Origin of the sequence: Bacillus sp. FSL P4-0334, from assembly GCF_038004825.1 — a bacterium.
Classification (GTDB): domain Bacteria; phylum Bacillota; class Bacilli; order Bacillales; family Bacillaceae; genus Bacillus; species Bacillus velezensis.
The window spans coordinates 2,168,671-2,224,205 of sequence record NZ_JBBORX010000001.1; the positions used below are offsets into that span (position 1 = coordinate 2,168,671).

The 55,535-nt window shown below is 46.4% G+C and carries 64 protein-coding genes, 1 riboswitch and 1 other annotated feature (2 of these 66 only partly in view); of the genes, 47 read left to right on the plus strand and 17 right to left on the minus strand.

Annotated elements, in window-relative coordinates; genetic code table 11:
- From NSQ37_RS11135 to NSQ37_RS11145, 3 genes are all read left to right on the plus strand, one after another.
- On the plus strand, nucleotides 1-1,988 hold the 3' portion of the coding sequence (locus NSQ37_RS11135; protein WP_341123741.1) for a carbamoyl phosphate synthase large subunit. 1,108 nt of this gene lie to the left of the window's left edge; the window shows 1,988 of its 3,096 coding nt (coding positions 1,109-3,096); its start codon lies beyond the left edge, outside the window; the stop codon is at nucleotides 1,986-1,988.
- Entirely contained in the window at nucleotides 1,976-2,947 is a 972-nt protein-coding gene (gene argF / locus NSQ37_RS11140) for an ornithine carbamoyltransferase (RefSeq protein ID WP_012117275.1), read from the plus strand. The genes NSQ37_RS11135 and argF overlap by 13 nt, the downstream gene beginning before the upstream one ends.
- Before the next feature lie 75 nt (nucleotides 2,948-3,022).
- The gene (locus NSQ37_RS11145) at nucleotides 3,023-3,202 is read left to right on the plus strand and encodes a YjzC family protein (protein ID WP_003155070.1); all 180 of its coding nucleotides are present in this window, start codon (nucleotides 3,023-3,025) and stop codon (nucleotides 3,200-3,202) included.
- Nucleotides 3,203-3,238: 36 nt separating this feature from the next.
- Here NSQ37_RS11145 and NSQ37_RS11150 read toward each other — a convergent pair whose 3' ends face one another.
- Nucleotides 3,239-3,424, minus strand: a complete 186-nt coding sequence (locus NSQ37_RS11150; RefSeq protein ID WP_007409129.1) for a YjzD family protein — start codon at nucleotides 3,422-3,424, stop codon at nucleotides 3,239-3,241.
- A gap of 260 nt (nucleotides 3,425-3,684) precedes the next feature.
- Here NSQ37_RS11150 and NSQ37_RS11155 point away from each other — a divergent pair, with 260 nt between their 5' ends.
- From NSQ37_RS11155 to NSQ37_RS11170, 4 genes are all read left to right on the plus strand, one after another.
- A complete protein-coding gene (locus tag NSQ37_RS11155; RefSeq protein ID WP_080130436.1) occupies nucleotides 3,685-4,419 on the plus strand; it encodes a hypothetical protein in 735 nt (244 codons plus the stop codon).
- A gap of 82 nt (nucleotides 4,420-4,501) precedes the next feature.
- Nucleotides 4,502-5,068: a hypothetical protein gene (locus tag NSQ37_RS11160; protein WP_007409126.1), complete on the plus strand. Its 567-nt coding sequence runs from the start codon at nucleotides 4,502-4,504 to the stop codon at nucleotides 5,066-5,068.
- A gap of 89 nt (nucleotides 5,069-5,157) precedes the next feature.
- Complete coding sequence (locus NSQ37_RS11165; protein ID WP_007409125.1) at nucleotides 5,158-6,111, plus strand: BMP family ABC transporter substrate-binding protein; 954 nt, start codon at nucleotides 5,158-5,160, stop codon at nucleotides 6,109-6,111.
- Nucleotides 6,112-6,123: 12 nt separating this feature from the next.
- Entirely contained in the window at nucleotides 6,124-6,315 is a 192-nt protein-coding gene (locus tag NSQ37_RS11170) for a ComZ family protein (protein ID WP_003155061.1), read from the plus strand.
- Nucleotides 6,316-6,343: 28 nt separating this feature from the next.
- Here the strand turns inward: NSQ37_RS11170 and NSQ37_RS11175 are convergent, their stop codons facing one another.
- Nucleotides 6,344-6,562: a hypothetical protein gene (locus tag NSQ37_RS11175; RefSeq protein WP_007409123.1), complete on the minus strand. Its 219-nt coding sequence runs from the start codon at nucleotides 6,560-6,562 to the stop codon at nucleotides 6,344-6,346.
- A 166-nt stretch (nucleotides 6,563-6,728) separates the two neighbouring features.
- Here NSQ37_RS11175 and NSQ37_RS11180 point away from each other — a divergent pair, with 166 nt between their 5' ends.
- The 9 genes from NSQ37_RS11180 (at nucleotide 6,729) to NSQ37_RS11220 (ending at nucleotide 16,502) form a co-directional block, all read left to right on the plus strand.
- Nucleotides 6,729-7,667 carry a beta-ketoacyl-ACP synthase III gene (locus NSQ37_RS11180; RefSeq protein ID WP_007409122.1) on the plus strand — a complete coding sequence of 313 codons (939 nt, stop codon included), beginning with the start codon at nucleotides 6,729-6,731 and terminating at the stop codon, nucleotides 7,665-7,667.
- Nucleotides 7,668-7,689: 22 nt separating this feature from the next.
- Nucleotides 7,690-8,928 (plus strand): beta-ketoacyl-ACP synthase II, encoded by a 1,239-nt coding sequence (gene fabF / locus NSQ37_RS11185; protein WP_012117277.1) that lies wholly within the window; start codon nucleotides 7,690-7,692, stop codon nucleotides 8,926-8,928.
- Nucleotides 8,929-9,011: 83 nt separating this feature from the next.
- Nucleotides 9,012-9,797, plus strand: a complete 786-nt coding sequence (locus NSQ37_RS11190) for a DUF2268 domain-containing protein (RefSeq protein WP_012117278.1) — start codon at nucleotides 9,012-9,014, stop codon at nucleotides 9,795-9,797.
- 173 nt (nucleotides 9,798-9,970) lie between these two features.
- A complete protein-coding gene (locus tag NSQ37_RS11195; protein WP_025284553.1) occupies nucleotides 9,971-10,957 on the plus strand; it encodes an ABC transporter ATP-binding protein in 987 nt (328 codons plus the stop codon).
- On the plus strand, nucleotides 10,954-11,943 hold the full coding sequence (locus NSQ37_RS11200) for an ABC transporter ATP-binding protein (RefSeq protein WP_003155053.1): 990 nt from the start codon (nucleotides 10,954-10,956) through the stop codon (nucleotides 11,941-11,943). Before NSQ37_RS11195 ends, NSQ37_RS11200 begins: the two co-directional genes overlap by 4 nt.
- A gap of 77 nt (nucleotides 11,944-12,020) precedes the next feature.
- Entirely contained in the window at nucleotides 12,021-13,649 is a 1,629-nt protein-coding gene (locus NSQ37_RS11205; RefSeq protein WP_007409118.1) for a peptide-binding protein, read from the plus strand.
- A gap of 66 nt (nucleotides 13,650-13,715) precedes the next feature.
- On the plus strand, nucleotides 13,716-14,666 hold the full coding sequence (locus NSQ37_RS11210; RefSeq protein WP_003155051.1) for an ABC transporter permease: 951 nt from the start codon (nucleotides 13,716-13,718) through the stop codon (nucleotides 14,664-14,666).
- 21 nt (nucleotides 14,667-14,687) lie between these two features.
- Nucleotides 14,688-15,602, plus strand: coding sequence for an oligopeptide ABC transporter permease (gene opp4C, locus NSQ37_RS11215; RefSeq protein WP_007409117.1), 915 nt, complete (start codon nucleotides 14,688-14,690; stop codon nucleotides 15,600-15,602).
- Between the two features lie 147 nt (nucleotides 15,603-15,749).
- Nucleotides 15,750-16,502 carry a YjbA family protein gene (locus NSQ37_RS11220; protein WP_007409116.1) on the plus strand — a complete coding sequence of 251 codons (753 nt, stop codon included), beginning with the start codon at nucleotides 15,750-15,752 and terminating at the stop codon, nucleotides 16,500-16,502.
- Nucleotides 16,503-16,534: 32 nt separating this feature from the next.
- Here NSQ37_RS11220 and trpS read toward each other — a convergent pair whose 3' ends face one another.
- Nucleotides 16,535-17,527, minus strand: a complete 993-nt coding sequence (gene trpS / locus NSQ37_RS11225) for a tryptophan--tRNA ligase (protein ID WP_014304785.1) — start codon at nucleotides 17,525-17,527, stop codon at nucleotides 16,535-16,537.
- A 55-nt stretch (nucleotides 17,528-17,582) separates the two neighbouring features.
- Nucleotides 17,583-17,794, minus strand: a binding site (T-box leader).
- Nucleotides 17,795-18,270: 476 nt separating this feature from the next.
- On the opposite strand from trpS, the gene NSQ37_RS11230 reads away from it, so the two are divergent.
- From NSQ37_RS11230 to spx, 8 genes are all read left to right on the plus strand, one after another.
- Nucleotides 18,271-19,905, plus strand: coding sequence for a peptide ABC transporter substrate-binding protein (locus tag NSQ37_RS11230; RefSeq protein ID WP_332286108.1), 1,635 nt, complete (start codon nucleotides 18,271-18,273; stop codon nucleotides 19,903-19,905).
- Nucleotides 19,906-20,011: 106 nt separating this feature from the next.
- Nucleotides 20,012-20,947 (plus strand): ABC transporter permease, encoded by a 936-nt coding sequence (locus tag NSQ37_RS11235; protein WP_015239567.1) that lies wholly within the window; start codon nucleotides 20,012-20,014, stop codon nucleotides 20,945-20,947.
- Nucleotides 20,948-20,950: 3 nt separating this feature from the next.
- On the plus strand, nucleotides 20,951-21,868 hold the full coding sequence (gene oppC, locus NSQ37_RS11240) for an oligopeptide ABC transporter permease OppC (protein ID WP_007409113.1): 918 nt from the start codon (nucleotides 20,951-20,953) through the stop codon (nucleotides 21,866-21,868).
- 12 nt (nucleotides 21,869-21,880) lie between these two features.
- Nucleotides 21,881-22,957, plus strand: a complete 1,077-nt coding sequence (locus tag NSQ37_RS11245; RefSeq protein ID WP_003155039.1) for an ABC transporter ATP-binding protein — start codon at nucleotides 21,881-21,883, stop codon at nucleotides 22,955-22,957.
- Complete coding sequence (gene oppF, locus NSQ37_RS11250) at nucleotides 22,950-23,867, plus strand: oligopeptide ABC transporter ATP-binding protein OppF (protein WP_012117283.1); 918 nt, start codon at nucleotides 22,950-22,952, stop codon at nucleotides 23,865-23,867. The genes NSQ37_RS11245 and oppF overlap by 8 nt, the downstream gene beginning before the upstream one ends.
- Nucleotides 23,868-23,973: 106 nt before the next feature.
- Nucleotides 23,974-25,161, plus strand: a complete 1,188-nt coding sequence (locus NSQ37_RS11255) for a putative glycoside hydrolase (protein ID WP_032866147.1) — start codon at nucleotides 23,974-23,976, stop codon at nucleotides 25,159-25,161.
- Between the two features lie 117 nt (nucleotides 25,162-25,278).
- Nucleotides 25,279-25,857 carry a GNAT family N-acetyltransferase gene (locus NSQ37_RS11260; RefSeq protein WP_007409110.1) on the plus strand — a complete coding sequence of 193 codons (579 nt, stop codon included), beginning with the start codon at nucleotides 25,279-25,281 and terminating at the stop codon, nucleotides 25,855-25,857.
- A 178-nt stretch (nucleotides 25,858-26,035) separates the two neighbouring features.
- A complete protein-coding gene (gene spx / locus NSQ37_RS11265; protein ID WP_003155034.1) occupies nucleotides 26,036-26,431 on the plus strand; it encodes a transcriptional regulator Spx in 396 nt (131 codons plus the stop codon).
- Between the two features lie 57 nt (nucleotides 26,432-26,488).
- Here the strand turns inward: spx and NSQ37_RS11270 are convergent, their stop codons facing one another.
- Nucleotides 26,489-27,145: a TerC family protein gene (locus NSQ37_RS11270; RefSeq protein ID WP_032866146.1), complete on the minus strand. Its 657-nt coding sequence runs from the start codon at nucleotides 27,143-27,145 to the stop codon at nucleotides 26,489-26,491.
- Between the two features lie 275 nt (nucleotides 27,146-27,420).
- On the opposite strand from NSQ37_RS11270, the gene mecA reads away from it, so the two are divergent.
- The 3 genes from mecA to pepF all read left to right on the plus strand — a co-directional run bounded on the left by mecA (nucleotide 27,421) and on the right by pepF (nucleotide 31,445).
- Entirely contained in the window at nucleotides 27,421-28,077 is a 657-nt protein-coding gene (gene mecA / locus NSQ37_RS11275; protein ID WP_003155032.1) for an adaptor protein MecA, read from the plus strand.
- Nucleotides 28,078-28,227: 150 nt separating this feature from the next.
- Nucleotides 28,228-29,388: a competence protein CoiA family protein gene (locus tag NSQ37_RS11280; protein WP_032866145.1), complete on the plus strand. Its 1,161-nt coding sequence runs from the start codon at nucleotides 28,228-28,230 to the stop codon at nucleotides 29,386-29,388.
- 227 nt (nucleotides 29,389-29,615) lie between these two features.
- Nucleotides 29,616-31,445, plus strand: a complete 1,830-nt coding sequence (gene pepF / locus NSQ37_RS11285) for an oligoendopeptidase F (protein WP_007409107.1) — start codon at nucleotides 29,616-29,618, stop codon at nucleotides 31,443-31,445.
- A 37-nt stretch (nucleotides 31,446-31,482) separates the two neighbouring features.
- On the opposite strand, the gene NSQ37_RS11290 is transcribed toward pepF, so the two are convergent.
- From NSQ37_RS11290 to NSQ37_RS11310, 5 genes are all read right to left on the minus strand, one after another.
- A complete protein-coding gene (locus NSQ37_RS11290) occupies nucleotides 31,483-31,650 on the minus strand; it encodes a hypothetical protein (protein WP_003155026.1) in 168 nt (55 codons plus the stop codon).
- Nucleotides 31,651-31,935: 285 nt separating this feature from the next.
- The gene (gene spxH / locus NSQ37_RS11295) at nucleotides 31,936-32,838 is read right to left on the minus strand and encodes a protease adaptor protein SpxH (protein WP_003155024.1); all 903 of its coding nucleotides are present in this window, start codon (nucleotides 32,836-32,838) and stop codon (nucleotides 31,936-31,938) included.
- Nucleotides 32,835-33,233, minus strand: a complete 399-nt coding sequence (locus NSQ37_RS11300; RefSeq protein ID WP_003155023.1) for a globin domain-containing protein — start codon at nucleotides 33,231-33,233, stop codon at nucleotides 32,835-32,837. Before NSQ37_RS11300 ends, spxH begins: the two co-directional genes overlap by 4 nt.
- A 228-nt stretch (nucleotides 33,234-33,461) precedes the next feature.
- Entirely contained in the window at nucleotides 33,462-34,148 is a 687-nt protein-coding gene (locus NSQ37_RS11305) for a lytic transglycosylase domain-containing protein (RefSeq protein WP_007409105.1), read from the minus strand.
- A 4-nt stretch (nucleotides 34,149-34,152) separates the two neighbouring features.
- Nucleotides 34,153-34,725, minus strand: coding sequence for a CYTH domain-containing protein (locus NSQ37_RS11310; RefSeq protein WP_007409104.1), 573 nt, complete (start codon nucleotides 34,723-34,725; stop codon nucleotides 34,153-34,155).
- A gap of 124 nt (nucleotides 34,726-34,849) precedes the next feature.
- On the opposite strand from NSQ37_RS11310, the gene NSQ37_RS11315 reads away from it, so the two are divergent.
- The 4 genes from NSQ37_RS11315 to NSQ37_RS11330 are packed head-to-tail and all read left to right on the plus strand — an operon-like array spanning nucleotide 34,850 to nucleotide 37,604.
- Nucleotides 34,850-35,215, plus strand: coding sequence for a UPF0738 family protein (locus tag NSQ37_RS11315; protein WP_003155020.1), 366 nt, complete (start codon nucleotides 34,850-34,852; stop codon nucleotides 35,213-35,215).
- 27 nt (nucleotides 35,216-35,242) lie between these two features.
- Nucleotides 35,243-35,878, plus strand: coding sequence for a GTP diphosphokinase (gene yjbM / locus NSQ37_RS11320; protein ID WP_007610625.1), 636 nt, complete (start codon nucleotides 35,243-35,245; stop codon nucleotides 35,876-35,878).
- A gap of 17 nt (nucleotides 35,879-35,895) precedes the next feature.
- A complete protein-coding gene (locus NSQ37_RS11325; RefSeq protein WP_003155018.1) occupies nucleotides 35,896-36,696 on the plus strand; it encodes an NAD kinase in 801 nt (266 codons plus the stop codon).
- A 14-nt stretch (nucleotides 36,697-36,710) separates the two neighbouring features.
- Entirely contained in the window at nucleotides 36,711-37,604 is an 894-nt protein-coding gene (locus NSQ37_RS11330; RefSeq protein ID WP_032871192.1) for an RluA family pseudouridine synthase, read from the plus strand.
- Nucleotides 37,605-37,637: 33 nt separating this feature from the next.
- Here the strand turns inward: NSQ37_RS11330 and prpE are convergent, their stop codons facing one another.
- Nucleotides 37,638-38,387 carry a bis(5'-nucleosyl)-tetraphosphatase PrpE gene (prpE, locus tag NSQ37_RS11335; RefSeq protein ID WP_253613094.1) on the minus strand — a complete coding sequence of 250 codons (750 nt, stop codon included), beginning with the start codon at nucleotides 38,385-38,387 and terminating at the stop codon, nucleotides 37,638-37,640.
- A gap of 228 nt (nucleotides 38,388-38,615) precedes the next feature.
- Between prpE and NSQ37_RS11340 the strand changes: the two genes are divergently transcribed.
- The 10 genes from NSQ37_RS11340 (at nucleotide 38,616) to NSQ37_RS11385 (ending at nucleotide 47,527) form a co-directional block, all read left to right on the plus strand.
- Nucleotides 38,616-40,460: a monovalent cation:proton antiporter family protein gene (locus tag NSQ37_RS11340; protein ID WP_253613093.1), complete on the plus strand. Its 1,845-nt coding sequence runs from the start codon at nucleotides 38,616-38,618 to the stop codon at nucleotides 40,458-40,460.
- A gap of 53 nt (nucleotides 40,461-40,513) precedes the next feature.
- Nucleotides 40,514-40,622, plus strand: a riboswitch (TPP riboswitch).
- 87 nt (nucleotides 40,623-40,709) lie between these two features.
- The gene (tenA, locus tag NSQ37_RS11345; RefSeq protein ID WP_015417218.1) at nucleotides 40,710-41,417 is read left to right on the plus strand and encodes a thiaminase II; all 708 of its coding nucleotides are present in this window, start codon (nucleotides 40,710-40,712) and stop codon (nucleotides 41,415-41,417) included.
- Entirely contained in the window at nucleotides 41,395-42,012 is a 618-nt protein-coding gene (gene tenI, locus NSQ37_RS11350) for a thiazole tautomerase TenI (RefSeq protein WP_122503865.1), read from the plus strand. Before tenA ends, tenI begins: the two co-directional genes overlap by 23 nt.
- A complete protein-coding gene (gene thiO / locus NSQ37_RS11355) occupies nucleotides 41,996-43,105 on the plus strand; it encodes a glycine oxidase ThiO (RefSeq protein WP_326365121.1) in 1,110 nt (369 codons plus the stop codon). Before tenI ends, thiO begins: the two co-directional genes overlap by 17 nt.
- Nucleotides 43,102-43,305, plus strand: coding sequence for a sulfur carrier protein ThiS (gene thiS, locus NSQ37_RS11360; protein WP_007409096.1), 204 nt, complete (start codon nucleotides 43,102-43,104; stop codon nucleotides 43,303-43,305). The genes thiO and thiS overlap by 4 nt, the downstream gene beginning before the upstream one ends.
- Nucleotides 43,302-44,072, plus strand: coding sequence for a thiazole synthase (gene thiG / locus NSQ37_RS11365; RefSeq protein WP_094031644.1), 771 nt, complete (start codon nucleotides 43,302-43,304; stop codon nucleotides 44,070-44,072). Before thiS ends, thiG begins: the two co-directional genes overlap by 4 nt.
- Entirely contained in the window at nucleotides 44,069-45,079 is a 1,011-nt protein-coding gene (thiF, locus tag NSQ37_RS11370; protein ID WP_253613091.1) for a thiazole biosynthesis adenylyltransferase ThiF, read from the plus strand. Before thiG ends, thiF begins: the two co-directional genes overlap by 4 nt.
- A 22-nt stretch (nucleotides 45,080-45,101) precedes the next feature.
- On the plus strand, nucleotides 45,102-45,914 hold the full coding sequence (thiD, locus tag NSQ37_RS11375; RefSeq protein ID WP_253613089.1) for a bifunctional hydroxymethylpyrimidine kinase/phosphomethylpyrimidine kinase: 813 nt from the start codon (nucleotides 45,102-45,104) through the stop codon (nucleotides 45,912-45,914).
- Between the two features lie 130 nt (nucleotides 45,915-46,044).
- Entirely contained in the window at nucleotides 46,045-46,821 is a 777-nt protein-coding gene (fabI, locus tag NSQ37_RS11380) for an enoyl-ACP reductase FabI (RefSeq protein ID WP_003155001.1), read from the plus strand.
- A 97-nt stretch (nucleotides 46,822-46,918) separates the two neighbouring features.
- Complete coding sequence (locus NSQ37_RS11385) at nucleotides 46,919-47,527, plus strand: CotO family spore coat protein (RefSeq protein ID WP_015239581.1); 609 nt, start codon at nucleotides 46,919-46,921, stop codon at nucleotides 47,525-47,527.
- 58 nt (nucleotides 47,528-47,585) lie between these two features.
- Here the strand turns inward: NSQ37_RS11385 and cotZ are convergent, their stop codons facing one another.
- The 5 genes from cotZ to NSQ37_RS11410 form a co-directional block, all read right to left on the minus strand.
- Complete coding sequence (gene cotZ / locus NSQ37_RS11390) at nucleotides 47,586-48,029, minus strand: spore coat protein CotZ (protein WP_015417224.1); 444 nt, start codon at nucleotides 48,027-48,029, stop codon at nucleotides 47,586-47,588.
- 148 nt (nucleotides 48,030-48,177) lie between these two features.
- The gene (gene cotY / locus NSQ37_RS11395; RefSeq protein ID WP_007409090.1) at nucleotides 48,178-48,660 is read right to left on the minus strand and encodes a spore coat protein CotY; all 483 of its coding nucleotides are present in this window, start codon (nucleotides 48,658-48,660) and stop codon (nucleotides 48,178-48,180) included.
- Between the two features lie 150 nt (nucleotides 48,661-48,810).
- A complete protein-coding gene (locus tag NSQ37_RS11400) occupies nucleotides 48,811-49,311 on the minus strand; it encodes a spore coat protein (RefSeq protein WP_015239583.1) in 501 nt (166 codons plus the stop codon).
- Between the two features lie 92 nt (nucleotides 49,312-49,403).
- Entirely contained in the window at nucleotides 49,404-49,718 is a 315-nt protein-coding gene (locus NSQ37_RS11405) for a hypothetical protein (protein ID WP_015239584.1), read from the minus strand.
- A gap of 37 nt (nucleotides 49,719-49,755) precedes the next feature.
- Complete coding sequence (locus NSQ37_RS11410) at nucleotides 49,756-50,142, minus strand: spore coat protein (RefSeq protein WP_003154992.1); 387 nt, start codon at nucleotides 50,140-50,142, stop codon at nucleotides 49,756-49,758.
- 170 nt (nucleotides 50,143-50,312) lie between these two features.
- Here NSQ37_RS11410 and NSQ37_RS11415 point away from each other — a divergent pair, with 170 nt between their 5' ends.
- The 4 genes from NSQ37_RS11415 (at nucleotide 50,313) to NSQ37_RS11430 (ending at nucleotide 51,827) form a co-directional block, all read left to right on the plus strand.
- The gene (locus tag NSQ37_RS11415) at nucleotides 50,313-50,669 is read left to right on the plus strand and encodes a DUF1360 domain-containing protein (RefSeq protein ID WP_032866142.1); all 357 of its coding nucleotides are present in this window, start codon (nucleotides 50,313-50,315) and stop codon (nucleotides 50,667-50,669) included.
- A 286-nt stretch (nucleotides 50,670-50,955) separates the two neighbouring features.
- The gene (locus tag NSQ37_RS11420) at nucleotides 50,956-51,153 is read left to right on the plus strand and encodes a hypothetical protein (protein WP_012117306.1); all 198 of its coding nucleotides are present in this window, start codon (nucleotides 50,956-50,958) and stop codon (nucleotides 51,151-51,153) included.
- A gap of 91 nt (nucleotides 51,154-51,244) precedes the next feature.
- Nucleotides 51,245-51,406 (plus strand): YjcZ family sporulation protein, encoded by a 162-nt coding sequence (locus NSQ37_RS11425; protein ID WP_007610678.1) that lies wholly within the window; start codon nucleotides 51,245-51,247, stop codon nucleotides 51,404-51,406.
- A gap of 166 nt (nucleotides 51,407-51,572) precedes the next feature.
- Nucleotides 51,573-51,827 carry a stage VI sporulation protein F gene (locus NSQ37_RS11430; protein WP_003154986.1) on the plus strand — a complete coding sequence of 85 codons (255 nt, stop codon included), beginning with the start codon at nucleotides 51,573-51,575 and terminating at the stop codon, nucleotides 51,825-51,827.
- Between the two features lie 68 nt (nucleotides 51,828-51,895).
- Here NSQ37_RS11430 and NSQ37_RS11435 read toward each other — a convergent pair whose 3' ends face one another.
- A complete protein-coding gene (locus NSQ37_RS11435; protein ID WP_032866141.1) occupies nucleotides 51,896-54,181 on the minus strand; it encodes an ATP-dependent helicase in 2,286 nt (761 codons plus the stop codon).
- Between the two features lie 120 nt (nucleotides 54,182-54,301).
- Here NSQ37_RS11435 and NSQ37_RS11440 point away from each other — a divergent pair, with 120 nt between their 5' ends.
- Nucleotides 54,302-54,556, plus strand: a complete 255-nt coding sequence (locus NSQ37_RS11440) for a hypothetical protein (protein WP_032866140.1) — start codon at nucleotides 54,302-54,304, stop codon at nucleotides 54,554-54,556.
- Nucleotides 54,557-54,624: 68 nt separating this feature from the next.
- The gene (gene bla / locus NSQ37_RS11445) at nucleotides 54,625-55,374 is read left to right on the plus strand and encodes a subclass B1 metallo-beta-lactamase (RefSeq protein ID WP_253613086.1); all 750 of its coding nucleotides are present in this window, start codon (nucleotides 54,625-54,627) and stop codon (nucleotides 55,372-55,374) included.
- A gap of 41 nt (nucleotides 55,375-55,415) precedes the next feature.
- On the opposite strand, the gene NSQ37_RS11450 is transcribed toward bla, so the two are convergent.
- Nucleotides 55,416-55,535, minus strand: the end of a protein-coding gene (locus NSQ37_RS11450; RefSeq protein WP_033574528.1) for an ABC transporter permease. It continues 603 nt past the right edge of the window; 120 of the gene's 723 nt are visible here — the last part of the coding sequence; its start codon lies off the right edge, out of view; the stop codon is at nucleotides 55,416-55,418.

Genomic DNA, 55,535 nt, shown 5'->3' on the forward strand with positions numbered 1-55,535 from the left:
GCACGCTCGGAACGAAGATGAAAGCGACGGGAGAGGTCATGGCGATTGAAAGAAATATGGAAGCGGCCATTCAAAAAGCGGCGGCCTCCCTTGAGCTGAAAACGATCGGCACCCGCCTGCCTGAACTCGGCGGCTGTACGATCAATCAGCTGTGGGAATTAGCGGTAACGCCGGATGACCGGAGATTTTTCGTCGTCATGGAACTGTTAAGCCGCGGTGAAACGATAGAAGACATCCATGCCAAAACGAAAATTGACCCGTTTTTTCTCCATGTATTCCGAAATATCATCACATTGGAAAACAAGCTGATGGAAGAAGGGGATCATCTGTCTGTCCCGCTTTTAAAGCAGGCGAAGGTAAAAGGCTTCACGGATGTCATGATCGCATCTCTCACGGGAAAAACGGAAGAAGACATCCGTGCTCTCAGAAAGAAATCAGGCATCGTCCCGTCGTTTAAAATCGTAGATACATGCGCCGCTGAATTTGATGCCAAGACGAATTATTTCTACTCCACCTACCTCGGGGAAAGCGACGGAGATATCAGCCGAAAAGAGAAAAAACGCGCCCTCATCATCGGCTCAGGCCCGATCCGCATCGGTCAGGGAGTGGAATTTGATTACAGCGCCGTCCACGGCGTTCTGACCCTGCAAAAGCTGGGGTATGAAACGATTATGATCAATAACAATCCGGAAACAGTAAGCACGGATTATGAAATCGCCGACCGGCTTTATTTTGAACCGCTGACGACAGAACATATTTTGAATGTGGCGGAACATGAAAACATTGATTTTGCCATCGTCCAGTTTGGGGGACAGACCGCGATCAATGCCGCTGAACCGCTGGAAAAAGCGGGCATTCCGCTGCTCGGAACATCCTTTGAAACCCTTGATGCGCTGGAGGATCGGGATCTGTTTTATCAGCTGCTTGATGACCTTGACCTCAAACATGCCAAAGGCGAAACCGCTTATTCAAAAGAAGAAGCAACGGAAAAAGCAAGCCGAATCGGCTACCCCGTGCTGATCCGTCCGTCTTATGTCATCGGTGGGATGGGCATGATCATCGTTGATTCAGAAGCGCAAATGTCAGAACTGCTGGAAAATGAAGCGGGCATGCCGTATCCGATTTTGATCGATCAGTACATTACAGGAAAAGAATTGGAGATCGATCTGATTTCCGACGGACATGAAGTATTCGTGCCGACTTACACAGAGCACATTGAACGCGCCGGTGTCCATTCGGGCGACAGTTTTGCCATTCTTCCGGGTCCGTCTGTCACACCTGATATGCAGCGGAATATAAAAGAGGCCGCCGAAAAAATCGCGGTAAAACTGGCTTTTAAAGGCATCATGAACATTCAGTTTGTCATTGATGACAAAGGGGATATTCTCGTTCTTGAAGTGAATCCGCGGGCAAGCCGCACGGTTCCTGTCGTGTCTAAGGTGATGGGGGTGCCGATGATCCCGCTTGCCGCCAGATTGCTGGCCGGCGCTTCCCTTAAAGACATCAAGCCCGAGGTTCAAAATCAGCACGGAACGGCAGTGAAATTCCCGGTTTTTTCTTCGCACGCCATTCAGGATGTGGACGTAAAGCCTGGGCCGGAAATGAAGTCGACCGGAGAAGGCATGTGTGTCGCGTTTGACGCAGAAAGCGCCCTGAAAAAAATCTACGCGCACGTCTGGGAGAAAAAAGGCAGCATCTATCTGGAAGGCTGTGATGCGGAATTGGAATGTCAGGCTCAAGAGGCGGGATTTACCGTATGCAAAGATGCGTTCCCAGCATGGGCAGAGCGAAAGGATAAAGCGGTCCATATCAATTTCAATCACTCTGAAGAAGCGCGTAAACAACGGATTGAAGCCATGACGCACGGTGTGACGGTCTTTACTGAACCGGAAACCGTAAAGGCATTTTTAGCAAGCGGCTCCGGCAAACCTGAGCCTGTATCGCTCAAAGATCTTTATCAAAAGGAAGTGGCATCATGCACACAATAAAAGCGGAACACACATTAACCCATTTGTACGGCAAAGATTTTCTTTCCTTAAAAGATGTCAGCCCGTCAGACATCAATGCGCTTCTGACAGAAGCTTCATTATTAAAACAACATCCGATACAGCCGATTTTCCAAGGGAAAACATTGGCGATGATTTTTGAAAAATCTTCAACCCGCACACGTGTGTCTTTTGAAGCGGGAATGGCCCAGCTCGGGGGAACGGGACTATTTCTTTCAAGCAGCGACCTGCAGCTTGGGCGGGGGGAGACAGTCGCGGATACGGCGAAGGTGCTGTCCGGCTTCGTTGATGCCATTATGATCCGCACCTTTGAGCATGAAAAAGTCGAAGAGCTTGCCGAGCATGCAGACATTCCCGTCATAAACGGGCTGACCGACCGGTATCACCCGTGTCAGGCACTCGCGGATCTGTTAACGATACAAGAAATAAAAGGAAAATTAAAAGGAGTAAAAGCCGCCTATATCGGTGACGGAAATAATGTAGCGCATTCACTAATGATCGGCTGCGCAAAAATGGGCTGTGACATTGCGATTGCTTCGCCGAAAGGCTATGAAGTAGAGGAAGAGGCGGTAAATGCCGCAAAAGAAGCGGCGGCTGTTTCCGGAGCGAAAATCACCCTTACCGAAAATCCGCAGGAAGCGGTGCGGGATGCAGACGTGATTTACTCCGACGTCTTCACGAGCATGGGGCAGGAGGAAGAGACGCAGCAGCGGCTGAATGTGTTTGCCCCGTATCAAGTCAACGCCTCACTCGTCAGTCTCGCCAAACCCGACTATACATTTTTGCATTGCCTGCCCGCGCATCGGGAAGAAGAGGTCACGTCCGAGATTATCGACGGCCCGAACTCTGCGGTATTTCAGCAGGCGGAAAACCGGCTTCACGCGCAAAAAGCGCTCCTGAAAGCTCTTCTTTACAAACAGGATGAACAAAAAAACCGCTGAATCTCATTCAGCGGTTTTTGATATTTCTCCGCATACAAGCGCATACTACATAAAAAAGAAAAAGGAGGAAATGACGTGGGACAGCAGCATCAATTCCGCCCGGGACAAAAAGCGCCGAATAACGGTGTGTACGTTGAAATCGGCGAAACGGGAAGCATGGTCAAAAACCCGCAAAAAATCAAGCTTACAGTGGGAGAAATGTTCCCTGAAACTTCAAACCACAACAGATTGTGGACGTATCAACGAAAACCGTGAACACAAAAAAACCTGCTGAATAGCAGGTTTTTTTATTTAATGCTGGCTTGCATCCTGTTTGACAGGCATGATCTCCGCAAGAACAAAGACTAGCACCGCAATAACCACGGCAATAACGGATGATTGCTTGAAATTGTACGCCGCGCTGTTCATGGAGGCGACCAAATAACAGGCCATATGTGTTAAAAGGAACGTCCAAATAAAACCGATAATAAACCGCACGTTTCCACCTCGTCCTTCATTTTATTCTACGTTGTATCATACCATACATAAAGCGCGGGCGGAAGGTCATTTTCTCATCAAAAAGCGCGCCTGAAACTGACATTTGCCCGCCTGTCAGGCCGTCTGAAGGAAAATTCGGTTCCCGTGCTCGGGATAATAGCCAAAACATAGCAGCAAATAGGAGTTTATCCGATCCGTTTTCATTCTTCTTACATATGATAGCCAATAGAGAGATTAGGAGTAAAAGGAGGCGGGCAGGCATGGGGATTACGGAAAGATTTTTCCAATTCGGATCTGAGCTGAACGTCATCCATCTGCCGTATCGGCCGAATGGCTTCTGTATCTTTATTCTGGGGGACAGAACCCACTTTGTCAGCCGGGACTCAAGCTTTTGGCTCGAACATGAAGGGAGAAACCAGCTGTTACATGTGCTGCTTGACAGAGGGTACACGATTTTTAACAGCAATTTATACGGACGGCATTGGGGTTCGGAAAAAGCCGTCCTTTACGCCAGACAGCTGATGCATTATGTGTTGAAACAAGAAACCCTCAATCCGAAAATACACTTGCTCGCAGAAGGCATGGGCGCCCTTATCGCCGATCAATTGCTGCAGTCTTCAGCGGAGCATATCCGTTCAGCCGCAATGTTAGATCCTTGTCTTGACCTTCAAGCCCATTTTGAATCAGAGAAAGAAAATAAGTTTTTTTATAAGCAGTTTCTGAGGGAAACGGCACAGAGCTTCGGTGTTTCTGAAAAAGAGGCAAGCTCACTGAGCTATCAGACCATTACCGGCTGCCGCACCCGCGTGCCGGTACATATATGGCAAAGAACGACCGGAGCGCCGTACCCGTACACCCTGCATGCAAATGCGTATAAAGAAGCCCGGGAAAAGACCGGAAGCAAGACTGATATCACGTATCACCTGCTTGAGAACCCTGCGCGTATGTACAGAGCCATCTGCCGGTTTTTCCGCAGTCATGAAAAAGACCTGTAATGAATAGAATACAACAGCCATCTCTTTTCAGAGGGCTGTTTGGCTTGTGTGCGAATGAAAAACCGGAAAGGCGGCAGATGTGATGAAGACAGCGCTGATCATTGGAGCAGACGAATTTCTCGGCCTTTCATTGTGCGAACGGTTGATGGATGAGGGTGTGCATGTTGATGTCATTTTGGCAGAACCGGAGGACAAAACGAGGCAGCTGTATTTAGAAGAACGATTAATGTGGCTCGCGAGAAACGGGCTTTTTCAAATAATAGATGAAATCGGTGAAAAGGAATACGATCGTATCTGCGTTCAATACGGGAGCGGGTGTCTGCCTGAAGAAAGGGCTGAGCCTTTATATTGGATTGTTTACAGTGAGGATCACGGAGACTGGGAAAAAAACGGTCAGCGGGATACGGCAAAAGCGATTATCCTTCCTCCCCTTTACGGTCCGTGGACAGAAGCAAAAGAAGATGGCGAAAGCAGGATCTTTTTAGAAGACGCAGTCTGCGGGCTGATGAATCAGCTTGAGGCATACGGCACAGAAGACGAAAATCAGATTATTACCCTGGAAATAAAAGAAAAAACGCAAAAAACGGAAGCGGAAGAAAAAATTAAAGAATGGAAAAGACAATTTTCATCAATATTCGACATTTTTTAAGAAATACCTTCCATGTTATGTGCATTACCGCTACAATAAACGTATATCAATTATATATGTTATGAGTTTGAAAAGGGGTTGAACATGGCTTGATCACCAGGCTTGTCATGATCTTTTCTGTCCTCCTTTTATTGAGCGGATGCGCACAAACTCCGTTTAAAGGAAAAATTGAGAAGGTCGGAATGCTTTTTCCCGATACCATCAGTGACTTGGTATGGGGCACAAAAGGTTACAAAGGTTTATTAGCGATACAATCTGAATTTAACGTTGACGTTTATTATAAAGAAAATATCAGATCCGATGAAGATATTTTAAAAGCGATAGATGATTTTCATAAAAAAGGAGTCAATCTTTTATACGGGCACGGAAATGAATACGAGGAAATCTTCAATATGATCAGCAAGGATTATCCCGACATGGAATTTGTCGTCGCAAACGGAACGGCGAAAAGCGATAATGTCACAAGCGTTCATCTTATGGGAGAAGCAATGGGTTTTTTCGGGGGAATGACAGCCGCCCATATGTCAAAAACCAATGAGGTCGGCGTCATCGCCTCCTTTTTGTGGCAGCCTGAAGTAGACGGCTTTATCAAAGGGGCGAAATATGAAAAGCCTGATATCACCGTCAACACTGAATTTACGGACCACTGGGATAACGGCAATGAAGCGCTGCATCTTTACGAGAAGTTAAAAGCGGAAGGCACGGATGTTGTATATCCAGCCGGAGACGGGTATAATGTTCCTGTCATTCAGCAAATCAAAAAAGACGGGCTTTACGCCATCGGCTATGTCGCCGAACAATCGAATCTCGGCAAAAACACGGTGCTGACAAGCACGGTGCAAAACGTAGATAAAGCCTATACATTAATTGCCGAGCAATATAATAAAGGTACGCTCAAGAGCGGAGATCACAACTTTGATTTCAGGGAAGGAGTCGTTGAAATGGGGACGTTCAGCCCTCTGGTGGACAAAGCATTTCAAGACAAAATCTCAGACCTTGTAAAAACGTATAACCGAACAAATGAACTGCCGTCAAATGAATAGAGGTGGATACACATGCAGCATGAAAAGTCTCTTGAATTTATGCAGATCGCGATGAAATACCTGCCGGAAGCAAAGGCGGAGCTTGAGAAATCCGGCATAGATCTGTCTATGGAAATGATTCAGCCGTTTATGGACCTGTTTACATCGGTCATGGCGGAAGCGTATGAGCTTGGCAGATCTGATGCCGGGGAGCTGAATAAATAAAGAGAGCCACTTTTCATGAAGTGGCTTTTCACATGATTTTTTTCTTTATAGCGGACACCATCGGCGCGAAGTCTTTAAATACGGGCTTTAATTGATCCAGAGAGTTCATGATGGACCCCAGCTGATTCATCACGTGGTTGTAATCGATCTCTTCTTCGTTTTCAGCCTGAGGCTGCTCCGGGTTTTCTTCCGGTTCTTTATCCCGGTCTCTGGAATCGCCGAACATCATTTTGGAGAAAATATCCATAGTGAAGCCTCCTTTCGTCTTCCTTTTATTCTATGAGGAACAGCGTCCGATAGTTTAGACGAATATATTGCCAACAGAAAAAAAATAGGGTAGAATTAGTACCTGATACTAATAATTGATCATAACTAATTAGTTTTAAATTCATTATAAAAAAGGAGTCTTTCCAATGAAAGCTGGAATTCTTGGCGTCGGCCGTTACATCCCGGAAAAAGTGCTGACAAATCATGATCTTGAACAAATGGTAGATACATCGGACGAGTGGATTCGTACGAGAACAGGTATAGAAGAAAGAAGAATCGCCGCGGAAGATATGTATTCATCCGGCATGGCCGCTGAGGCTGCGCAAAAAGCGCTTGATCAGGCCGGCATTTCCGCTGAGGAGCTTGATATGATCCTCGTGGCGACGGTTACTCCTGACCAGTCCTTCCCTACCGTTTCCTGTATGATACAAGAGAAGCTCGGGGCCAAAAAAGCGTGCGCGATGGATATCAGCGCCGCATGTGCGGGTTTTATGTACGGTATCGTAACCGCCAAACAATTCATTGAATCGCAAACATACAAACATGTCCTCGTGGTCGGCGTGGAAAAGCTCTCAAGCATTACCGACTGGGACGACCGCAATACGGCTGTGCTGTTCGGAGACGGAGCCGGAGCGGCGGTCATCGGACCGGTCAGCGACGACAGAGGCATACTGTCATTTGAGCTCGGAGCAGACGGTACAGGCGGTCAGCACTTGTACTTAGATGAAAAAGGGCATACAATCATGCATGGAAGAGAAGTATTCAAATTCGCCGTCCGGCAAATGGGTGAATCGAGTGTAAATGTCATTGAAAAAGCCGGCCTCTCCAAAGAGGACGTAGACTTTTTGATTCCGCATCAGGCAAACATCCGCATCATGGAAGCGGCACGGGAACGTTTGGAGCTTCCGGTTGAAAAGATGTCTAAAACAGTCCATAAATATGGAAACACATCCGCAGCATCCATTCCGATTTCATTAGTAGAGGAACTGGAAGCAGGCAAAATTAAAGACGGCGACGTCATCGTCATGGTCGGTTTCGGCGGAGGATTGACATGGGGCGCCATAGCAATACGCTGGGGACGATAAAAAAAGGTGAGGTGCACACAAGATGAGTAAAAAAAGAGTAGTCGTTACAGGGCTTGGAGCCCTGTCTCCGCTTGGAAACGACGCCGAAACAAGCTGGAAAAATGCAATCGGCGGCGTATCCGGAATCGGACCGATCACACGTGTGGAATCGGACGAGTATCCGGCGAAAGTAGCTGCTGAACTGAAAGATTTCAATATTGAAAATCACATGGATAAAAAAGAAGCGCGAAAAATGGACCGCTTCACGCAATACGCTGTCGTAGCCGCGAAAATGGCCGTTCAAGATGCCGGTCTGAACATCACAGACGAGATCGCGCCGAGAGTCGGCGTTTGGGTAGGGTCCGGAATCGGCGGTCTTGAAACGCTTGAATCCCAATTCGAAATCTTCCTGACTAAAGGGCCGAGACGGGTCAGCCCTTTCTTTGTTCCGATGATGATTCCTGATATGGCGACAGGCCAAATCTCAATCGCTCTCGGAGCAAAAGGAGTCAACTCCTGTACGGTGACGGCATGTGCGACGGGAACGAACTCTATCGGTGACGCGTTTAAAGTCATTCAGCGCGGCGATGCCGATGCGATGATTACGGGCGGAACGGAAGCGCCGCTGACAAGAATGTCATTTGCGGGCTTCAGCGCAAACAAAGCCCTTTCTACAAATCCTGATCCAAAAACGGCAAGCCGCCCGTTTGATAAAAACCGTGACGGCTTTGTCATGGGAGAAGGCGCGGGGATCGTCGTGCTTGAAGAGCTTGAGCATGCCCTTGCCCGCGGTGCGAAAATCTACGGGGAAATTGTCGGCTACGGCTCAACGGGTGATGCCTATCACATTACCGCGCCTGCCCAAGACGGGGAAGGCGGTGCGAGAGCGATGCAGGAAGCAATCAAAGATGCGGGCATCAAGCCTGAAGAAATTGATTACATCAACGCTCACGGCACAAGCACGTACTACAATGATAAATACGAGACAAAAGCCATTAAGACCGTTTTCGGTGATCATGCGTACAAGCTTGCCGTCAGTTCGACAAAATCAATGACGGGTCATTTGTTAGGCGCTGCCGGAGGAATTGAAGCAATCTTCTCCGTCATGGCCATTAAAGACGGCATTATCCCGCCGACGATTAACATCGAAACACCTGATGAAGAGTGTGATTTAGATTATGTACCGGACAAAGCGCGCGAGCAGGATGTCAACGTCGTTCTCAGCAACTCGCTCGGCTTCGGCGGACATAATGCCACTTTGATCTTTAAAAAATATCAATAATACAGTTTTTGACCGGCTGCCTGAAAAAGGTGGCCGGTTTTTTTGTGCGTGCATATGATAACAACAAGAGGAGGCGAACCGGTATGAGCGTCAAGCAGACATATCAATGGATGGAAAAGGCGGCATCCGTAAATGATCTGGCCCCGCATCTTTTGCCGCTTTTTTCAGGGGCCGATAAGAAAGAGTGGAAGCCGATACTCGGGATGCTGCAAAACCACGGCATGTTCCGCCATTTGAAGGACGGCGTTAGGACCAGTAAACGGCTGAAAGAAAAAGGATGCTACAGCCACATTCAAAAGGAGGAAGCTTATTTAAAGGAGAAGTGGAACGGGCCGGACGTGCCGATCGTAGTTTTGCCCGTCGATGAACGAAACCGGAAAATCCGTCAGGAATTCGGATCAAAATCCGGTCTGGCCTTTCGGGACAAAATGTTCCTCTTTCTATCGTCGGATAGTTCCAATTCAGCTGTATCCGCCCTTATGACACATGAATATAATCACGTCTGCCGGTTAGAACATGTGACAAAGGACGAAAAAGACGAGACATTTCTTGATACAATCATGATGGAGGGGCTGGCAGAATATGCTGTATATGAGAGGTTCGGCTCAAGTCTTACGGCGGAATGGACGTCCTACTATACGCCTGAGCAGCTTGATTTTCTGTTTGAAAAAAGAGTCAAGCCGAACCTCCGCTTAACGAGAGACAGCAGAATGTTTTCCCAGCTGTTATACGGAAAAGGATACTTCCCCTCAATGCTCGGCTATGCCGTCGGATTCAATATAGTAAAAAAATATTTAACCGACCATCAAAAAACAGTAAAAGAAGCATTGGCCATCCCTTCAAAAACCTTTCTGGAGGCAACGCTTTAATAGATTAAAAGAATGGAAATTATTTAAGGATATTACATTTATCCTAAAAAATTCTTGCTTTTGTAATAATGATGTAATAATATACAACTATAAAATTTTTCGACTATTCTATATTTTGTGATAGCGAAACGTATGTTTCCCTCTGCTTCAGCGGAATGAGAAAGGGGCGTATCATGAGCACACTATTAGAAGTGAATAATTTAAAGACCTATTTTTTCAGAAAGAAACAGCCGATCCCCGCAGTCGACGGGGTTGATTTTCACATTAACAAAGGCGAAACCGTCGCTCTTGTAGGAGAATCCGGCTCGGGCAAAAGCATCACCTCGCTTTCTATTATGGGACTTGTCCAAGGCTCGGGCGGAAAAATTATGGACGGCTCGATTAAGCTTGAAGGCAGGGACCTGGCCTCCTTCACCGAAAACGAATATTGCAAAATCCGCGGAAATGACGTCTCTATGATCTTTCAGGAGCCCATGACTTCCCTGAACCCGGTGCTGACCATCGGCGAACAAATTACCGAAGTGCTTGAATACCATAAAAAAATGAATAAAAGAGAAGCGTCCAAAAAAGCCGTTGAGCTTCTGGAACTCGTCGGATTCTCCAGAGCGGAACAAGTGATGAAAGAATATCCGCACCGTCTTTCCGGAGGGATGAGACAGAGGGTGATGATCGCCATCGCGCTCAGCTGCAATCCGAAGCTTCTGATCGCTGATGAGCCGACGACGGCGCTTGATGTGACGATACAAGCCCAAGTATTGGAGCTGATGAAAGACCTCTGCAAAAAATTCGATACTTCCATTCTGCTGATCACTCACGATTTAGGTGTGGTTTCCGAAGCCGCCGACAGGGTGATCGTGATGTACTGCGGACAAGTCGTAGAGAGCGCGAGTGTGGAGGACTTATTTTTAAACCCTCTTCATCCGTATACCGAAGGGCTGTTAAACTCCATACCGGTGATAGATGGAGAGATTGATACATTAAAAGCGATCAAAGGCAGTGTCCCGACACCGGATAATCTTCCGGAAGGCTGCCGATTTGCCCCGAGGTGTTCAAAAGCGATGGACAAATGCAAAACAGGGCAGCCGGAGCTGATAACGCATGAAAGCGGCCGTTCTGTAAGATGTTTTTTATATGAGGAAGAGGGTGCCCAATCAAAATGACAGCTGCAGGCCAAGAAACGATTTTAGAGCTGAAAGACGTAAAAAAATATTTCCCGATCCGCTCCGGTTTTTTTCAAAGGAAAGTCGGTGATATAAAGGCTGTTGACGGTGTTTCTTTTTCACTGAAGCGCGGGGAGACGCTCGGCATCGTCGGTGAATCAGGATGCGGCAAATCAACGGCGGGAAGGACGATGATCCGTTTATACAAGCCGACAGACGGCCGGATTCTATTTAAGGGTCAGGATATCTCCGGCTTATCTGAAGAAAAGCTGAGAAAAAGCGTCCGCAAAAACATCCAGATGGTCTTCCAAGATCCCTTCGCATCCCTTAACCCGAGGAAAACGCTGCGTTCCATTATTAAAGAACCGTTCCAGACTCACCATATGTACAGCATGAGCGAGCGGAACGAGCGAGTGGAGGAGCTGCTGGCGAAAGTCGGCCTTCATCCGAGCTTTGCAAACCGCTATCCGCACGAATTTTCCGGGGGGCAGCGCCAGCGGATCGGGATTGCGCGGGCTCTGACGTTGAATCCCGAGCTGATTATTGCGGATGAACCCGTTTCCGCACTCGATGTCTCCATTCAGGCCCAGGTCATCAATCTGATGGAAGAACTGCAGGATGAATTCAACCTGACCTATTTGTTTATTTCTCATGATTTGAGTGTTGTCCGCCATATCAGCGACAGAGTCGGCGTCATGTATCTGGGAAAAATGATGGAGCTGACCGATAAACACGAGCTGTACGGCAATCCGCTTCACCCTTATACGCAAGCGCTTTTGTCTTCAGTGCCCGTCACGAGAAAAAAAGACGCCGTCAAGCGGGAACGAATCATCCTGAAAGGAGAACTGCCAAGCCCGGCAAACCCGCCGAAAGGCTGCGTGTTCCACACGCGGTGCCCGATGGCCAAACCGATCTGCAAGGAACAAATCCCGGCATTTGAAGAAGCCGCTCCCGGCCATTACGTCGCCTGCCATTTATATGCCTGAAATGACAAGCATCGAGAGGGGGTATGCCGGATTACATAACCAGTTTGCTGCATATATATCACAAAGGGGGAATTGATATGAAATTACGTAAAAGCGCACTGATGATGCTAAGTGTTTTTATGGCGTTTGCCATCTTCCTGTCAGCCTGCTCCGGCTCAAAATCCACAAGCACCGAATCCAAACCGGCAGGAAAACCGCAAAAAGGCGGAGATTTGGTTGTCGGGTCAACCGGGGAACCCACACTTTTTAATCCACTTTATTCTACCGATGTTGCAAGTTCTGATATTGAAGGAATGCTTTACAGCACATTATTGGAAACTGATGAGAAATTAAACGTCAAGCCGTCGCTGGCTGAAAAAGTAACAGAAGCTGACGGGGGATTAACGTATGATGTAAAACTGAAAAAAGGCGTTAAATTCCATGATGGAAAAGAGCTGACGGCCGATGATGTTGTTTTCACCTACAGCATCCCTCTTAACAAGGATTACAACGGTGAGCGTGGCTCGGGTTTTGAGTCCCTTAAATCCGTAACGAAAAAAGGAAAATATGAAATTCAGTTTAAAATGAAGAAAAAAGATGCCTATTTCTATAATGTCGTTCTCGACAGTTACGGCATTTTGCCAAAACATATATTGGGTAAGGTGCCGGTTGCAGATCTGGGGGAGAATGAATTTAACCGTAAAAATCCAATCGGTTCCGGTCCGTTTAAGTTTGTTGAGTGGAAAAAGGGCGAGTATGTCAAACTGGAAGCAAATGATGATTACTTTGGCGGCAGACCTTACCTTGATACAGTGACAGTAAAAACAATACCTGATTCTAACGCGGCTGTGGCTCAGTTAAAAGCGGGGGATATTGATTTCTTCGTTGTGCCGGGCACAGATTTTGATACGGTTAAAACGTTTGGAAATGTGAAGGTCAAATCTGACCTTGGTTTAAACTACAGCTATATCGGCTGGAATGAGAAAAAAGAGATCTTTAAAGACAAAAAAGTGCGTCAGGCATTGACTTACGCTCTTGACAGGCAGGCAATGGTGGATCAAGTGCTGAACGGAGACGGTAAGGTAGCGGATGTTCCTGAGAGTCCGCTGTCATGGAATTATCCGAAGTCTAAAGTGCCGACATTTGATTATAATCCGAAAAAAGCAAAGCAGCTGCTAAAAGAAGCCGGATGGGAAGACCATGACGGTGACGGCTACCTTGATAAAGACGGAAAAAAATTCTCATTTGAAATTAAAACGAATCAAGGCAATAAAATTCGTGAAGATTTAGCTGTTGTCGTTCAGCAGCAATTAAAAGAAGTTGGAATCGAGGCTAAACCGCGAATTGTTGAATTCAGTGCGTTAATCGAACAGACAAGTGCCCCTAATTGGGATTATGACGCTCTTCTTCTCGGATGGAGTCTTGCAACGTTCCCGGATCAGTTCTCTATCTTCCATTCAAGCCAATCGAAAAACGGGCTGAATAATATCTGGTATAAAAACCCGAAAGTCGATAAGCTGCTTGAAGAAGCGAAGACAATTACAGACAGAAAAGAATACCAAAAGAAGTATGAAGAGATATACAAATTGATTGCTGAAGATCAGCCGTACAGCTTCTTATTCTATTACAATTACCACAGAGCGATGCCGAATAATTTGCAAGGCTATGTATTCCACCCTAAAAATGACTTGTACAATATTGAAAAATGGTGGCTGGATCAAAAATAGCAAAAGCCCTGGAGAGGGAAGGAGGTTCCTTTCCTCTCTTATCCTATTTAAAAAGGGGACAAGAACATGGTTACATATATTTTACGGCGAACATTAATGTCCTTGCCGATTCTCTTAGGCATTACAATTTTGTCGTTTGCCATCATGAAAGCAGCGCCGGGAGACCCGATGTCACTTATGATGGACCCTACAATCAGTCAAGCGGACAGGGCAAAATTCATTGAAAAATACGGGTTGAATGATCCGGAACCTGTTCAATATGTGAAATGGCTGGGGAATATGCTGCAAGGGGATTTCGGGACTTCTATCGTCAAGAAAGGCACTCCAGTTTCTGAACTTATCTTATCCCGCTTACCGAATACGATTGTGCTTATGCTTTTCTCAACCCTTGTCGCTCTTCTTATTTCTATTCCATTTGGTGTTCTGTCAGCGAAACGTCCTTATTCAAAATTGGATTACGGGATAACTGTTACTTCATTTTTAGGGCTTGCCATTCCGAATTTTTGGTTCGGTTTGATTTTAATCATGGTTTTATCTGTAAATCTGGGGTGGTTTCCCACTGGCGGAGTAAGCACTTTGAATGCTGACTTTAACATATTTGACCGATTGCATCACTTGATTCTGCCTGCTTTTGTGCTCGCCACGGCAGACATGGCAGGGATAACGAGATACACAAGATCCAGTATGCTTGATGTGTTAAAACAGGATTATATACGAACGGCGCGTGCGAAAGGATTCCGAGATAATAAAGTAATTTTTAAACACGGTTTGAGAAACGGACTTCTTCCTGTCATCACTATTTTTGGTCTGATGATACCGTCATTTATCGGGGGAGCGGTAGTGGTAGAACAGATTTTTACTTGGCCGGGTCTCGGCAAATTGTTTATTGATTCAGCCTTTTCGCGGGATTATCCGGTTATCATGGCCATGACGGTCATTTCAGCTGTTTTGGTTGTGGTGGGGAATTTAATTGCGGACATCTTATATGCGCTGGTTGATCCCCGCATTGAATATTAACAAAGAGAGGTGAGAGGTCAAATGTTACAGCCAAATACCGGCACACCCCCCAGCGAAGTAAAATTAAAGGAAAATATTCAATCCAAACCGGAAACAATGACGAAGATTTTTTTCGAAAAGTTCTTTCAAAATAAACTAGCTGTAATCGGAGCCGTTATATTAACCATCATCATCTTGTCAGCCTTATTCGCTTCGGTAATCGCTCCTTACTCTCCGGAGAGTCAATCTCTTATCAATCGTTTGAAGCCGCCGAGCTTAAAACATCTAATGGGAACTGATAAATTCGGAAGAGACATCTTTACGAGGGTTCTGTACGGGGCGCGCGTCTCCTTGCTTGTCGGATTCGCTTCTGTGATCGGTGCGATTACAATCGGGACAGTTGTCGGAGCCGTTGCCGGATATTTTAAAGGGATTGTCGATGCCGTTCTCATGAGAACCGTTGATATCGTATTATCCATACCTGATATATTTTTGCTTATTACACTTGTTACGATTTTTCAGCCCGGAATGGATAAATTAATTTTAATTTTCTCCCTTACAGGCTGGACAACAACGGCACGTCTTGTCCGAGGGGAGTTTTTATCGCTTCGTTCCAGAGAGTTTGTATTAGCTGCAAAGACGATCGGTACAAAAAATCATCACATCATCTTTTCTCATATATTGCCGAATGCGCTCGGACCGATTATTGTCTCAGCCACATTAAAGGTGGGAACGGTTATTTTGGCGGAATCTACATTAAGTTATCTCGGTTTCGGGATTCAGCCGCCGATCGCAAGCTGGGGCAATATGCTTCAGGATGCACAGAACTTTACGCTTATGATTCAGGCTTGGTGGTACCCGTTATTCCCAGGTTTGTTGATTCTTCTTACCGTATTGTGCTTTAACTTTGTCGGAGACGGGCTGCGTGATGCGCTTGATCCGAAAAATGTGAAATGATCTCCCGGACGGAACGGGAGATTTTTTTGTTGCGATGCAGTCGGAAATCCAGCTCCGTAATGCGGAAATCTCATATTGAAATGGAATAATTTATCTATCCCTTGCCTATACTGTGGACAACAGTTTTTATAAAGTGAGGGGTCGAATATGTTATTTCTTCATGATGTATGGGTCAATTGGTTTGAAGGGGAAGAAAACGGCTACAATGTATGCCATTTTCACGAATGGCGGAAGGAAGACACGGTTGAACTTTTGGATCAGACGCCGTTGCTCAGAGTGCCGTCGGTATTATTTCATTACATAGAAAACGACTTATCAGAGCTTCCGAAAGAGCTGCTTGACCAAGTCCACCAAAAGTCATACGTGCGAAAAAATCATGAGCGGACAAAGCTGGAGTATTGTTTTGTCGTGACAGACGGGATCGGCATCATTGCCGTGGATACGATCGGGTATACCATTCCGGTCAGAAAGAGCCGCCTGATTCCGAGACAGGAGCAGCTTGTTTATGAAATGGTAAAGGATGTAGAACCGGAATCGTTTCAATTTGAGCCGGCGCAATTGGAGTCTTCAAAGGAATATCACATTTTGTCATTGGCGCCGGAGCACGTCAGAGGGCTGACGAGAAAAGAGCGGCAGATCAAGCAGCTGATGTTTATGGCGCTCGACCAGCTGAAAGGGCTGAAAAACCGTGCGGAAATTGTGTATTGGTACACGGAATGGAATCCGCATATGTACGAGCAGATCAAACGGATGAGCTTTGAAGAGATTTGGGACATGCTTTACAATGAAACAATTGAAGGCTGGTCAGATAAACATCTTGCGTTCTGTGAAAATTTGATTAAAGGGCAGCCGTTTTTCGAAAAGCTTTGGGAAATGGAGCAGGAATCAAAAGTGAACTAAAAAAGAGGCGGGAATTCTCCCGCCTCTTTTCTTTATCTTCTTTTCCGTCCGAGACCCATGGCGTTTTCCATTTTCTTCACCATTTTGCCGGCCGTTTTGTTTGCGCGCGCCGCTCCTTCGTCGAGAATGCGGTCAAGTTCGTCGCTCTCAATTAATTCACGGTAGCGCTCTTGGATCGGTGTCAATGCGCCGATAACGACTTCGGCTAAATCGCTTTTGAATTCACCGTACCCTTTGCCTTCATATTTAGCTTCTAATTCTTCAATTGATGTGTTTCCTAAAATAGAATAGATCGTCAAAAGATTAGAAACGCCCGGTTTGTTTTCTTTATCATACTTTACAATGCCTTCAGAATCAGTCACGGCGCTCTTGATTTTCTTCTCGAGCTGCTTCGGCTCATCAAGCAGCGTGATGAATGCCTTTTGGTTCGGATCTGATTTGCTCATTTTTTTGAGCGGATCAGCCAGTGACATGATGCGCGCGCCTGATTCAGGAATTTTCACCTCAGGAATCGTGAAGATGTCATTGTATTTTTTATTGAAGCGTTCCGCTAGGTTGCGGGTCAGTTCAAGATGCTGTTTTTGATCTTCTCCGACCGGAACAAGATCCGTTCCGTACAGTAAAATATCGCCGGCCATCAGCGGCGGATAGGTTAACAGTCCTGACACGACGGCTTCTTTGCCCTTTGACTTATCTTTAAATTGCGTCATCCGCTCAAGCTCGCCGATATATGCGACGCATTGGAGCATCCACCCCGCCTGGGCATGAGCGGGAACCTCCGACTGGATAAAGAGGGTCGCTTTCTCGGGATCAAGTCCGACGGCCAGGTAAAGAGCCGCGAGGTTGCGGATGTTCTTCCGCAGCTCAAGCCGATCCTGCGGAACCGTAATCGCATGCTGATCGACAATACAGAAGTAGCCGTTGTAGTCATGCTGCAAATCAACAAATTGCTTCATTGCGCCGATGTAGTTGCCGAGGGTAACGGAACCGCTCGGCTGAATGCCAGAAAAAATCGTTTTCTTCATAGTTCTTACCTCATTTCTTAAAACATAATAAAAAAAGCCCATTCTTCCCGTAGAAAAAAGGGACGAATGAACCGTGGTGCCACCCTGATTATTCCATTACAATGGAATCGCTCGAGACGTTGGTAACGGAGGCTGCTCCGGCTGGGCCTACTAACGTTCGGTCAGCTGCTCAGAAGTCCATTCCACATCGCCCGTTACCTGCTCCCAGCACCGCAGACTCTCTTCAAACGGATGAAAATGTGTACTACTCTTCATCATCGCAATCACAACAAATGTATTTGATTGATCTATTATAAATCAATTATAGCCAAATGTCATCAGAGGAATACAAGCTTATTTCCAGTTTGCTTAAGGGCTGGAAATCCTCAAAAAGAACTGAAAATGCTTAAATGATAACGCATATCAACATTTCGTATAACGAATATTATATGTAAAAAGCAATATGAACTGGAAATTGCAATAAAAAAATTTAGTTAGGTCATGCTTTAAACTATAGAAGTGTATCACCTTTTTGACAGAAAAACTGACCAAATTTAAATATTTTAAATTGAGAAAATAGTATTGCAATAAATTATTCATTTCATTATAATGAACTTGTTCACTCTATTGTTACAGCTTCTTTACATAAAATAATCAGAAAAGACGGAACACAATTAAAGTTTAGAAAAATATTAAGTTATTTTGTCTGATATTTCTGAGTATTTAGTAGTAAAGGCTGAAAAATTTGATTAGGGGGTTAGTGCATGAAAAAGCGTTGGTCTATTGTAGGTTTGATGCTTATCTTCTCGCTTGTATTAAGTGCGTGCGGCGGATTCAGCGGCGGATCAGGCGGCGGTAAAAAAGACACCAAAGGACAGACTTCACTTAATATCAATATTAAAACCGAGCCGTTCTCACTGCATCCTGGTTTAGCGAATGATTCCGTTTCAGGAGGCGTAATCCGCCAGACTTTTGAAGGATTGACACGCGTAAACTCCAAAGGTGAGCCTGAAGAAGGAATGGCATCTAAAATTGAAACAAGCAAAGACGGAAAGACCTATACATTTACGATTCGTGACGGTGCGAAATGGTCTAACGGCGACCCTGTGACGGCGCAGGATTTTGAATATGCGTGGAAATGGGCGCTTGACCCGAACAACGAATCACAATACGCTTATCAGCTCTACTACATCAAAGGCGCTGAAGCTGCCAATACAGGAAAAGGAAAGATTGATGATGTAGGCGTAAAAGCCGTAAATGACAAAACATTAAAGGTTGAACTGAATAACCCGACACCTTATTTCACGCAATTAACTTCATTCTATACGTATATGCCGATCAACAAGAAAATCGCGGAAAAACATAAAAACTGGAACACAAACGCGGGCGAAAATTATGTGTCAAACGGCCCGTTCAAAATGACGGCCTGGAAACACAGCGGTTCCATCACGCTCGAAAAGAACGATCAATATTGGGATAAAGACGCTGTGAAATTGAAGAAAATTAACATGGTGATGATTAACAATAACAACACCGAACTGAAAAAATTCCAGGCCGGTGAGCTTGACTGGGCAGGAATGCCGCTCGGCCAGCTTCCGACTGAATCTCTGCCGACATTGAAAAAAGACGGATCTCTTCACGTTGAACCGATCGCAGGCGTGTATTGGTACAAATTCAACACAGAAGAGAAACCGCTGAACAATGTCAACATCCGTAAAGCCCTTGCTTATGCGATCGACCGCTCGTCCATCGTGAAAAATGTAACGCAGGGCGAACAGATCCCGGCCATGGCTGCGGTGCCGCCGTCAATGAAGGGATTCAAGGATAACACAAAAGGTTATTTCAAAGACAATGACATCAAATCAGCTAAAGAATTCTTAAATAAAGGACTGAAGGAATTAGGCGTCAAGAATGCCTCTGACCTTCCGGCGATCAAACTGTCCTACAATACGGATGACGCGCATGCGAAAATCGCGCAGGCCGTACAGGAAATGTGGAAAAAGAACTTGGGCGTCAAAGTTGAGCTTGATAACTCCGAATGGAATGTTTACATCGACAAGCTGCACAGCCAGAACTACCAAATCGGGCGTATGGGCTGGCTCGGCGATTTCAACGATCCGATCAACTTCCTAGAATTGTTCCGTGATAAAGAAGGCGGAAACAATGATACCGGATGGGAAGATCCTGAGTTTAAAAAGCTGCTGAACCAATCTCAGCTTGAAACGGATCCGGATAAACGTATCGAAGAGCTGAAAAAAGCAGAAAAGATCTTTATTGACGCAATGCCGGTCGCGCCAGTTTATTTCTATACGGATCCTTGGGTGCAGGATAAAAACCTCAAAAATGTGATCTTGACAGGAACAGGCGAAGTTTACTTCAGAAATGCTTCTTTTGAATAAAAGACGGTTCTGAAAACAAAAGACCCAAGGTATATGGGGAGGATGTCCCCATATACCTTTCTTACTGATTAAGTATAAAATTGTAAAAAACATGGAGGTGTTCACCTTGCTGAAATATATCGGTAAACGATTCATTTACATGATCATCACGCTGTTTGTGATTGTGACCGCCACATTCTTCTTAATGCAGGCAGCGCCGGGCGGACCATTTTCCGGCGAAAGAAAGCTGCCGCCTGAAATTGAGGCAAACTTAAACGAACACTATGGCCTGGACAAGCCTCTTTTCGTTCAATATGTCAGCTACTTAAAATCTGTGGCGATGTGGGACTTCGGACCTTCTTTTAAATATAAAGGCCAAAGTGTTAATGATTTAATCAATTCAGGCTTCCCCGTCTCATTCACTCTCGGTGCAGAAGCTATTCTCCTCGCTTTAGCGTTCGGTGTGCTTTTCGGGGTGCTTGCTGCCCTGTACCATAATAAATGGCAGGATTATACCATTGCGATTTTAACGATCTTTGGGATCTCAGTTCCGAGCTTTATATTGGCGACGATTTTGCAATATATTTTCTCAATTAAATTAGAACTGTTCCCGGTCGCAGGGTGGGAATCCTGGGCATACACCTTTCTGCCCTCTATTGCGCTCGCTTCCATGCCGATGGCGTTCATTGCCAGACTCTCCCGTTCAAGCATGATTGAAGTGTTAAACAGCGATTACATACGGACTGCAACAGCTAAAGGACTTTCCCGTCCGTCAGTCACCGTGCGCCATGCGCTTCGAAACGCGCTTTTGCCGGTCGTGACATATATGGGGCCGATGGCGGCATCCATTTTAACGGGAAGTTTCATCATTGAATCCATTTTCGGAATTCCCGGTTTAGGCGCGCATTTTGTAAACAGCATTACAAACCGTGATTATACGGTCATTATGGGAGTTACCGTGTTCTTCAGCGTGCTTCTGCTTTTATGCGTATTAATTGTAGACGTGCTGTACGGATTAATCGATCCGAGAATCAAGCTTTCCAAAGCAAAGAAAGGAGCCTAGACCATGCAGAACATTCCTAAAAATATGTTTGAACCAGCTTCAGCTAATGCCGGCGATGCCGAAAAAATAAATAAAAAAAGCCTTTCCCTCTGGAAAGACGCCATGCTCCGCTTCCGCAGCAATAAGCTTGCGATGGTCGGGTTCGTACTGATCGTTCTTATTATTCTGATGGCGATTTTTGCGCCTGTCTTTTCAAGGTATGATTATGCCACTACCAATCTATTAAATGCGGATAAAGCGCCGTCGAAAGATCATTGGTTCGGCACGGATGACCTTGGAAGGGATATATTCGTCCGGACATGGGTGGGCGCGCGGATTTCTATCTTTATCGGTGTTGCAGCTGCCGTGCTTGATTTATTAATCGGCGTAATCTGGGGCAGCATTTCCGGATTCCGCGGCGGACGCACAGATGAAGTGATGATGCGCATCGCCGACATTCTGTGGGCTGTTCCTTCATTATTAATGGTTATTTTGCTGATGGTTGTCCTGCCGAAAGGATTGCTGACCATTATCGTCGCCATGACGATCACGGGCTGGATCAATATGGCGAGGATCGTCCGCGGACAGGTGCTGCAATTAAAGAATCAGGAGTATGTGCTTGCTTCACAGACACTCGGCGCCAAAACCGGCCGGCTTTTGTTTAAGCATATCGTCCCGAACGCGATGGGCTCTATCCTCGTAACGATGACACTGACGGTTCCGACGGCGATTTTTACAGAAGCGTTTTTAAGTTATTTGGGCCTCGGCGTACCTGCGCCGCTTGCGAGCTGGGGAACGATGGCCTCAGACGGATTGCCTGCATTAACCTATTACCCTTGGCGTCTGTTCTTCCCTGCCGGCTTTATCTGCCTGGCGATGTTCGGCTTTAACGTTGTCGGCGACGGGTTAAGAGACGCGCTGGATCCTAAGTTACGCAAATAAGGAGTGATATGAGTGACACGTTTGCTAGAAGTAAAAGACTTAGCCATTTCATTTAAAACATACGGCGGAGAGGTACAGGCAATCCGCGGCGTGAATTTCCATTTGAATAAAGGAGAGACGCTTGCGATCGTGGGGGAGTCAGGTTCCGGAAAAAGTGTGACCTCCCAAGCGATTATGAAGCTGATCCCGATGCCGCCGGGCTACTTTAAAAGAGGACAGATTCTTTTTGACGGACGCGATATCGTGCCGATGTCTGAAAAAGAAATGCAGGCCATCAGGGGAAAGGACATCGGAATGATTTTCCAAGATCCGATGACCTCTCTGAACCCGACGATGAGAGTCGGCAAACAAATTACGGAAGTGCTTTTCAAACATGAAAAAATCTCAAGTGAAGCCGCGAAAAAGCGCGCCATAGAGCTGCTTGATCTCGTCGGAATTCCGATGCCCGAAAAAAGGATCGGCCAATTCCCCCATGAATTTTCAGGCGGGATGAGACAGCGTGTCGTCATCGCGATGGCGCTTGCGGCAAATCCGAAACTGTTAATTGCCGATGAACCGACAACAGCTCTTGATGTGACGATTCAGGCACAGATCCTTGAGCTGATGAAAGATCTGCAAAAGAAAATTGATACGTCTATCATTTTTATCACGCATGATCTCGGCGTTGTCGCCAATGTCGCCGACCGGGTCGCTGTCATGTACGCGGGTCAGGTCGTCGAATCCGGAACGGTGGATGAAATCTTTTATGATCCGCGCCATCCGTATACGTGGGGACTGCTTGCCTCAATGCCTAGCCTGGACAGCACCGATCAGGAAAAACTGACGGCCATCCCGGGCACACCGCCTGATCTGACGAATCCTCCGAAAGGGGATGCATTTGCGCTCCGCAGCTCATATGCGATGAAAATTGACTTTGAACAGGAGCCGCCGATGTATAAAGTGTCTGATACGCATTTTGTGAAATCGTGGCTTCTGCATCCTGATGCGCCTAAGGTCGAGCCGCCTGAAGCGGTGAAGGCTAAAATCCGTCAGCTTCCGAATACGTATCAGCATCCTGTTTTAATGAAGGAAGGTGAAAAAAATGACTGAGAAACTTCTCGAAATCAAACACTTAAAACAGCATTTTTTCACGCAGAAAGGAACGGTAAAAGCCGTAGATGATTTGTCATTTGATATTTATAAAGGCGAAACGCTCGGCCTTGTCGGAGAATCGGGCTGCGGTAAATCAACGACGGGCCGCAGCATTATCCGGCTGTATGAGGCAACCGGCGGGGAAGTTCTCTTTAACGGGGAAAATGTCCACGGGAAAAAATCCCGCAAGAAACTGCTGGAGTTTAACCGGAAAATGCAAATGATTTTCCAGGATCCGTACGCATCTTTAAATCCGAGAATGACAGTCGCCGACATTATTGCCGAGGGAATAGATATTCACCGCCTGGCAAAAACGAAAAAAGAGCGGATGCAGCGGGTTCACGAACTGCTGGAAACGGTCGGTTTAAATAAAGAGCACGCCAACCGCTACCCGCATGAATTTTCGGGCGGACAGCGCCAGCGTATCGGAATCGCCAGAGCGCTGGCGGTTGATCCGGAGTTTATCATCGCGGACGAACCGATTTCGGCGCTTGATGTCTCCATTCAGGCGCAAGTCGTCAATTTAATGAAAGAATTGCAGAAAGAAAAAGGGCTCACTTACCTGTTTATCGCCCATGATTTATCAATGGTCAAATACATCAGCGACCGCATCGGCGTCATGTATTTCGGAAAATTGGTGGAGCTTGCGCCGGCGGATGAGCTTTACGAAAACCCGCTTCACCCATACACGAAATCATTGCTGTCCGCTATCCCGCTCCCTGATCCGGACTATGAAAGAAATCGCACGCGAAAGAAATACGATCCGTCCATTCATCAGCTGCAAGACGGAGAAAAGATGGAATTCAGAGAAGTGAAACCGGGACATTTTGTCATGTGCACAGAAGATGAATTTAAAACCTATCTATAAACGTATCATCCTCCAAGAATCAGTCTTGGAGGATTTTTTTGCGCACATTCAAGTTTATTAAGCCTGCTCCCGTTTTTCTATAATGGAAAAAAAGGGGGAGATCAGTATGAAAACCATTTTGTGCGCCATTTGTGCGGGACTGTTTATCAGTGCAGCCGCTTATCCGGCACACGCCGCTGCGAAAGAGGAGCAGCCGCTTGTAAAAATAGCGCTGGCCGAAAAAGAACTGCCGAAATCAAATGCACGGTTCGCTTATCCGTCAGGGCTGCATTTTTCACATCCTGATAAGGTGCGGGGCATTTACGTCACAGGGCATTCAGCGGGAGGAAGCAAATTCGGAGAGCTGACAGACTTTGTGGACAAAACGGAGCTCAATACAATGGTGATTGATGTCAAGGACGACAACGGAAACCTCACCTTTAAGCCGGACGGCCATTCTGAGTATGCCAAAATCGCCAAGCCGTACATCAAAGACCCAAAAAAGATGATGAAAAAGCTGGAGGAAAAAAAGATCTATCCGATCGCGCGTATTGTCGTATTTAAAGACAGCGAACTCGCGAACAAAAAGCCGGAGTGGTCCTTTAAAGAAAAAAACGGAAGTGTCTGGAAAAACGGCCGCGGCGAATCGTTCGTCAATCCGTTTATGAAAGAAGTATGGGATTACAATGTAAAGATTGCAAAACAAGCCGTAAAGATGGGTTTTCAAGAAATTCAATTTGATTATGTCCGTTTTCCTGAAGGATTTGAAAAACGTGATGACGAACTGACATACGGACACGGCGATTACGGAAAAACAGCAGACAGCAATGTGCAAAAACGCGTTCACGCCGTCACCGATTTTGTCGGTTATGCGAAGAAAAAACTCAAGCCGTACGGCGCGGATGTGTCGGTTGATATTTTCGGCTATTCAGCCACGCTGCCGGAAGCGCCTGGTATCGGCCAGAATTTCAGCAAAATTTCAGAACAGGTCGATGTCATTTCATCCATGATTTATCCGAGCCATTGGACAAGCTATTTCGGCATTGATAAACCGGATCTTGAGCCTTACAATGTCGTCAAAGAATACGCGAAGGTGGAACATAAAAAACTGTCTAAGCTGAAACCCCCGCCTGTATCGCGTCCGTGGCTTCAGGACTTCACGGCATCATATCTCGGCAGCGGAAATTATCAAAAGTACGGAAAACGCCAGGTGGAAGACCAGGTTAGAGCGCTGCATGATGAAGGAATTGACGAATTTTTATTGTGGGACGCGGCAAACCGCTATACCAAAAACGTCGATTACACACCATTTTAAAAAAATTGAAACCATGTTAAAGGATCACACGTCTTAATAGATGTAAGATTGTTTAAACAATCGGAAATGGGGTATATCTAAAAGTGTGAAGACAACGAACCCATAAGGAGCAAATGAATGAACTGGTACGAAAAGCTGAGTGAATATTTTCCGATTGAAGAAATGAAATCAAAAGCGCATATGGAAGCTCTGTTAAAGGAGCAAAGCGATGTTTATCATAAAGAAGAGGGGCAGTACCACGTGCTGATGTATGCGGAATTTGACTCTTTCATCTTTATTGATTACCTGTTTGTGTCAAAGAAATCCAGAGGACAAGGCCTCGGAAGCAAGCTGATCGGCAGGCTGAAAAAGAAAAACAAGCCGATTCTGCTTGAGGTGGAGCCTGTTGACGAGGATGACACGGATACACAGAAACGCTTGCGTTTTTATCAAAGAGAGCATTTCAAGCACGCGCAGTCAATCGGGTATCGGCGCCGGTCATTGGCTACGAATGAAGTGAACAAAATGGAGATTCTGTACTGGTCACCTAAGACGGAATCAGAAGAAGAAATGTTTGAAGCAATGAAACAGACATATGAAAACATTCACACTTATAAAGATGAAAAATGGTACGGAGAATCATACGAAAAAACGGATGAAGTTCTCAAAGTCATTGATGAGAAAAAACGAAAAAACATTTTCGATCAGCTGAGCTAATTGAGAATGGGGAAACATCCGCCAGCCGTAAATTTGCCGGATTGACACATTTTTTTCTCAGGAGACTGTTCACACTTACTTTTTTATAGTATAATACCTATAAAGATTCCTTTTTTAAAGTCATTTCAATTTGAGAATACAAACATGTTCATCCTACTAATTAGAGGAGTGAAGATTAATGGTTACATTATACACATCACCTAGCTGTACGTCATGCAGAAAAGCAAGAGCTTGGCTTGAAGAGCACGAGATTCCGTTTGTAGAGAGAAACATTTTCTCCGAGCCGTTATCAATTGATGAGATCAAGCAGATTCTGCGTATGACTGAAGACGGTACGGATGAAATTATCTCTACCCGTTCTAAAGTATTCCAGAAACTGAACGTAAATGTTGAATCTATGCCGCTTCAAGACTTATATACTTTGATCAATGAGCATCCGGGACTGCTCCGCCGTCCGATCATCATTGATGAAAAACGTCTGCAAGTCGGCTATAACGAAGATGAAATCAGACGATTCCTGCCAAGAAAAGTGCGTTCTTTCCAATTAAGAGAAGCACAGCGTCTTGCCAACTGATATAAGCTTACGATAAGCATGGAAAAAGCCCAAAACCATCGCGGTTTGGGCTTTTTGTTATTTTTCGGTCTGCTGGTAAATCATACTGGCGAGGATAACAAATACGACGGTCAAAATCGGCAGCATCATTTGTATAATGCCGTGTTCTGCCATGAAAAATGACAGCTTGCTGTCTCCGGCAATCATTTCACCGCCGGTAAATGCGAGAAGACCGCTCCCGGCGTACATCAATAAAGGCATTTTGTCCATGGCGGCATGAACGAGCTTGCTGCCCCAAATGATAATCGGCACCGAGATGAAGAGACCGATCACTACAAGTGTCAGCTCACCGTGAGAAGCGCCGGCTACTGCGATGACATTGTCAAGCGACATAAAGATATCAGCCATAACGATTGTGCGGATGGCTTTCCAAAGAGAAGAACTGCTTTTCACATGCTGCGCATCTTTCTTTTCAATCAGAAGCTGATAGCCGAGATACAATAAAAATACCCCGCCTACGCATTGCAAAAAAGGAACATTCAATAAATAGACCGCAGCGCTCGTCAGAACGATTCTCAAGACGACTGCGATAAACGTTCCGAAGATGATCGCTTGCTGTCTTTGTTTATGGGCCAGATTCCGGCTGGCCATCGCGATGACGACGGCATTGTCACCGCCGAGAATAAGGTCAATTCCGATAATGAGCAGAAGGGACAGCAGGTAATCGTGCGGCATGGTAACACCTCGCTTATAGATCGATTGCTTGTACAGCTAATATATGAAGCGGTGCGCTATTTATGATGGGAACCGGGAGAAAGCCTGTTTTTCGGTGTGAAAATGCTTTTTTATTTCTTTTATAACTGTTTTATCATAAAATAGAAATATAAAGAATTTGCGCTGTCTTCTATAAGGTTAAGATGTGGACGGAATGGGTAAAGTGTAGTAAAGTACTATTCATCGGGAGCTTAGATGTCCCTTCAACATCTTATAAAGAAGGGAAGGTTGGCAAAATGGAAATAGAAAGAATTAATGAGCATACTGTAAAATTTTATATGTCTTATGGTGATATTGAAGATCGCGGTTTTGACAGAGAAGAAATCTGGTACAATCGCGAGCGCAGTGAAGAACTGTTCTGGGAAGTCATGGATGAAGTGCATGATGAAGAGGAATTCGCTGTCGAGGGTCCTCTTTGGATTCAGGTTCAGGCATTGGACAAAGGACTGGAAATAATCGTAACAAAAGCCCAGCTTTCCAAGGACGGACAAAAACTCGAACTGCCGATCCCGGAAGATAAAAAACAAGAGCCGGCAGATGAAAATCTCGATGCTTTACTTGATGATTTCCAGAAAGAAGAGCAGGCCGAGAGCCGGGAAGATAAGGAGCAAAAGCTTCAGTTCACTTTGCGGTTCGATGATTTTGAGGATCTCATCTCGCTATCAAAATTGAATCTTAACGGAATTAAAACGACCCTGTATTCGTTTGAAGACCGATATTATTTATATGCAGATTTTTATGAGCAAACTGATGAAGAGGTTGAAAATCAGCTAAGCATCCTGTTGGAGTACGCGCACGAATCATCAGTCAGCATTCACCGTCTTGAAGAATACGGCAAATTGGTGATCGCTGATCATGCGTTATATACAATAAAAAAACACTTTGCATCATAACAAACCGATTTCTCTCAGCAGAAATCGGTTTTTTTTGTTCTGAATGACAGGATGAACGGCTGAAAACCGTATAACGGCTCTCATCCGCAAACAGGATTATATCTTCTTCCTGCTGAATACAACAAGATTCAGGAAAGGAGAAGATGCAACATGTTCAGTGCTGTGACTGCCGACGGACGGCTCATTCAGCTGGCCGGAAGCTATTCAAAGGAAAAAGCGGCGGAGCTGAGAAAGAAACGCTGGTTCTGCCCCGTTTGCAAAAGTGAGCTTGATATCAAACTGGGACGGGAGAAACTGCCGCACTTCGCTCATAAAAAAAGCAGGCTGTGTCCAGGGGAATCCGAACCTGAAAGCGAATACCATCTGGAAGGAAAAAGGCAGCTTTTTCTCTGGCTAAAGACACAAGGGTGCAGCGTCAGCCTGGAACCGTATCTGACTTCCGCCGGACAGCGGCCTGACTTGACGGCGGAAAGCGGAGAAGAGAGGCTGGCTTTTGAATTTCAATGTGCGAACCTTTCGGCGGACTCTTTAAAGAGCCGGACAGCAGGCCTGAAAAACGCCGGGTACCGGCCGGTCTGGATCATCGGAGCAAAACGGTTAAAACGGATGGCCGCGCAATTTTTCCGGCTTTCTGCTTTTCACTGGCAGTTCTTTGAAGTCCATTCATTTTCCTCCTTACTGTTTTACTGCCCCGACGCCCGCTCCTTTTACAGGCTGCATTCCATCACTCCGTTTTACACCGGCTATTCTTATGCCGGCTTAATTACAATCCCTCTTCACAAAGCAAACCTGAAAGACATTTGTCATCCGGAAGGGCGGCACAGCGTCAGACTTCCCTCGTGGGGACGTGCCGTAGCCGGCTTCCGCAACAAAAGCGGGCGGTTTTTATCTGAAGATGCCGGTCTTATCCGGCGTCTTTTTTACGAAAGACATCAGGTCGCATTTCCATTTCTCCCATCTGAAGTGTTTATTCCTGTTTCAGCGGGCTTTGTGTTTGCAAGTCCCGTTTTTGTGTGGCAGGGCCATTTATACTTGCGGCTTGCGGAACTTTCTAAAAAAGGCGCGCCGATCCGATTATCCGGCATGGTTCATGATTTGCGGCAAAAAATCAGGCGTAAGGAGATTCGGATGCGGTATGGTTCACAAGATAGCCTTATCGGAATGGCGGTAAAACAATATGCTGATTTCTTATGCTTGCAGGATTTTTTAAGGGAAATTGAGAATGAAGTATATATGCCCTCATCTCAACGGAAGCTCCCTCAAACGGCAGATGAGCTGCGCCGGCGGGATCTGCTCTTTTTTGGGGAATGAGAATGCTTCATTTCGTTCACCCTAACGTCAAGGTGGTGGCGAATGTGAGGGGCGTACAAGCAGTTTGTTTTCGTTTTTTCACTGTATTATTGGTATGCTCGGTCTTATATGCCGCATATGATTTGACAAAAGGCAGTGAAAAGCCGGAAGATAATCACAACACAAGTTTTTGGAGAAACAATCGTTTTTTCAATTGGCTTGAAGTAAAGAAAACGAGGGGGATCACCATGACTGAGGAAAATAAAGCAGCACAGCTGCCTGACAGAAGTGAAGTAAAGGCAGAGCATACATGGAGACTAGAGGATATTTTTCCTAGTGATGAGGCCTGGAATAAAGAATTTCAAGCAGTTAAAGAATTAATCCCGAATTTATCTTCTTTTAAAGGCACGCTTGCTCATTCGGCTGATAATTTATACGCGGCGCTTACGGCACAGGATGAAGTGACGAACCGCCTTGGGAAACTTTATGCATACGCGCATATGCGCTCAGACCAAGATACGGGAAATTCTTTCTACCAAGGGCTGAACGACAAAGCCGCAAGCCTGTATTCTCAGGCTGCCAGCGCGACTGCTTACATTGAACCGGAAATTCTGGCGATTCAGGAGGACAAGCTGCACCAGTTTATTCTGGAAAAAGAGGAGCTTAAACTTTACTCCCATGCAATTGAAGAAATTACAAAACAGCGTCCGCACGTGCTGAGCGAACAAGAAGAGGCCCTGCTTGCGGAAGCCTCAGAAGCGCTGTCGTCGCCTTCCAATACATTCAGTGTTTTAAATAACGCCGATATTACGTTTCCGTCGATTAAAGATGAAAACGGCAAGGAAACTCAAATCACACACGGCAACTTTATTAATTTCCTGGAAAGCAGCAATCGTGAAGTCCGCAAAAACGCATTTGAAGCCGTATATAAAACATACGGACAGTATAAAAACACGATGGCGACTACACTCAGCGGCACTGTGAAAAAAGATAATTTTTACGCCCGTGTGAAAAAGTATAAATCAGCACGGGAAGCGGCTTTATCCAATAACAGCATCCCTGAAGAAGTTTACGATAACCTTATTAAAACGATCAATAAACATCTTCCGTTATTACACCGTTACATTGACCTGCGGAAAAAGGTTCTCGGCCTTGATGAAGTCCATATTTATGACCTTTACACACCGCTTGTAAAAGATTCGGGAATGAAGGTCACATATGAGGAAGCGAAAGATTATATGCTCAAAGGACTTGCTCCGCTGGGCGAGGAATACGCGTCTATTTTAAAAGAAGGACTTGAAAACCGCTGGGTCGATATATACGAAAATAAAGGAAAACGCAGCGGTGCTTATTCGTCCGGTACATACGGCACGAATCCGTACATCTTGATGAACTGGCATGACAATGTCAATAATCTGTTTACGCTCGTTCACGAGTTCGGCCATTCCGTGCACAGCTACTATACGAGAAAATATCAGCCGTATCCGTACGGTAACTACAGCATTTTTGTCGCTGAAGTCGCTTCAACGACCAATGAAGCGCTGCTCGGTGAATATATGCTGAACAGCTTAAAGGATGAAAAACAGCGTCTGTACCTGCTCAACCATATGCTTGAAGGATTCAGAGGCACAGTGTTCAGACAGACGATGTTCGCTGAATTTGAGCATCTGATTCATACGAAAGCGCAGGAAGGCGAGCCGCTAACGCCTGAACTGCTGAACGAACTTTATTATGATCTGAATAAAAAGTATTTCGGTGACAACATGGTGATTGATAAAGAAATCAGTCTGGAATGGTCAAGAATTCCGCATTTCTATTACAATTATTATGTGTATCAATATGCGACAGGCTACAGTGCGGCCCAAGCGCTGAGCAGCCAGATCTTAAAAGAAGGCAAGCCTGCGGTGGAGCGCTATACCGAATTCTTAAAAGCGGGAAGCTCGGAATATCCGATCGACATACTGAAAAAAGCGGGAGTCGATATGACATCGCCTGAACCGATCGAGGCAGCCTGCAAAATGTTTGAAGAGAAACTGAACGAAATGGAAGAGCTTCTTTCGAAAGTGAACCCTTCGTAATTCAAAAAAGCCTGTGCATAAGATGCGCAGGCTTTTTCTAAAACCCTTTAAACGTTTTTCTGTGATTCAGCCGATACAGGGCAAACAATATGGACAGAAACAGCAGGGGAGATGTAATGTAAATCGGCAGCATGTGCATCATGGCCAGCAGGTTTAAAAAGAAGAAAAACACAATCATTCCGATGATCAATACGGTGCGGAGCATTGATTTCCCTCCTTGTTTTTCATTGATATATTCTATGAAAACAAGCAGTCAGTTATGTTTTGTGACAAAAATATGAACATTAATCTTATGGCTTGTCAAAACTCGACAAGATTTGATATGATAAGGATGTGAAATTGATCACAAACAAACATTACCCCTTTGTTTGACCGTGAAAAATTTCTCCCATCCCCTTTGTTGTCGTTAAGACATATGAAACCGCGCTTATCCCGGCGCGGTTTCTTTATTTGCACAAAAAAAGCCGGCTCCGTAAGGAATCAGCTTTTTTTAATGATCACAACAGGTGACATCCTCCTGGGTGCCGGCCAGAGATTTCCAAAACAGACCGTGCTTTGCTTCCACTCTGGCGACCTTTTTGGCGAATGCCAGTTTTTTCATTTCTTTTTCAACTTCTTCTAGACTCAAATCATAAACGAGTGCGATTTCTTTCGATGCGACAAACCGGAAATATTCAATGAAACATTCCAAAGGCGGCGTTTCAGAAGGCTTCGGTTCATCCCCGAGCATTTCGAATAAGATCTCTTCGTATACGTCATAAGAATAGTTGCCGGGAACCTTCAGCCCTTCATCATCATGCAGGCTGTTAAAGAACGTCAATGTCGGGTTGACGGTGACGTCCATTTCCGCCGCGATTTTCATATCGCACTGAAGCGCTTTTACCGCGCTTTGCGAATGGAGGTCGCGCTTGAATTCTTCAACATCCAATTTCGTCTTTTCGGCAATCTCTAAAAGAACGTCTTCATCCGTAATATTCTGCTTGGAAACAAACAGGCTTTCCTGCATGCTGCGGAGAAACAGAATGCCCGCTTTTCTTCCCTGCAGTTCGGCCGCTTTTAAAGCGAGTGCGGCAAGGTAGGGCGATGAAAGAGGCTGATCCTGCTCAAGCCAAAGGCTTCCGTCACAGGGCATCCCGGAACGGTTCGCAATTTTTTCCCAAGCTTCGGCAAGGAGGTGTTTTTTCCGCTTTTGCTTATTCAGCGATGTAATGCTCGCGGAAACAATGATCCGCAGCGTAAAAAAACGTCCGTATTTGATTTTTAATTTTTTTATGGCGGGCTCCAGCGACCAGCATTCAGGACATAAAGGGTCGACAAACATGTAAATTTCGAGCGGTTTTTTTGGATGTCCGTGGCAATGGGCGAAGTATTGCTCATGCTGATAATTCGTCAATATGATCGATCCTCCGCTTCTGACTGGTTTACCATATGCCTGGCCGTCAGTTCCAGACGCCCGTACAGAAATTCACGAATATCGCCCTCCAGCCCGACCTGATCCATCGCTTTGCTCATACAGCTTAGCCACGCATCAGCCCTCTCGTCCGTAATCGGAAAGGGGAGATGCCTTGCCCTGAGCATGGGATGTCCGTGCTCTTCAGTATAAAGAGGAGGTCCGCCCAAATACTGGGTTAAAAATTGCTTTTGTTTTCTGGCCGTTTCAGTCAAATCACTTGGAAATATCGGCTTCAGCAAGGGATGAGACGAGACACGCTCATAAAAAGTATCAACAAGTTGCGATAGAAGTTCCTCTCCAATCGCTTCATATGGTGCGTTAAACGATTGTCCCATGTTGACTACTCCTTTATATGGCTAATAGGAATCATAATTCCCATTGCGAATTTATCTTTCAGTTTTACTATCTTCAGTTACTGTATATTTTAGCAATAACATTTTATTTCTACAAACAAAGTGCCTTTCTGTCAGGCGCTTGTATTTCATATCATATCACATCGCCTTCATTCATGTGTAAGATTTCACTCCGCAAAAAAACCAGAGGGCGAAGGAAGCCTCTCTGGTTTACGCGTAATACTGTTTGGTTATGTTTTTGACATATTGCTGTGTTTCCTTAAACGGCGGAATGCCTCCGTACCGATCTACGTTGCCGGGGCCTGCGTTGTAGGCGGCTAACGCCAGAGATACATTTCCGTCGTATTTCGTGAGCATCTGCTTTAAGTACTTTGTGCCGCCCTCAGCGTTCTGGACGGGATCAAGCGGGTTTGACACCCCGAGTGATTCTGCCGTGGAAGGCATGAGCTGCATCAGTCCCATTGCCCCCGCACCGCTGACCGCTTTCGGATTAAAGCCTGATTCCTGTTTAATAACCGCGCGGATCAGCTTTTCGTCCACTCCGTATTTTTCGGCCGCTTTCTGAATGGCGCTGTCTATTGAAAAGTTTCCGGTGCTGATATCAGAAGCCGCATCCGGAGACTTTATGCCCGGGGAAGCGGTCTGTGAAGCAGCCGCGGAGCCGGATGAAACGGGAATTCTCGGTGAATATGAAGCGTGAGCGGTCCGCACACCGTTTAAAATTCCTGATTCCGGCTGCTGCCGGACGGCTGTGTCCGTATACTGGCTGAGCAGCGCGCTGAAATTTGCAAGCGGGCTTTCTGAAGATTGTCCGCCTGAAGCCGTGCTTGTATGAGAGATTGATTGCAGCGCCATTGATTGCAGCTGGAGAAGGGCCGCCCAATTCGTGATATTCACTGTGTCATTCCACCTTTTTTTGTTTCTGTTCATAAAAACGCTGGATTTTATTTTTCGTGATCCGCTCTGGGATGCCGAATTGCTTGAGCAATTGTTCAAACGCCCGTTTTCCTTCATCCCAGTCAGCAGCTTCGAATTCCAATTCAAAGTCTTCTTTCTCTAAATATCGGCTGTGATCTAAAATGATTAAGCCTTTTTCTGATTCTTTTTCCGCGCGTGCGGTCGACAGCGTTCCGAAATAGCAAATGTGTTCTGAGTTGATTCCGAGACCTTCCAGCTGACGTTTGACGGGGCCATCCGGAATCTTGAAGACGTCAAGATCAAATGCCGCAAGCTCTTGGTGGGTTTCCAGCAGACCGACCGCGGCAGGCTCTTTTAACGTCAGAACGAACGCGCCGTCTTTTTCTCGGATGCGGAGTGCTGATTTTTTTTGTTTCAGGGAAAAATCTTTCGTGTCGAAATAATGATTGACCTGCTGTTTAAAATCATGTTCTTTCATGCAGAGTGCTTCACTCAGCTTCAGAAATTCTGATTTTGTCAGCAGGTTTTTGAATTCAATTTCTATTTCTTGGGTCATGACAGTCTTCCTTTCAGGACGAAAAATTGTATAATTCCCATTATCTCTTTAGAGGTTACGTTTATCAATATCGACCTTGATATGATAAAATAAATGCTGTACTTTGTTAAAAAAGGAGAACATTATGCAAAAGAGAATTGAAATCCAAAATGCATCATTAACAGAAGACGCGCTCCGCTTGAAGTGCGGAGAGGACTTAAGCGGAGCGGAACGCAAAGCCTCAGGTCAAATGCTTGTTGATTCCGATCACTTTGCTTTTGTATACATACTTGAATCAGCTGACTCTTTTGAATATGTCATTATAAAAGAACATATCTGGCCGGATCTGAAAGAAGCCTTAGACCAAAGAAAACCGGCGGTCCTTGAGGCCGGCGGAAAAACGGTTGAACTTTCAGGGCTGCATGAAGAACTCGATTATCTTCTTGAAAATATTAAAGATAATGCAAACTACGGAGATATGGAAGAAAAAGTGAAAAGCGTATTTCTTTAGAACAGGTTCGGAATTGGGGGATGTACGATGGATGACAAACAATGGGAGCAATTTCTAGCGCCATACCGCCAGGCTGTTGAAGAATTAAAGGTGAAGCTGAAAGGCGTCAGAACCCTTTATGAGTATGAAGATGACCACTCACCGATTGAGTTTGTGACAGGCCGCGTGAAGCCGGTGGCGAGCATACTTGAAAAAGCGAGACGAAAAAGCATACCGCTTCATCAGATTGAAACGATGCAGGATATTGCGGGGCTGCGTATTATGTGCCAATTCGTCGATGATATCCAGATCGTCAAAAATATGCTGTTTGCCAGAAAAGATTTTACCGTTGTCGATAAGCGGGATTACATAGCAGAGCATAAGGAAAGCGGATATCGGTCTTACCACCTTGTCGTTTTATATCCTTTACAAACAACGTCCGGAGAAAAGCACGTTCTTGTGGAAATACAGATTCGGACGCTTGCCATGAACTTTTGGGCAACCATTGAGCATTCACTGAATTACAAATACAGCGGGAACATTCCCGAAAAAGTAAAGCTGAGGCTGCAGCGGGCCTCAGAAGCCGCATCCCGGCTCGATGAAGAAATGTCAGAAATCCGCGGAGAAATCCAGGAAGCCCAAGCCGCGTTCTCGCGAAAGAAAAAAGCGGGAGACCACCAGTAGGAAAGGAGGGGAATGGCATGAAATTTGCCGTTTCTTCAAAAGGAGACGAGGTTTCAGATACACTGAAAAGCAAAATACAGGCGTATTTACTCGATTTTGATATGACCTTGGATGAAAAAGAGCCGGAAATCGTGATTTCCGTCGGCGGTGACGGAACGCTTCTTTACGCATTTCACAGGTACAGCGACCGTCTCGATAAAACGGCGTTTGTCGGAGTTCACACGGGGCATTTGGGTTTTTATGCCGATTGGGTTCCGCAGGAGATAGAAAAGCTCGTTCTGGCCATTGCCAAAACGCCGTATCATACCGTGGAGTATCCCCTTCTTGAGGTGATTGTCACTTATCATGATGAAGAGCGTGAGGAGCGGTATCTGGCTTTGAACGAATGTACGATCAAAAGCATAGAAGGCAGTCTCGTCGCTGACGTGGAAATTAAAGGCCAGCTGTTTGAAACGTTCAGGGGGGACGGTTTATGTCTGTCCACGCCTTCCGGAAGCACGGCTTATAATAAGGCGTTAGGCGGCGCGATCATCCACCCTTCCATCAGAGCGATTCAGCTTGCAGAAATGGCATCCATCAACAACAGAGTGTTCAGGACTGTCGGCTCGCCGCTTTTGCTTCCCGATCATCATAACTGTGTCATCAAACCGAGAAACGACGTCGACTTTCAAGTCACAATTGATCATTTAACCTTGCTGCATAAGGATGTCAAGTCCATTCTATGCCGTGTGGCAAATGAAAAAGTCAGATTTGCAAGATTCCGTCCTTTTCCGTTTTGGAAAAGGGTGCAGGATTCCTTTATCGGAAAAGGCGAATAGAAAGAGGAAACGGATTGGACAACTTTTTTATCCAAAAGAACATGACTGCCCGGGAAGCCGGCATGACGGTAAAAGAATATACGGCGCAGCTCGGCATTTCAAAGCGGCTTCTCGCTGACATTAAATTCGGCGGGGGAGACCTGCTTGTGAACGGAGAGCATGTAACCGTCCGCGCCGTGTTAGCGGAAGGAGACGTGCTTAAGATTGAATTTCCGAAGGAGCATGTGAGTGAAACGCTTTTGCCTGAGCCGGTTCCTCTTGATATTCTTTATGAAGATGACCATGTGCTTGTGGTCAATAAACAGCCGTATGTCTCCTCAATTCCATCAAGAGAACACCCGTCGGAGAGCATCGCTAACGGAGTGATCAGCCACTACCGAAAAAGCGGTGTGCAATCAACGGTTCATCTTGTCACCCGCCTTGACAGGGATACATCGGGGGCGATGCTCATCGCCAAACATCGGCTTTCCCATTCTCTTTTGTCGGCAGCGCAGAAAAAGGGGCTTGTCAGCAGGCGGTATCTCGCTGTCGTACACGGGATCATGCGGCAGAAGGAAGGAACGGTGGACGCGCCCATCGGAAGAAAACACGACAGTATTATTGAGCGGATGGTAACGCCGGAGGGACAACGAGCGGTGACGCATTTTCAAACGGAAAAAGCGGGACATGCGTTTACGCTTGCAGCCCTGCGGTTGGAAACGGGGCGGACGCATCAAATCCGAGTGCACATGAGCTACCTCGGCCATCCGTTAGTCGGTGATACACTGTACGGCGGAAAAAATGAGGGAATTGCGCGGCAGGCTCTTCACAGTGAGCGGCTTTCATTCGTACACCCCATGACCGGAAAAACGCTCGTTTTTCACGCTCCGGTGCCTGACGATATGAAAACATTAATTGAACACATGTAAAGCCCGAACCGTTTGCCGGTTTCGGGCTTTTTTTCATGTCTGCCTTCCGTGATCCTCGCGAAATCGTGAAGCATCATAGGGCATTGAGCTTTCCACAGAGACGGTTTCATGCTCCGGAAAGCGAAAGCCTGTCAGTTGATTGCCGAAGACGCATCCTGTATCAATGTTGATTGTACGGTTGACGATCCGTGGGCGTTTTACCGGGGTATGGCCGTAAACAATCCATGCCTTGCCTTCATAAGCGGCGGCCCAGTCTCTTCTGACGGGTCTGCCGTCGGGATACGTTTCACCCGTGATATCGCCGTACAGAACAAATTCTTTTACCTTACGCGAGTATTTACCGATATCGTCAGCTTTTATGCCGGCGTGGGCGACAACGAGATCGCCATTATGAATAATGTCATAAAGCGGCGCTGACTCATATAAGCGGATGAATTGTCTGGAGACTTCCGTTCTGTCGGCGGGAGACAGCTCTTTCAGTTCGGCTGCCGTCGTTTCCAGTCCGTGCATCACTTTTACGGGGTTTCCTTTTAAGTAACGGTACAGTTTGTTGCAATGATTTCCCGGGACATAACGGACGGCTCCTTTTTCATATGCTTTTGCCACAAAACGCATCACTTCTACGGATTTTGGGCCTCTGTCCGTTAAATCCCCCGCAAAGACAAGCGTCCTGCCTTCAGAATGAACGGGCGTTCCGTCTTTGACTTCATATCCGAGCTTTTGCATTAACGCGATCATTTCGTCATAACATCCGTGTATATCGCTGATGATGTCATAAGCCATTCGTGTCAGCCTCCTTATTAACGGTTTTTTATTTATTATGGGGCTAATTCCTATACCTAATTACGCTGTTTTTGCACAAATTAAAAAAAGAATTAAAGAAATAAAGCCTTATCACTTTTTTTTCGCGTTCAGCCTTGTTAGAATATGCGTTATGTTTTTAAAAAAAAGTAAGGTTTCGCCCGCTTTAAGCGGGCTTTTATAACCCTTGTTTTAAGGAGGTATTTACGAATGGAACACACATCAGTCGCATCTTTAGTCGTCGTTCTGATCGTCGCTTTTTTGACGCCGCTCCTTTTACATCGGTTTAAGCTCAGCATCCCCGTCGTCGTCGCGGAGATCATCATGGGGCTTATTATCGGAAAAAGCGGCCTGAATCTTGTCGTTCAGGGAGACACGTGGCTGGAGACGCTGTCTGTTCTCGGCTTTATCTTTTTAATGTTTTTAAGCGGCTTGGAAATTGATTTTTCTTCATTTGAGAAAGGGAAGAAAAAACAATTCCTTCCGAATGGCAAGGAAGCGCCAAACACGTTTTCTGCCGCACTGATTATCTTTTTCGGCATCTTTATTTTATCATTGCTGCTGTCCTATGCCTTTGTATTAGCCGGTTTTATTCAAAACGCATTTTTAATGACGCTTATTATTTCGACGATATCACTCGGTGTGGTGGTCCCGACTTTAAAGGAAGAACGGATCATGAACTCCAATATCGGCCAGATCATCCTGCTTGTCGCCGTTATCGCGGACTTGGCTACGATGATTCTGCTCGCTTTCTTCTCTTCTCTTTACGGAGAAGACAGCGGAAATATGTGGCTTCTGTTGATTCTCTTTGCCGCGGGGGTCGTGCTGTATTTCTTCGGCAGGATCTTTAAACACCGTTCATTTGTGCAGTCGATGTCCAAAGGCACCGTGCAGATCGGCACGAGAGCCATTTTCACACTGATTATCGTGCTTGTCGCTTTATCGGAATCTCTCGGGGCGGAAAATATTCTCGGCGCGTTTTTGGCAGGCGTTCTGGTATCGCTTCTGTCTCCGAATAAAGAAATGGTGGAACAGCTGGATTCCTTCGGCTACGGGTTTTTAATTCCGATCTTTTTCGTCATGGTCGGGGTGAAATTGGACATTTGGACGCTTTTCCAAGATCCGAAAACATTAACGATGATTCCGCTGCTTCTGCTTGCGCTGTTTATCAGCAAAATGTTTCCGGTGTTTTATTTAAAGAAATGGTATGACAAAAGAACCGTGTTTGCTTCGGGCTTTTTGCTGACGTCCACGCTGTCGCTTGTTATCGCGGCGGCTACGATCGGAGAAAGGCTCCACATTATCAGCGCCAATATGTCCGGCGCGTTGACTTTAGTTGCGGTTATTGCCAGCATCATCACGCCGATCGGCTTTAAGAAATTATACAAACGGCAAAGTGCGCCGCAGGAAAAAAAGCGCATTACATTTATCGGCGCCAACCAAATGACACTTCCGGTTACGCTTGAATTGCCTGAGGAGGAATATGAAGTACGGGTCGTCCATGTGTATCAGGAAAATGCCGGGGAAACGCTTGCGGAATCCGTTTTTTCGGTTGACACGATTTCTGATTACGAGCCCGGAACGCTTGAGTCGCACGGTATTTTCAAAACGGATATTCTTGTCGTGGCGACGGGAAATGAAGATGTGAACGCCGAAATCGCCTTAATAGCGAAAGAGAAAGGGACTGAGCGTATCATCGCAAGCGTCGGCTCGATTGAGCATGAAACAAAACTGAAAGAAGAGGGCATCAGTATTTTTTCTATCCTTCTGTCTACAAAGACGCTCTTGCGCGCATTAATTGAGGCGCCGGGCGTGATGAGCCTCCTGACGAATGAGGAGTCTTCGTTATATCAGATCAATCTGGAAAACCCGGCGTATAACGGCATCATTCTGCGGGAATTTCCGCTGATGGGCGATGTGATTTTCGTCCGGATTTTCAGAGGTGTGGACAGCATCGTTCCGCACGGAGACACGCGGCTGAAAACAGGAGACCGTCTCATCGTCACGGGCTCCCGCAACTACGTGTCGGAACTGAGAAAAATCCTTGAAGCTTGACCAAATTGCAATTCGTGATAATATAGAAGGCATAACAAATAAATCATTAATCGTATGACCACTAGGGGTGTCCTTCATAAGGACTGAGATAAAAGTGAGACTTTTAGACCCTCATAACTTGAACAGGTTCAGACCTGCGTAGGGAAGTGGAGCGGTATTTTTTTGGGGTTCCTTTTATCCATTTAAATTCCAAACCACTTTTCCGATGCGGGAAAGTGGTTTTTTTATTTTATCAGGGGGGAAGACATGATGACATTTTCTGAAGAATGCAGACAGGCGGCTGCCGAATGGTGGGACGGAAGTTTTGTTCATCCGTTTGTAACGGGAATCGGTGACGGAAGCCTGCCGATAGACCGTTTCAGCTATTACGTGCTGCAAGATTCCTACTATTTGACGCATTTTGCAAAAGTTCAGGCGTTCGGCGCCGCATATGCCGAAGACTTGTTTACGACGGGCAGGATGGCGGGCCACGCTCAAGGGACATATGAAGCGGAAATGGCGCTGCACCGCGAGTTTACGGAGCTTTTAGGGATTACGGAAGAAGAGCGTGCGGCATTTAAACCGGCACCGACCGCCTATTCTTATACGTCTCATATGTACAGATCGGTGATGAGCGGCAATTTTGGAGAAATATTAGCTGCGCTTCTGCCCTGTTATTGGCTTTATTATGAAGTCGGCGAACACTTAAAGGAGTGCAAACCGGAGCATCCGATTTATGAAAAATGGATCGGTACATACGGCGGAGACTGGTTCAGACAGCAAGTCGAAGAACAGATCAGCCGTTTTGACGAGATTGCTGAAAACAGCACAGAAGACATCCGTGCGAAAATGAAAGAGAATTTTGTGATTTCAAGCTATTATGAATATCAATTTTGGGGAATGGCTTATCAAAAAGAAGGCTGGTCCGAGAAGGGCGGAAAAGAGGTGGAATCTTTTGGAGCTGCACGCGGTAACTGATAATCGCAAATCCGTTGCCGAGCTGGCCGAAGATATTCTTTCGATTCAGCGCGAAGTAAGCTTTATCCATATCCGTGAGCGGGATAAAACAGCGGGAGAGATCATGCAGCTTTTGTCCCTTTTGAAAAAGGGCGGTGCGGATAAGGACAAATTGATCATCAATGACAGGGCGGATATCGCGCTTTTTGCCAATATACACCGTGTTCAGCTTCCGTCCCGCAGCTTTTCCGTAAAGCAGGTGCGAAGCAGATTTCCCCATCTTCATATCGGACGTTCGGTTCATTCGCTGAAAGAAGCCATCCAAGCTGAAAAGGAAGATGCGGATTATGTGGTGTTCGGCCATGTATTTGAAACCGAATGTAAACAAGGACTTGAAGCAAGAGGCATCAGCCTGCTTTCAGAGATCAAACGCACGCTTTCCATCCCCGTCATCGCAATCGGCGGAATGACACTGCAGACGATCGGACACACAAAGCAGGCGAAACCGGACGGAATTGCCGTCATGTCAGGTATATTCTCAGCTGAAAATCCTGAGGAGGCGGCAAAACGGTATGCACGCGCGGTAAGGGAGGCCGATTATGAAGAAGCACTATGATACGGCGGTGATCGGCGGCGGAATTATCGGATGCGCCATTTCTTATGAGCTGGCGAAGACGCAGCAGAACGTTGTCTTGCTTGAAGCCGGAGAAGTCGGCCGAAAAACGACAAGCGCTGCCGCGGGAATGCTGGGCGCTCATGCGGAATGTGAAAACCGGGATGCGTTTTTTGATTTTGCCATGTACAGTCAAAGGCTGTATGAAGCGGCGGGGCAAGAGCTTGAGGAAGCTTGCGGCATTGACATCAGGCGCCATAACGGCGGAATGCTTAAACTGGCGTATACCGAAGAAGATATCGCCCGTCTACGGAAGATGGATGATCTGCCTTCCGTCACCTGGCTTTCAGCCGAAGATGCCCTTGAAAAAGAGCCTTACGCTTCAAAAGACATTCTCGGCGCAAGTTTTATAAAAGACGATGTCCATGTCGAACCGTATTATGTCTGCAAAGCGTATGCAAAAGGAGCGCGGCGCTATGGCGCTGACATATATGAGCATAAACAAGTCACCTCCGTAAAACGGGTGAACGGAGAATATTGCATCACAACATCCGGCGGGGATGTTTATGCTGACAAAGTCGCAGTTGCCAGCGGGGTATGGAGCGGCCGGTTTTTCAGCCAGCTCGGCTTGGGACAGCCTTTTTTTCCTGTGAAAGGAGAATGCCTTTCCGTGTGGAATGACGATATCCCGCTGACCAAAACCCTTTACCATGATCATTGTTATGTCGTCCCGAGAAAAAGCGGCCGGCTTGTCATCGGCGCCACGATGAAACAGGACGACTGGAGCGATACGCCTGACATCGGAGGAATTGAGGCCGTCATTGCAAAAGCGAAAACCATGCTTCCCGCCATCGAACATATGAAAATAGACCGGTTTTGGGCGGGTCTCAGGCCGGGAACAAGAGACGGAAAGCCGTTTATTGGGCGGCATCCTGAAGACAGCGGCATCATCTTCGCTGCCGGCCATCTTCGGAACGGCATCCTGTTGGCGCCGGCAACGGCTGAAATGGTGCGGGATATGATCCTGGAAAGACAGATTAAGCAGGAATGGGAAGAAGCGTTTCGAATTGATCGCAAGGAGGCTGTTCATATATGATCCTTCAGCTGAACGGAAAACAAATTGATTGGAATCGAAATGAGGGGACGGTTCAGGATTTGCTTGAATCGTACCAGCTTGATCAAAGAATCGTAGTTGTGGAGAGAAATAAAGAAATCATTGAAAAAAAGAATTATGAAAATACGAGTTTGTGTGACCGCGATGTCATAGAAATTGTCCATTTTGTAGGAGGCGGATGAGGATGTTAACAATAGGCGGAAAACAGTTTCAGTCAAGATTGCTGTTAGGAACGGGAAAATATCCGAGTTTTGAGATTCAGAAAGAGGCGGTGGCTGTCTCGGAATCAGATATTTTAACCTTTGCGGTAAGGCGGATGAACATCTTTGAAGAGTCTCAGCCTAACTTTCTTGAACAGCTTGATTTGTCTAAGTATACGCTTCTGCCGAATACGGCCGGCGCCGCAACGGCTGAAGAGGCGGTCCGAATCGCAAGGCTTGCCAAAGCTTCAGGGCTTTGTGACATGATAAAAGTAGAAGTCATCGGATGCAGCCGGTCACTTTTGCCTGATCCGGTTGAAACGCTGAAAGCATCAGAACAGCTGCTCAAAGAGGGGTTTATCGTGCTTCCGTATACGTCAGATGATGTTGTGCTCGCAAGACGTCTTGAGGAGCTCGGAGTGCATGCCATTATGCCGGGCGCTTCGCCGATCGGTTCCGGTCAGGGAATTTTAAATCCGCTGAATCTATCCTTTATCATTGAACAGGCGAAGGTGCCGGTCATTGTCGATGCCGGCGTCGGATCTTCAAAAGACGCCGCCTACGCGATGGAGCTCGGGGCTGACGGTGTGCTGTTAAATACCGCTGTGTCAGGCGCTGATGATCCGGTCAAAATGGCCCGGGCGATGAAGCTTGCCGTAGAAGCGGGCCGTCTTTCTTATGAAGCGGGGAGAATTCCGGTGAAAGATTACGGAACTGCAAGCAGTCCGCGAGACGGTCTTCCGGTATGACGGACAGATATTCCAGACAGGAGCTGTTTCAGCCGATCGGTCCCTCCGGCCAAGAGAAGCTCCGGTCGTCTCATGCCGTGATTATCGGCGCGGGTGCGCTTGGGACGGCAAGTGCGGAGATGCTTGTCAGAGCAGGGGTCGGGAAGGTAACGATCGCTGACAGAGATTATGTGGAGTGGAGTAATCTCCAGCGCCAGCAGCTTTATACCGAAGACGATGTCAGACAGGAAATGCCGAAAGCCGCGGCGGCTGAAAAACGGCTTCGATCTATAAATAGTGATGTAGAGGTCGAGGGATTTGTCATGGATGTCACTGCGGAAAACGCACCTGGATTGATTCGTGACGCCTCCCTCATCGTGGATGCCGCCGACAACTTTGAAACGAGGCTGATTGTGAATGATGCGGCTGTGCAGAAAGGGATTCCCTTTCTGTATGGCGCCTGTGTCGGCAGCTACGGGCTCTCTTTTACCGTCATTCCCGGTGTAACGCCGTGCCTTCATTGCCTGCTTGAGACATTGCCTTTAGGCGGTATGACATGCGATACGGCGGGAATCATCAGCCCGGCTGTATTGCAGACGGCCGTTTTTCAGGCAGCAGATGCGCTGAAGCTGTTAACGGGCGGATCTATCGAGCATGTTCTCCGTTCCTTTGATTTATGGAAAAATGAACGGTCAGAAATAAACGTCGCCCGTCTTAAATCGGCTGATTGCCCAAGCTGCGGCACGAACGATTATCCGTTTTTATCCTATGAAAATCAGACAAAAGCGGCGGTTCTGTGCGGGCGGAACACGGTGCAGATCAGAGCGGGGATCTCCGAACAGGTTGATCTGCAAAAACTTGTGGGACAGCTCAGACGGACAGGGCTTGATGTTTCAGCCAACCCGTATTTAATTTCGTTTTGCAAAGACAATTTCAAGATGGTACTGTTTCGTGACGGCAGAGCATTAATACACGGCACAAGTGATATCAGCAGAGCGAAATCCTTTTATCATAAATGGATCGGATAATGCGAAAGGAGAGAAAAACATCATGAGCATATGCAAAGCATTGACGATTGCCGGATCAGATTCAGGAGGCGGCGCCGGTATACAGGCGGATCTCAAAACCTTTCAGGAGCTCGGCGTTTTTGGGATGTCAGCCATTACAGCGGTAACCGCCCAGAACACTTTGGGCGTTCACGGCATTTATCCGCTCACCCGGGAAGCGCTGGGCAGCCAGATTGACGCGGTGGCGGAAGATTTGCGGCCTGATGCTGTAAAAACGGGAATGCTGTGGAGCGCGGAAATGATTGCGGAAATTGCGGAAAAAACGGATCAGTACGGGCTTGATCATCTCATCACGGACCCCGTCATGATTGCCAAAGGAGGCGCTTCCCTGCTGCGTGAGGAATCTCAGGCCGCGTTAAAAGAGCTGTTAATCCCGCGCAGCTATGCGGTGACGCCGAATGTTCCGGAAGCTGAGGTATTGACGGGAATGGAAATCCGCACGTTTGAGGACCGGAAAAAAGCGGCCGAAACCCTTTGCAAGCTTGGTGCAAAGCATGTCATCATAAAAGGCGGACACCAGCCTGAACAGGGGAGGATCGTTGATTTATTATTTGACGGTTCGTCTTTTACCCAAATCAGCCACGCCTATATTGACACCAAACACACCCACGGAACAGGCTGCACGTTCGCAGCCGCGCTGACGGCGGAAACGGCAAAGGGGAAAAACATTCAGACCGCGTTTGAGACAGCCGTCAATTTTGTGCGGGAAGCCGTGGAACATACGCTCGGCATCGGAGCGGGACACGGCCCGACCAATCATTTTGCCTTTAAAAGGAACAGTCTGCAGACGAGATAAAAAAGAGACCGCTTCAACATCCGCGGTCTTTTTCCCATGCTTTCAATCTGGACAAGGTTATGATATGATAAAAATTAAGATCAGGTACTAAAACTATGTCTTTAAGACGATTACAGGAGGCTTTATACATATGAATTTCTCACTTGAAGGCCGCAACATCGTTGTGATGGGCGTTGCCAATAAACGCAGTATCGCATGGGGAATCGCCCGTTCGCTACATGAAGCCGGAGCGCGCCTCATTTTCACTTACGCGGGAGAGCGCTTGGAAAAATCAGTTCATGACCTTGCGGCTACATTAGAAAGAAATGATTCCATCATCCTTCCGTGTGATGTGACAAATGACGCTGAGATTGAAACCTGCTTTGCGAGCATTAAAGAGCAGGTCGGCGTGATTCACGGCATCGCGCACTGCATCGCGTTCGCAAACAAAGAAGAGCTTGTCGGCGAATATTTAAATACGAACCGCGAAGGATTCCTGCTTGCGCATAACATCAGTTCTTACTCTCTGACAGCGGTCGCAAAAGCGGCGCGTCCGATTATGACTGAAGGCGGAAGCATCGTTACACTCACTTACCTCGGCGGAGAGCGCGTCGTTTCAAACTATAACGTAATGGGTGTGGCAAAAGCGTCTCTTGATGCGAGCGTCAGATATTTAGCCGCTGACCTAGGAAAAGAAAACATCCGCGTCAACAGCATTTCAGCAGGACCGATCCGTACGCTGTCTGCAAAAGGAATCAGTGATTTCAACTCTATCCTGAAAGAAATTGAAGAGCGCGCGCCGCTGCGCCGCACGACAACACCTGAAGAAGTGGGCGACACGGCTGCATTCTTGTTCAGTGACCTGTCAAGAGGCATCACGGGCGAAAATCTTCACGTTGATTCAGGATTCCATATTACCGCACGTTAAATAACAAGCAGTCCCTTTCAGGGATTGCTTTTTTCTTTCTTCTGATTTTAATCATTCCGTCATATAAATAAAACATGACAGAATCGGAGGGATGAAGATGTCAAAACAAAACAGAAACGCGGAAAAAAAACCGCTCATGTATATTGTTCAGGCGGATTATTCAGACACGCAATCATCAATGCAGGACATATTAATCAAAAAAAGGAAAGCGCCTCAGCCGCCGGAAGAAGAGCCGATGCATGGAAAGCGGGAGGAAGAATGTCAAACTCAGCCTGAAGGAGCAGTGGCTGTCGAGCCAGAAAAGCAAGTACCTGAACAGCACAGCCGCGCAGAAGAAGCCGTTCAAGAAGTTCCGGCGCAAGCGGAGCAGGACACTGCCAAGCCTGACGCCGCTAAAAAAGAGTCTGATGCCGCTGAAAAAGAGCCTGAAGCGGTTCACAATGCCGCCCCAGAGGAAAAGGTTCCGCCAAAGCGCGTGAAAAAGCCGATGAGCAGAATGTCCATTCTTGAAAAAATTGATTTCTTAACGAAGCTGCCGCATAATATGCCGCGGACCCTTTGTCTGATAGAAGCCAACGGGAAAACCTACAGAGGCGTAATCGTCGGCAGAAAAAATAATGCGATCTTCCTGCGGACGACAAGCAACGGAGCGCCGGCAGAACTCGCAATAGACGATATTACCTCGCTGCATCCGCTTGGATTTTAACCATACAAAAAGCTGCCTGAATGCTTTCATCCGGCAGCTTATTTTTATGCTTTTTGATTTAAGAATGTGTGCGGTTGATCAGTCTCGGGTTCAGGCAATTGATGGCGCAGAAGCTATGGAGATCGACTTCAACGCAATAGTTCGTTTTTTCTAAACGGAATACATCGCAGAGAGAGTCTTTATCTGTAAAATCAAGAATGTGCTTATGCTCGTCAAAAGCAATAAGCAGGCTTAATGTGGCACAGCCGTCACAGACCCTTTCAACTCTGAAAAAAACGGTATTAAAGCACGGACCGTTATCCAGCTCGCCGACGTTTCCGAATGCGGTGAACGGTTTCGATTTTGAGGTGAAGATGGCGAACGGTACTGTATCGCCTAATGTATAAGCCGGAGATAAAAGTTTAGAATAACAGCCTGTCGGGCAATCTTCTTCAACCGCATTTTGCAGGTCTTCAATATTTTCTACCGCTTCACGCACACAGTATGTTGTATGCTTGCTCATAATATCCCTCCTGACTTCACGTTTTAAATGGTACCGGTTTAAACGATATCGGAGAGTCAGCCGCCCGGAAGTCCGGGCGGGCTGATGATTGCATCTGTAATAGAAGGTTGGAAGGGGATTCTTCTTTAGGAAAGATGCGAATCAATGACTATCCGTGATGCTTTTTCTCTTTGTGCGGCGCAGGCCGGTTAACAAGCTCGGGTGAAAGGCACTGAATGGCGCTGAAGCAGCTCAGATCAACTTCAATGCAAAATTCTGTTTTTTCTAAACCGAAGAAATCAGGATCACAAGGATGGCAGACGCTGAGGGTGTCGCCGTGCACATCTACGGGGCGCAATACTGAAAGCGTCGCGCAGCAATCGCATAGTCTTTCTACACGAAAGAAAATGGACTCAAAGCACTGGCTGTCATCCGCAAATCCTCCGACGTTCCCGAATGTGGAGAACAATCCGCCTTTTTTATCAAATACGAGAAACGGAATGGTGTCTTTACCTGCAATCGTCGGGCTCAAAAGATTCGTATAGCATCCAGTCGGGCATTGTTCTTCAACAGCCTCTTGTTCTGCTAAAATCTTCTCGACTGCATCGCATACACAACTTTCATCTCGGCCATGGTGTTTTCCGCAGCTCATGGATTTCAGCTCCTTCTTTTAGGGTATTTGACTTTTGTCTTTAACAACATATGTACGCGAGCCTCACTTGGTGTGGGTGAACGTCTATATATTCATCATATGCGGAGAAAATAAGAAAAAGCAGAGCATTTTTAGCTCTGCTTTTTCTTTTTAGAGGACAAGGGTGATGACTAAGACAGCAATCAGTAAATTTGTCGCTGTTGAGATCAACACTGCGATATCGGCATCTACTGTTGTCACGTTTACGCCGCGGGAGTTTTCGATGAGCAGTTTTTGACGGTTGATTTGTTTGTTAGCTGTTAGCTGCAATAAGTCTTGTGCGACCAATTCAGCGATGACTCCGTCAGCGATTGAAGTGAGAGTGGCCGTTACGACTGCGGCATTAATCGCTGTCATGACTGAAGCGACTGCTTGAACGTCTGTTGACGTTACGTTAATATCACAAGAGTCTCTGATAATAATCGCTTCTTCAGAAACTTGTTTGTTGATATTCGCTTGAGCAAGGTCTTGGTCAAGGAAGGCATTATCTTCGCCAAATCCATGTCCGTTACAGCAAACATTACATCTTCTGCCTTCTTTTTCTTCTTTTTCTTCTCGCGGATGTTCGCATTCAGGATCAAGTGCAACCCAAGAGTATGGTCTGCTTTCCATATCTATTCCTCCTTTTCTTTTACTATTATTAAATGAGCCGGCCCCTTACTTTGACTCAGGCATCTATCCTGATAAAAATCACTATTTTTTAGTTATTGACCGGGATTTTGGCGTCTTTGCCGGAGCTGTTCGATTAATTGTTCTCTGCGGGTTTGCGGATTGGTCTGCTGATCTTGCGCTTTTTCCTGCTCTTTTTTCTGTTTCTGGCTTTCAAGAAAAGCTTCTGTTTTTGCCTGCATGTCTTTGACTAATGCGATCAGCATTTCTTTTTCTTCATCAGGAATTTCCCGCATTTTATCTTTTGTCACGCCGTGTTTTTTGAAGACATTGCTGACAAGCACCTTTAAAAGCGGATCCACTTCTGGTAGATTTTCGAGTTCTTTTTTTAATTTTTCGTTATCTGCCATTTGTTCTCACCTCTATTTAAATATTTGAAAAGAAAGGTTAAAGGATGTCTAGTTCAGCAAAAAGTATATTTAATAATTGAAACAAAATTTGTACAAAGGCCATAATATCGTCTGCAGTCAGTGTGATTTTAATATTGCGGCTGTTCAGGACTTGAATGACGGTCCTCTTTTTTATTTGGCAATCATCCAGGATCAGCAGTTCGGTTGCTATTTGGTCGGCTGTGTCTTCATCTGCGATCGCGAGCTGTGTCGCGAGGATAATCGCCGTAGTAACTGAGGCTTGTATAGAAAGAGCGGCCGTTATATGTGTTGTATCTATTGTGACATTTTCGCAATCAATCACTTCGATCGTCTGCTCGAATTCGTTGGATAATTGTTCGTATATTTGCGGTTGCAGTGTTTCGACTTTTTCTTCAAACGACATAACCTTCACTCCTTTCTCATTCATACTTTATATAATGCAAATGAAACGCCGAGCGGAATAAGAAAAACAACTAAACCGCACCTATTTTTTTACCGGACAAGGTGCGATTCATTAAGATCAGGGTTTTCGCATATGTATAAAGAGGTCAAGTTTTGAAAAGGAGTGAACAGGTGGTTATCAATTGGCTTTCATTTATTCTGTTATCGTTTGCCGTTTTCCGGCTGGCCAGGCTTTTCGTATTTGACACCATTATGGCGCCGCTTCGGAGCCTTTTTCACGAGGAAAAAACAGAAACCGCACCCGACGGCACGACAGAAACCTACATTGTCATAAAAGGAAAAGGCATCAGGGCATTTATTGGTGAACTTCTCAGCTGCTACTGGTGTACGGGCGTGTGGTGTGCCGCCTTTTTAATTGCGGTCCAGATTGTGGTACCCGAGGCTGCGCAATGGCTGATTTTGCTGTTAGCCATAGCCGGCGCGGCCGGGATCATTGAAGCTGTGGTTTCTCGTCTTCTGCAGGAATAAGGCGGTTCCACCAGCAACTTACCGTCACCTTCGGCATAAACTGGCATATATGACATAAGGAAAGGAAGGATCACCATGAGTCAATCAAGCAAACCTTCCCAACATTCTCCATACAAATCAACTGTGCATCAGCCTTACGAAAAAAAAATCAAGAAAAAAGGCTGCGGCTGCGGCCAAAAGAAAAAACCGAAATAGCCGTTTTCTAAAAAACCGGAGCTTCCGGTTTTTTTGTTTTTTGCCGAACGCCGGCCTCTGTTCGGCATAGATCATAGGAGGAGGGGATGTTATGAATATATTTGAATCATTCATAAACGGTAAATACCGCCGGCACAATCAAAACCAGCGGGAGCATGACAAATATATCTTATCTATTGAAAAACAGCTGTCTGAGTTTGATGAAGCGGGATCGCGCTTTGAGGAATGGATAGATGTGTTTGCCGCCGAAACAGAAGCAAAACTGAAGAAAAATGAGCATTCTCACTAAAATGAATGAAATCCGCACCGGCCCTATGCATTTATCCAAGCCAAACAAGTCGGCTCACATAGAGTATAGGGAGTAAAGGAGGTGCTTAGATATGGGATTCGGATATGGCGGATTCGGCGGCGGCTACGGCGGTTATGGCGGCTGCGGCGGATACGGAGGCGGCTATGTCGGAGGCGGATACGGCTCAACATTTGTTCTTGTTGTCGTATTGTTCATCCTTCTGATCATTGTCGGTGCATCCTTTTTTGGCTAAACCTTAGCAAGACCTTGGATAAGCGCGGGACCGTTCAGTCCCGTGCTTCCCTGATGTATGAAGGAGTATAGAGACGGGGCACTCGGAATTTTTTCCTTGTCTTACGGGCACATGTTCCGCTCTTTATTCATACAATATCGTATTACTCCACAAAAGGAGGCACACCATGGATAATCAATTTTTCAAAAATATTGAGAAGAAAACAGGCGTCAGCATGAAGGATGTCATGAACCTTGCAGGATCATTGCAAAATGCCAATTTCAAAGATGAAAACACGGTGAGAGGCGTCATTCAGAAGGTGTCCCAGCTGGCTAACAAGCGTGTTCCGAAAGAATTGGAAGACAAAATCGTTCAATCTATTACAAGCGGTAAAGAGAAACTTGATTTTGGCACCATTTCTAAAATGCTGAACAATAAATAGGCGTCAGCCGGCCTTGCTAAAAAGGCCTTTTTATGTGAGAAGAACCCGGCAGTGATCTGCCGGGTTCTTTATATCCTGAGTGCGCTCCGTCTGTCCGTCCGAAGAAGGGGCTCGAGAAATCTTGAGCTGCGCGCTGTTTTTCCCCGCCTGTACGCGGGACAAGATACATATAAATGCTGCATGGCCCTTGTCATTGCGACATAGAGAAGCCGTCTTTCTTCTTCGAGCGGAGCGGGATCGCCCTGTCTGGCCGTCTCAAGTGCGAAGTCATGGGGGATCGAGCCGTCAGCCGCGCCTAAAATATAGACCGTATTGAATTCAAGACCTTTAGAGCGGTGAATGGTCAGCAGTTCGACGCCGTTTTCATCGGTTTTCAGATTCTCAGCGGCGCGCATATGATCGACATGCGCAAGAAAATCGGGAATGGTTTTGAATTTTTTGGCGGCCACTTTGACATCCCTGAGATCATCAGAGCCTTTTTCCAGTTTGTTTCCCTCATTGCCCCGTTTTTTTAAATACTCGGAAAAACCCATTTTGCTTTCTGCAAAGGTGATGGCTTCAACCGGCTTCATTGTCCGGATGCTTGCGAAAAACGGAACGATCTGCTTGATCTTCCCTATTTGAAAAGGCTTCAGGTCAGGCAGTTTCGTCAGTGCCTTAATCATCGTGCAATCTTCCGTAATTGACAGCGCCTTTAACGTTTGCAGGGCGGATTGCTTTAAAAATAAGGCGGGCAGCAGGTCTTTCACCGCATCCGGATCATCTTCATTCTGACTCGCATATAAGTAGGCGAGGATCTGGCGTACGATTCTGCGGCTGTAGAACGTCTGCACGCCCCTGTCGGCATGGTAAGGAATCGATGATTGATGCAGTCTTTCATAAATGGCCCGTCCGGCGCTGTTTGTCCGGTAAAGTACGGCAAAATCGTCAGGACTCGCCCCGTTTTGAATCTTCTCTTTCATATCCGAAACGATCATGGTCGCTTCTTCTTCTTCATCGTAAGGATAAAACATCACGGGATTGTGAACGCCGTCTTTGACGGCAGAAAGTGTTTTTTCATACCGTTTTTTATTTTTCTTTACGACGGCATGAGCGCTTGAGACGATCGGATGAGGCGATCGGTAATTTGCCGTTAAGTAAATGGTCTTTGCTGCCGGGTAATCTTTCTGAAAATCTAAAATGAAAGACGGGCTGCTGCCGCGGAACGCATAAATGGATTGGTCGTCATCACCCACGCAGCACAGGTTATTCTCAGGGCTTGCGATCATTTGCATAATGTTGTACTGGACAGGATTGATATCTTGAAACTCATCAATCAAAATATGAGAAAATCTGTTTTGGTACTGCGCGAGAATATCAGGCCGGCTTTGAAACAGTTCATAACAGCCTTGGGCCATGTCATCAAAATCAAATTGCCGTTTTTCCCGCTTCTGCCGTTCGTAATGTTCGTAAAGCCTGTACACTTTTTTCTCCCAGTCGTCCGCAAGCGGAATGGTCTCATGGGGGAGATACGTGTTTTTCCAGCAGCCGATAAGCTGAAGCGCCTGGTCGACGGGAAACTCTTTTTCATCCAAATTTTCTTCATAGAGCGCCTTTTTCACATATTGCTCTTTTTGCCACTCCATTTTTAAAAGCTGGCTGCCGTTCCATTTTGAAGAATCATAATGACAGAGTATTTTATAGAAAAAACTGTGGAATGTTCCGGTCACGAGACGGGAGACTTTTCCGGCTGCCAGACCGTACTCATTCGCCATCCGCTCTTTCATTTCGGCGACGGCTTTTGTCGTAAAGGTCACAAGCAGCATATTCTCAGGTGAAATGCCGAGGTGTTCAATCATATGGGCGGCGCGTGCTGTCAGCACCCTTGTTTTTCCGCTTCCCGCTCCGGCAAGCACTAATAAAGGCCCGTCCGTTTCAGTAACTGCCTTCATCTGTTCACGGTTCAGGCCGATGCCGGGGAACAAAGATGTATCAGCCGCCTCGGATGTTGGTGAAAACGGTTCGGCCGCAGGCACTTTTTTCGGGCTTTTCCATTCTGAGACGATCGGTTTCGGATTCTCTGAAATCGCTTTTCCTTTCGGCAGGCGGAACATGCCGGCTTCCTTATACTCTTCTTTTTCTTTCTCCGCTTGTGGTTCCTCGGCCGCGCATGCTTTTTCACAGGCGGTGAAGTCTCCCTTTTGCCGGTGATAAAATGCCGGCTGCTCTAAAATCGAAAGCCGCATCAAGACGGGCTGCTCACAATGTGCGCAAAAAATATTTCCTTTCTGAGCTTCTTCAAAAAGGAATTGGTAATGTTCTCTAGAATATGTATGTAAATGTATCGTTCGGTTATTCAGTCGGGCGCATTTCAAAAAGGGGTCCTCCCATTAAAAGGTGTTCATCCATTTGATAGACAAAGAATATCATAACAAAAGAACAGCGTTTCAAAAAGTAAGATTAAGGGAAATGAAAAGCGAAGGGGAGGGGTACATATGATTTATGCAGGACGGATTCAAAACCAGCAGTATTCTCAATACGCAAACCGGGCAGCGGGTTATAAGTCTGATTATGCCGGCATCACGAAAGCGGCCGCCCTTGCCAATGACAGGGTGTACAGAGAGGTGGAGCGCCGCCAGGAAAACACCGCAGCCGCAGAAAAGAAAGTACTTGAGGAAAAACGTAAGCGCTCTCTTTCTCGTCTGCCGCAAATCATGGGAAAAGGCCGGTTGATAAATCAATACGTGTGAAAAAGCCCGGATATATCCGGGTTTTTTTGAGTCGTATATATGAAAGATGCGGAAAGGAATGATTCAATTTGAGAAAGCTTTCATTATTAATTGCGGGGTTATTTCTTTTCGGCCTCTTTACTCCCGGAATGAAACCGGCACACGCGGCGGAGAGCTCCGCAGCAAAAGATGTCACGCTCACACAGCTGGCGCCGCATGTCTGGATGCATACAAGCACCGGTACGGCAGACGGAAGTCCCGTCCCTGCGAACGGATTGCTTCTTGAGACTTCCAAAGGAATCGTACTGATTGACACTCCGTGGAATGACAGTCTCACAGAGCAGTTAATGACACAAATAAAACAGCGGTTTCCCGGCAAAAGGATGACCGATGCCATTGTGACACACGCTCATGACGATCGTATCGGCGGGCTGAACACCCTGTATACATACGGTGTAAAGGTGCACAGCACGAAGCTGACCGCCGACTTGGCCCGGCAGCAGGGATATGACCGGCCGCTCGGAGATTTGAAAAACGTGACAAAGCTGCAGTTTGGCGATATGAAAATTGAAACGTTTTATCCGGGAAAAGGTCATACGGAAGACAATATGACCGTCTGGCTGCCTGAGGAGAAGCTCTTATTCGGCGGATGCTTAATCAAGGCTTTAGAAACAAAGGAAATCGTACCTACTCCGGGCTTTTATCCGGACCAGTGGCCGCGCGCCGTCCGCAAAGTCATGAAAAGATATCAGGACATCAGCATTGTCGTTCCGGGCCATGGCAGTCCGGGGGATGACCGTCTGCTGCCGCATACGATAAGCCTTCTGAAAGAAACGTAAAAAAGAAGACCGGCGCTCCCATTACGGAGTGCCGGCTTTTTTTATCTCTTCCTGATTTTCATAAAACTGAGGAAAGCAAGTGCAAGCGCCAACACGGTATATCCCGCTATCGGCCAAATATGCTGATGAAAGGAAGAATAATCTCCGGTTATGACTTCCTG

Bases quoted from the DNA above. Each gene is read 5' to 3' on its own strand.
- argF (WP_012117275.1), top strand. From the start codon at position 1,976: ATGCACACAATAAAAGCGGAACACACATTAACCCATTTGTACGGCAAA.
- NSQ37_RS11155 (WP_080130436.1), top strand. From the start codon at position 3,685: ATGGGGATTACGGAAAGATTTTTCCAATTCGGATCTGAGCTGAACGTC.
- NSQ37_RS11160 (WP_007409126.1), top strand. From the start codon at position 4,502: ATGAAGACAGCGCTGATCATTGGAGCAGACGAATTTCTCGGCCTTTCA.
- NSQ37_RS11170 (WP_003155061.1), top strand. From the start codon at position 6,124: ATGCAGCATGAAAAGTCTCTTGAATTTATGCAGATCGCGATGAAATAC.
- NSQ37_RS11175 (WP_007409123.1), bottom strand. From the start codon at position 6,562: ATGGATATTTTCTCCAAAATGATGTTCGGCGATTCCAGAGACCGGGAT.
- NSQ37_RS11180 (WP_007409122.1), top strand. From the start codon at position 6,729: ATGAAAGCTGGAATTCTTGGCGTCGGCCGTTACATCCCGGAAAAAGTG.
- fabF (WP_012117277.1), top strand. From the start codon at position 7,690: ATGAGTAAAAAAAGAGTAGTCGTTACAGGGCTTGGAGCCCTGTCTCCG.
- NSQ37_RS11190 (WP_012117278.1), top strand. From the start codon at position 9,012: ATGAGCGTCAAGCAGACATATCAATGGATGGAAAAGGCGGCATCCGTA.
- NSQ37_RS11195 (WP_025284553.1), top strand. From the start codon at position 9,971: ATGAGCACACTATTAGAAGTGAATAATTTAAAGACCTATTTTTTCAGA.
- NSQ37_RS11200 (WP_003155053.1), top strand. From the start codon at position 10,954: ATGACAGCTGCAGGCCAAGAAACGATTTTAGAGCTGAAAGACGTAAAA.
- NSQ37_RS11205 (WP_007409118.1), top strand. From the start codon at position 12,021: ATGAAATTACGTAAAAGCGCACTGATGATGCTAAGTGTTTTTATGGCG.
- NSQ37_RS11210 (WP_003155051.1), top strand. From the start codon at position 13,716: ATGGTTACATATATTTTACGGCGAACATTAATGTCCTTGCCGATTCTC.
- opp4C (WP_007409117.1), top strand. From the start codon at position 14,688: ATGTTACAGCCAAATACCGGCACACCCCCCAGCGAAGTAAAATTAAAG.
- NSQ37_RS11220 (WP_007409116.1), top strand. From the start codon at position 15,750: ATGTTATTTCTTCATGATGTATGGGTCAATTGGTTTGAAGGGGAAGAA.
- trpS (WP_014304785.1), bottom strand. From the start codon at position 17,527: ATGAAGAAAACGATTTTTTCTGGCATTCAGCCGAGCGGTTCCGTTACC.
- NSQ37_RS11230 (WP_332286108.1), top strand. From the start codon at position 18,271: ATGAAAAAGCGTTGGTCTATTGTAGGTTTGATGCTTATCTTCTCGCTT.
- oppC (WP_007409113.1), top strand. From the start codon at position 20,951: ATGCAGAACATTCCTAAAAATATGTTTGAACCAGCTTCAGCTAATGCC.
- oppF (WP_012117283.1), top strand. From the start codon at position 22,950: ATGACTGAGAAACTTCTCGAAATCAAACACTTAAAACAGCATTTTTTC.
- NSQ37_RS11255 (WP_032866147.1), top strand. From the start codon at position 23,974: ATGAAAACCATTTTGTGCGCCATTTGTGCGGGACTGTTTATCAGTGCA.
- NSQ37_RS11260 (WP_007409110.1), top strand. From the start codon at position 25,279: ATGAACTGGTACGAAAAGCTGAGTGAATATTTTCCGATTGAAGAAATG.
- spx (WP_003155034.1), top strand. From the start codon at position 26,036: ATGGTTACATTATACACATCACCTAGCTGTACGTCATGCAGAAAAGCA.
- NSQ37_RS11270 (WP_032866146.1), bottom strand. From the start codon at position 27,145: ATGCCGCACGATTACCTGCTGTCCCTTCTGCTCATTATCGGAATTGAC.
- mecA (WP_003155032.1), top strand. From the start codon at position 27,421: ATGGAAATAGAAAGAATTAATGAGCATACTGTAAAATTTTATATGTCT.
- NSQ37_RS11280 (WP_032866145.1), top strand. From the start codon at position 28,228: ATGTTCAGTGCTGTGACTGCCGACGGACGGCTCATTCAGCTGGCCGGA.
- pepF (WP_007409107.1), top strand. From the start codon at position 29,616: ATGACTGAGGAAAATAAAGCAGCACAGCTGCCTGACAGAAGTGAAGTA.
- NSQ37_RS11290 (WP_003155026.1), bottom strand. From the start codon at position 31,650: ATGCTCCGCACCGTATTGATCATCGGAATGATTGTGTTTTTCTTCTTT.
- NSQ37_RS11300 (WP_003155023.1), bottom strand. From the start codon at position 33,233: ATGGGACAATCGTTTAACGCACCATATGAAGCGATTGGAGAGGAACTT.
- NSQ37_RS11310 (WP_007409104.1), bottom strand. From the start codon at position 34,725: ATGACCCAAGAAATAGAAATTGAATTCAAAAACCTGCTGACAAAATCA.
- NSQ37_RS11315 (WP_003155020.1), top strand. From the start codon at position 34,850: ATGCAAAAGAGAATTGAAATCCAAAATGCATCATTAACAGAAGACGCG.
- yjbM (WP_007610625.1), top strand. From the start codon at position 35,243: ATGGATGACAAACAATGGGAGCAATTTCTAGCGCCATACCGCCAGGCT.
- NSQ37_RS11325 (WP_003155018.1), top strand. From the start codon at position 35,896: ATGAAATTTGCCGTTTCTTCAAAAGGAGACGAGGTTTCAGATACACTG.
- prpE (WP_253613094.1), bottom strand. From the start codon at position 38,387: ATGGCTTATGACATCATCAGCGATATACACGGATGTTATGACGAAATG.
- NSQ37_RS11340 (WP_253613093.1), top strand. From the start codon at position 38,616: ATGGAACACACATCAGTCGCATCTTTAGTCGTCGTTCTGATCGTCGCT.
- tenA (WP_015417218.1), top strand. From the start codon at position 40,710: ATGACATTTTCTGAAGAATGCAGACAGGCGGCTGCCGAATGGTGGGAC.
- thiO (WP_326365121.1), top strand. From the start codon at position 41,996: ATGAAGAAGCACTATGATACGGCGGTGATCGGCGGCGGAATTATCGGA.
- thiS (WP_007409096.1), top strand. From the start codon at position 43,102: ATGATCCTTCAGCTGAACGGAAAACAAATTGATTGGAATCGAAATGAG.
- thiG (WP_094031644.1), top strand. From the start codon at position 43,302: ATGAGGATGTTAACAATAGGCGGAAAACAGTTTCAGTCAAGATTGCTG.
- thiF (WP_253613091.1), top strand. From the start codon at position 44,069: ATGACGGACAGATATTCCAGACAGGAGCTGTTTCAGCCGATCGGTCCC.
- thiD (WP_253613089.1), top strand. From the start codon at position 45,102: ATGAGCATATGCAAAGCATTGACGATTGCCGGATCAGATTCAGGAGGC.
- fabI (WP_003155001.1), top strand. From the start codon at position 46,045: ATGAATTTCTCACTTGAAGGCCGCAACATCGTTGTGATGGGCGTTGCC.
- NSQ37_RS11385 (WP_015239581.1), top strand. From the start codon at position 46,919: ATGTCAAAACAAAACAGAAACGCGGAAAAAAAACCGCTCATGTATATT.
- cotZ (WP_015417224.1), bottom strand. From the start codon at position 48,029: ATGAGCAAGCATACAACATACTGTGTGCGTGAAGCGGTAGAAAATATT.
- cotY (WP_007409090.1), bottom strand. From the start codon at position 48,660: ATGAGCTGCGGAAAACACCATGGCCGAGATGAAAGTTGTGTATGCGAT.
- NSQ37_RS11400 (WP_015239583.1), bottom strand. From the start codon at position 49,311: ATGGAAAGCAGACCATACTCTTGGGTTGCACTTGATCCTGAATGCGAA.
- NSQ37_RS11405 (WP_015239584.1), bottom strand. From the start codon at position 49,718: ATGGCAGATAACGAAAAATTAAAAAAAGAACTCGAAAATCTACCAGAA.
- NSQ37_RS11410 (WP_003154992.1), bottom strand. From the start codon at position 50,142: ATGTCGTTTGAAGAAAAAGTCGAAACACTGCAACCGCAAATATACGAA.
- NSQ37_RS11420 (WP_012117306.1), top strand. From the start codon at position 50,956: ATGAATATATTTGAATCATTCATAAACGGTAAATACCGCCGGCACAAT.
- NSQ37_RS11425 (WP_007610678.1), top strand. From the start codon at position 51,245: ATGGGATTCGGATATGGCGGATTCGGCGGCGGCTACGGCGGTTATGGC.
- NSQ37_RS11430 (WP_003154986.1), top strand. From the start codon at position 51,573: ATGGATAATCAATTTTTCAAAAATATTGAGAAGAAAACAGGCGTCAGC.
- NSQ37_RS11440 (WP_032866140.1), top strand. From the start codon at position 54,302: ATGATTTATGCAGGACGGATTCAAAACCAGCAGTATTCTCAATACGCA.